45 protein-coding genes, 3 tRNA genes, 2 rRNA genes and 1 pseudogene are annotated in these 54,280 nt (G+C 63.7%); 25 read left to right on the forward strand and 26 right to left on the reverse strand.

Features of this window, described 5'->3' with window-relative positions:
- Together CDPAHKCJ_RS00005 and rrf are read left to right on the forward strand one after the other, a co-directional pair.
- Positions 1 to 554: ribosomal RNA gene (locus CDPAHKCJ_RS00005) — 23S ribosomal RNA — on the forward strand; the annotation flags it as partial.
- 137 nt (positions 555 to 691) lie between these two features.
- Positions 692 to 807: ribosomal RNA gene (rrf, locus tag CDPAHKCJ_RS00010) — 5S ribosomal RNA — on the forward strand.
- A gap of 891 nt (positions 808 to 1,698) precedes the next feature.
- On the opposite strand, the gene CDPAHKCJ_RS00015 is transcribed toward rrf, so the two are convergent.
- A complete protein-coding gene (locus CDPAHKCJ_RS00015) occupies positions 1,699 to 2,598 on the reverse strand; it encodes a Tim44-like domain-containing protein (RefSeq protein WP_166017758.1) in 900 nt (299 codons plus the stop codon).
- Between the two features lie 74 nt (positions 2,599 to 2,672).
- Here CDPAHKCJ_RS00015 and CDPAHKCJ_RS00020 point away from each other — a divergent pair, with 74 nt between their 5' ends.
- The gene (locus CDPAHKCJ_RS00020; protein ID WP_240916581.1) at positions 2,673 to 3,278 is read left to right on the forward strand and encodes an isochorismatase family protein; all 606 of its coding nucleotides are present in this window, start codon (positions 2,673 to 2,675) and stop codon (positions 3,276 to 3,278) included.
- 27 nt (positions 3,279 to 3,305) lie between these two features.
- On the opposite strand, the gene yaaA is transcribed toward CDPAHKCJ_RS00020, so the two are convergent.
- The 3 genes from yaaA to CDPAHKCJ_RS00035 all read right to left on the reverse strand — a co-directional run bounded on the left by yaaA (position 3,306) and on the right by CDPAHKCJ_RS00035 (position 5,766).
- Entirely contained in the window at positions 3,306 to 4,094 is a 789-nt protein-coding gene (yaaA, locus tag CDPAHKCJ_RS00025) for a peroxide stress protein YaaA (protein WP_166017760.1), read from the reverse strand.
- 107 nt (positions 4,095 to 4,201) lie between these two features.
- Positions 4,202 to 4,654: a DMT family transporter gene (locus CDPAHKCJ_RS00030; RefSeq protein WP_166017762.1), complete on the reverse strand. Its 453-nt coding sequence runs from the start codon at positions 4,652 to 4,654 to the stop codon at positions 4,202 to 4,204.
- Between the two features lie 80 nt (positions 4,655 to 4,734).
- A complete protein-coding gene (locus tag CDPAHKCJ_RS00035; RefSeq protein WP_043336563.1) occupies positions 4,735 to 5,766 on the reverse strand; it encodes an NADP(H)-dependent aldo-keto reductase in 1,032 nt (343 codons plus the stop codon).
- Positions 5,767 to 6,083: 317 nt separating this feature from the next.
- Here CDPAHKCJ_RS00035 and CDPAHKCJ_RS00040 point away from each other — a divergent pair, with 317 nt between their 5' ends.
- Both CDPAHKCJ_RS00040 and CDPAHKCJ_RS00045 read left to right on the forward strand, forming a co-directional pair.
- Complete coding sequence (locus CDPAHKCJ_RS00040; protein WP_166017764.1) at positions 6,084 to 6,569, forward strand: sel1 repeat family protein; 486 nt, start codon at positions 6,084 to 6,086, stop codon at positions 6,567 to 6,569.
- Positions 6,570 to 6,803: 234 nt separating this feature from the next.
- Positions 6,804 to 7,310: a hypothetical protein gene (locus CDPAHKCJ_RS00045; RefSeq protein WP_166017820.1), complete on the forward strand. Its 507-nt coding sequence runs from the start codon at positions 6,804 to 6,806 to the stop codon at positions 7,308 to 7,310.
- A gap of 191 nt (positions 7,311 to 7,501) precedes the next feature.
- Here CDPAHKCJ_RS00045 and CDPAHKCJ_RS00050 read toward each other — a convergent pair whose 3' ends face one another.
- Positions 7,502 to 8,470, reverse strand: coding sequence for an NAD(P)H-quinone oxidoreductase (locus CDPAHKCJ_RS00050; protein ID WP_166017766.1), 969 nt, complete (start codon positions 8,468 to 8,470; stop codon positions 7,502 to 7,504).
- Positions 8,471 to 8,656: 186 nt separating this feature from the next.
- Here CDPAHKCJ_RS00050 and CDPAHKCJ_RS00055 point away from each other — a divergent pair, with 186 nt between their 5' ends.
- A complete protein-coding gene (locus CDPAHKCJ_RS00055; protein ID WP_166017768.1) occupies positions 8,657 to 10,438 on the forward strand; it encodes a lysophospholipid acyltransferase family protein in 1,782 nt (593 codons plus the stop codon).
- Between the two features lie 104 nt (positions 10,439 to 10,542).
- On the opposite strand, the gene CDPAHKCJ_RS00060 is transcribed toward CDPAHKCJ_RS00055, so the two are convergent.
- The gene (locus CDPAHKCJ_RS00060) at positions 10,543 to 11,085 is read right to left on the reverse strand and encodes a TIGR00730 family Rossman fold protein (RefSeq protein WP_166017770.1); all 543 of its coding nucleotides are present in this window, start codon (positions 11,083 to 11,085) and stop codon (positions 10,543 to 10,545) included.
- A 317-nt stretch (positions 11,086 to 11,402) separates the two neighbouring features.
- Between CDPAHKCJ_RS00060 and CDPAHKCJ_RS00065 the strand changes: the two genes are divergently transcribed.
- Positions 11,403 to 12,743: a sodium-dependent transporter gene (locus tag CDPAHKCJ_RS00065; protein WP_166017772.1), complete on the forward strand. Its 1,341-nt coding sequence runs from the start codon at positions 11,403 to 11,405 to the stop codon at positions 12,741 to 12,743.
- A 97-nt stretch (positions 12,744 to 12,840) separates the two neighbouring features.
- Here CDPAHKCJ_RS00065 and CDPAHKCJ_RS00070 read toward each other — a convergent pair whose 3' ends face one another.
- The 9 genes and pseudogenes from CDPAHKCJ_RS00070 to CDPAHKCJ_RS00110 all read right to left on the reverse strand — a co-directional run bounded on the left by CDPAHKCJ_RS00070 (position 12,841) and on the right by CDPAHKCJ_RS00110 (position 19,943).
- Entirely contained in the window at positions 12,841 to 13,368 is a 528-nt protein-coding gene (locus CDPAHKCJ_RS00070) for a DUF501 domain-containing protein (protein ID WP_166017774.1), read from the reverse strand.
- Positions 13,346 to 13,675 carry a hypothetical protein gene (locus tag CDPAHKCJ_RS00075; protein WP_166017776.1) on the reverse strand — a complete coding sequence of 110 codons (330 nt, stop codon included), beginning with the start codon at positions 13,673 to 13,675 and terminating at the stop codon, positions 13,346 to 13,348. Before CDPAHKCJ_RS00075 ends, CDPAHKCJ_RS00070 begins: the two co-directional genes overlap by 23 nt.
- Positions 13,676 to 13,781: 106 nt before the next feature.
- Positions 13,782 to 14,261 (reverse strand): aminoacyl-tRNA deacylase, encoded by a 480-nt coding sequence (locus CDPAHKCJ_RS00080; protein ID WP_131432808.1) that lies wholly within the window; start codon positions 14,259 to 14,261, stop codon positions 13,782 to 13,784.
- Positions 14,262 to 14,347: 86 nt separating this feature from the next.
- Positions 14,348 to 14,746 (reverse strand): annotated as a pseudogene (locus tag CDPAHKCJ_RS00085) (thioesterase family protein); the annotation flags it as partial.
- A gap of 47 nt (positions 14,747 to 14,793) precedes the next feature.
- Positions 14,794 to 15,615: a hypothetical protein gene (locus CDPAHKCJ_RS00090; RefSeq protein ID WP_166017781.1), complete on the reverse strand. Its 822-nt coding sequence runs from the start codon at positions 15,613 to 15,615 to the stop codon at positions 14,794 to 14,796.
- Positions 15,612 to 16,634 carry a zinc-binding dehydrogenase gene (locus CDPAHKCJ_RS00095; protein WP_200017938.1) on the reverse strand — a complete coding sequence of 341 codons (1,023 nt, stop codon included), beginning with the start codon at positions 16,632 to 16,634 and terminating at the stop codon, positions 15,612 to 15,614. Before CDPAHKCJ_RS00095 ends, CDPAHKCJ_RS00090 begins: the two co-directional genes overlap by 4 nt.
- A 216-nt stretch (positions 16,635 to 16,850) precedes the next feature.
- Positions 16,851 to 18,341 (reverse strand): alanine/glycine:cation symporter family protein, encoded by a 1,491-nt coding sequence (locus CDPAHKCJ_RS00100; RefSeq protein ID WP_233593365.1) that lies wholly within the window; start codon positions 18,339 to 18,341, stop codon positions 16,851 to 16,853.
- A 131-nt stretch (positions 18,342 to 18,472) separates the two neighbouring features.
- The gene (locus CDPAHKCJ_RS00105) at positions 18,473 to 18,910 is read right to left on the reverse strand and encodes a universal stress protein (RefSeq protein ID WP_166017785.1); all 438 of its coding nucleotides are present in this window, start codon (positions 18,908 to 18,910) and stop codon (positions 18,473 to 18,475) included.
- A 607-nt stretch (positions 18,911 to 19,517) separates the two neighbouring features.
- Entirely contained in the window at positions 19,518 to 19,943 is a 426-nt protein-coding gene (locus tag CDPAHKCJ_RS00110) for a hypothetical protein (protein ID WP_166017787.1), read from the reverse strand.
- 120 nt (positions 19,944 to 20,063) lie between these two features.
- Between CDPAHKCJ_RS00110 and CDPAHKCJ_RS00115 the strand changes: the two genes are divergently transcribed.
- Positions 20,064 to 21,218 carry a PatB family C-S lyase gene (locus CDPAHKCJ_RS00115; RefSeq protein WP_166017789.1) on the forward strand — a complete coding sequence of 385 codons (1,155 nt, stop codon included), beginning with the start codon at positions 20,064 to 20,066 and terminating at the stop codon, positions 21,216 to 21,218.
- Positions 21,219 to 21,783: 565 nt separating this feature from the next.
- Here the strand turns inward: CDPAHKCJ_RS00115 and CDPAHKCJ_RS00120 are convergent.
- The 5 genes from CDPAHKCJ_RS00120 to CDPAHKCJ_RS00140 all read right to left on the reverse strand — a co-directional run bounded on the left by CDPAHKCJ_RS00120 (position 21,784) and on the right by CDPAHKCJ_RS00140 (position 23,847).
- Complete coding sequence (locus tag CDPAHKCJ_RS00120) at positions 21,784 to 22,749, reverse strand: tetratricopeptide repeat protein (protein ID WP_166017791.1); 966 nt, start codon at positions 22,747 to 22,749, stop codon at positions 21,784 to 21,786.
- 134 nt (positions 22,750 to 22,883) lie between these two features.
- Positions 22,884 to 23,363 carry an EVE domain-containing protein gene (locus tag CDPAHKCJ_RS00125; RefSeq protein WP_166017793.1) on the reverse strand — a complete coding sequence of 160 codons (480 nt, stop codon included), beginning with the start codon at positions 23,361 to 23,363 and terminating at the stop codon, positions 22,884 to 22,886.
- A gap of 158 nt (positions 23,364 to 23,521) precedes the next feature.
- A tRNA-Met gene (locus CDPAHKCJ_RS00130) sits at positions 23,522 to 23,598 on the reverse strand.
- A 43-nt stretch (positions 23,599 to 23,641) separates the two neighbouring features.
- A tRNA-Met gene (locus tag CDPAHKCJ_RS00135) sits at positions 23,642 to 23,718 on the reverse strand.
- 52 nt (positions 23,719 to 23,770) lie between these two features.
- Positions 23,771 to 23,847, reverse strand: a tRNA-Met gene (locus tag CDPAHKCJ_RS00140).
- A 370-nt stretch (positions 23,848 to 24,217) separates the two neighbouring features.
- Between CDPAHKCJ_RS00140 and phbB the strand changes: the two genes are divergently transcribed.
- Positions 24,218 to 24,964, forward strand: a complete 747-nt coding sequence (gene phbB / locus CDPAHKCJ_RS00145) for an acetoacetyl-CoA reductase (RefSeq protein ID WP_166017794.1) — start codon at positions 24,218 to 24,220, stop codon at positions 24,962 to 24,964.
- A gap of 151 nt (positions 24,965 to 25,115) precedes the next feature.
- Here the strand turns inward: phbB and CDPAHKCJ_RS00150 are convergent, their stop codons facing one another.
- A complete protein-coding gene (locus tag CDPAHKCJ_RS00150; RefSeq protein ID WP_166017797.1) occupies positions 25,116 to 27,968 on the reverse strand; it encodes a DUF349 domain-containing protein in 2,853 nt (950 codons plus the stop codon).
- A gap of 524 nt (positions 27,969 to 28,492) precedes the next feature.
- Between CDPAHKCJ_RS00150 and minC the strand changes: the two genes are divergently transcribed.
- The 4 genes from minC (at position 28,493) to sbcB (ending at position 32,051) form a co-directional block, all read left to right on the forward strand.
- On the forward strand, positions 28,493 to 29,251 hold the full coding sequence (gene minC, locus CDPAHKCJ_RS00155; protein WP_166017798.1) for a septum site-determining protein MinC: 759 nt from the start codon (positions 28,493 to 28,495) through the stop codon (positions 29,249 to 29,251).
- Positions 29,252 to 29,333: 82 nt separating this feature from the next.
- On the forward strand, positions 29,334 to 30,152 hold the full coding sequence (minD, locus tag CDPAHKCJ_RS00160) for a septum site-determining protein MinD (protein ID WP_054557277.1): 819 nt from the start codon (positions 29,334 to 29,336) through the stop codon (positions 30,150 to 30,152).
- Positions 30,149 to 30,409 (forward strand): cell division topological specificity factor MinE, encoded by a 261-nt coding sequence (gene minE / locus CDPAHKCJ_RS00165; RefSeq protein WP_043336475.1) that lies wholly within the window; start codon positions 30,149 to 30,151, stop codon positions 30,407 to 30,409. Before minD ends, minE begins: the two co-directional genes overlap by 4 nt.
- A gap of 166 nt (positions 30,410 to 30,575) precedes the next feature.
- On the forward strand, positions 30,576 to 32,051 hold the full coding sequence (sbcB, locus tag CDPAHKCJ_RS00170; RefSeq protein ID WP_166017800.1) for an exodeoxyribonuclease I: 1,476 nt from the start codon (positions 30,576 to 30,578) through the stop codon (positions 32,049 to 32,051).
- 164 nt (positions 32,052 to 32,215) lie between these two features.
- On the opposite strand, the gene CDPAHKCJ_RS00175 is transcribed toward sbcB, so the two are convergent.
- Positions 32,216 to 35,200 (reverse strand): insulinase family protein, encoded by a 2,985-nt coding sequence (locus CDPAHKCJ_RS00175; protein ID WP_240916582.1) that lies wholly within the window; start codon positions 35,198 to 35,200, stop codon positions 32,216 to 32,218.
- Positions 35,201 to 35,327: 127 nt separating this feature from the next.
- Positions 35,328 to 36,038, reverse strand: coding sequence for an SOS response-associated peptidase family protein (locus CDPAHKCJ_RS00180; RefSeq protein ID WP_346773881.1), 711 nt, complete (start codon positions 36,036 to 36,038; stop codon positions 35,328 to 35,330).
- A 295-nt stretch (positions 36,039 to 36,333) separates the two neighbouring features.
- Here CDPAHKCJ_RS00180 and CDPAHKCJ_RS00185 point away from each other — a divergent pair, with 295 nt between their 5' ends.
- Both CDPAHKCJ_RS00185 and CDPAHKCJ_RS00190 read left to right on the forward strand, forming a co-directional pair.
- Positions 36,334 to 36,978, forward strand: a complete 645-nt coding sequence (locus CDPAHKCJ_RS00185; protein WP_166017802.1) for a TetR-like C-terminal domain-containing protein — start codon at positions 36,334 to 36,336, stop codon at positions 36,976 to 36,978.
- Positions 36,975 to 38,867, forward strand: coding sequence for an MFS transporter (locus CDPAHKCJ_RS00190; protein ID WP_166017804.1), 1,893 nt, complete (start codon positions 36,975 to 36,977; stop codon positions 38,865 to 38,867). The genes CDPAHKCJ_RS00185 and CDPAHKCJ_RS00190 overlap by 4 nt, the downstream gene beginning before the upstream one ends.
- Positions 38,868 to 38,996: 129 nt before the next feature.
- Here the strand turns inward: CDPAHKCJ_RS00190 and CDPAHKCJ_RS00195 are convergent, their stop codons facing one another.
- The 3 genes from CDPAHKCJ_RS00195 to ccsA form a co-directional block, all read right to left on the reverse strand.
- On the reverse strand, positions 38,997 to 40,232 hold the full coding sequence (locus CDPAHKCJ_RS00195) for a multidrug effflux MFS transporter (RefSeq protein ID WP_166017806.1): 1,236 nt from the start codon (positions 40,230 to 40,232) through the stop codon (positions 38,997 to 38,999).
- A 304-nt stretch (positions 40,233 to 40,536) separates the two neighbouring features.
- Positions 40,537 to 41,814 (reverse strand): HlyC/CorC family transporter, encoded by a 1,278-nt coding sequence (locus tag CDPAHKCJ_RS00200; RefSeq protein WP_043336457.1) that lies wholly within the window; start codon positions 41,812 to 41,814, stop codon positions 40,537 to 40,539.
- Between the two features lie 99 nt (positions 41,815 to 41,913).
- Positions 41,914 to 42,711, reverse strand: coding sequence for a cytochrome c biogenesis protein CcsA (gene ccsA / locus CDPAHKCJ_RS00205; protein ID WP_166017808.1), 798 nt, complete (start codon positions 42,709 to 42,711; stop codon positions 41,914 to 41,916).
- 381 nt (positions 42,712 to 43,092) lie between these two features.
- Between ccsA and ffh the strand changes: the two genes are divergently transcribed.
- The 10 genes from ffh (at position 43,093) to CDPAHKCJ_RS00255 (ending at position 53,873) form a co-directional block, all read left to right on the forward strand.
- A complete protein-coding gene (ffh, locus tag CDPAHKCJ_RS00210) occupies positions 43,093 to 44,529 on the forward strand; it encodes a signal recognition particle protein (protein WP_054557273.1) in 1,437 nt (478 codons plus the stop codon).
- Between the two features lie 223 nt (positions 44,530 to 44,752).
- The gene (rpsP, locus tag CDPAHKCJ_RS00215) at positions 44,753 to 45,004 is read left to right on the forward strand and encodes a 30S ribosomal protein S16 (RefSeq protein ID WP_043336448.1); all 252 of its coding nucleotides are present in this window, start codon (positions 44,753 to 44,755) and stop codon (positions 45,002 to 45,004) included.
- 7 nt (positions 45,005 to 45,011) lie between these two features.
- Entirely contained in the window at positions 45,012 to 45,578 is a 567-nt protein-coding gene (gene rimM / locus CDPAHKCJ_RS00220; RefSeq protein WP_166017810.1) for a ribosome maturation factor RimM, read from the forward strand.
- 25 nt (positions 45,579 to 45,603) lie between these two features.
- Positions 45,604 to 46,356: a tRNA (guanosine(37)-N1)-methyltransferase TrmD gene (gene trmD, locus CDPAHKCJ_RS00225; protein WP_043336440.1), complete on the forward strand. Its 753-nt coding sequence runs from the start codon at positions 45,604 to 45,606 to the stop codon at positions 46,354 to 46,356.
- Between the two features lie 196 nt (positions 46,357 to 46,552).
- Positions 46,553 to 46,909: a 50S ribosomal protein L19 gene (rplS, locus tag CDPAHKCJ_RS00230; RefSeq protein WP_043336437.1), complete on the forward strand. Its 357-nt coding sequence runs from the start codon at positions 46,553 to 46,555 to the stop codon at positions 46,907 to 46,909.
- 270 nt (positions 46,910 to 47,179) lie between these two features.
- Positions 47,180 to 48,085 (forward strand): site-specific tyrosine recombinase XerD, encoded by a 906-nt coding sequence (xerD, locus tag CDPAHKCJ_RS00235; RefSeq protein WP_166017827.1) that lies wholly within the window; start codon positions 47,180 to 47,182, stop codon positions 48,083 to 48,085.
- A gap of 39 nt (positions 48,086 to 48,124) precedes the next feature.
- A complete protein-coding gene (locus tag CDPAHKCJ_RS00240; protein ID WP_166017811.1) occupies positions 48,125 to 48,895 on the forward strand; it encodes a DsbC family protein in 771 nt (256 codons plus the stop codon).
- A 190-nt stretch (positions 48,896 to 49,085) separates the two neighbouring features.
- Positions 49,086 to 50,402, forward strand: coding sequence for a homoserine dehydrogenase (locus CDPAHKCJ_RS00245; RefSeq protein ID WP_166017814.1), 1,317 nt, complete (start codon positions 49,086 to 49,088; stop codon positions 50,400 to 50,402).
- Between the two features lie 115 nt (positions 50,403 to 50,517).
- A complete protein-coding gene (thrC, locus tag CDPAHKCJ_RS00250) occupies positions 50,518 to 51,909 on the forward strand; it encodes a threonine synthase (protein WP_166017816.1) in 1,392 nt (463 codons plus the stop codon).
- Between the two features lie 158 nt (positions 51,910 to 52,067).
- Complete coding sequence (locus CDPAHKCJ_RS00255) at positions 52,068 to 53,873, forward strand: DHHA1 domain-containing protein (protein WP_166017830.1); 1,806 nt, start codon at positions 52,068 to 52,070, stop codon at positions 53,871 to 53,873.
- The last annotated feature ends 407 nt before the right edge of the window (positions 53,874 to 54,280 follow it).

The raw sequence follows: 54,280 nt of genomic DNA on the forward strand, positions 1-54,280 counted from the left end.
GAGACAGACACGTCGAGCAGGTACGAAAGTAGGTTCTAGTGATCCGGTGGTTCTGTATGGAAGGGCCATCGCTCAACGGATAAAAGGTACTCCGGGGATAACAGGCTGATACCGCCCAAGAGTTCACATCGACGGCGGTGTTTGGCACCTCGATGTCGGCTCATCACATCCTGGGGCTGAAGTCGGTCCCAAGGGTATGGCTGTTCGCCATTTAAAGTGGTACGCGAGCTGGGTTTAGAACGTCGTGAGACAGTTCGGTCCCTATCTGCCGTGGGCGTCGGAAGTTTGAGAAGAGCTGCTCCTAGTACGAGAGGACCGGAGTGGACGAACCTCTGGTGTTCGGGTTGTCATGCCAATGGCATTGCCCGGTAGCTACGTTCGGACGGGATAACCGCTGAAAGCATCTAAGCGGGAAGCCCCCTTCAAGATGAGACTTCCCTGAGGCCTTGCGCCTCCTGAAGGGCCCTTGAAGACTACAAGGTTGATAGGCTGGGTGTGGAAGCACAGCAATGTGTTGAGCTAACCAGTACTAATTGCCCGTGAGGCTTGACCATATAACACCCAAGGGGTTTGCGCAGGCAAACGCCGGGATTGCGACAGGATCGACGACATATCGGTCAGCATGATTCATATTGCGAGTCGCGAGGTCACAAGCCTCGGGACTCAGGCATCGCAAGATGCCACCGTTTCGCCTGACGACCATAGCGAGCGTGAACCACCCGATCCCATGCCGAACTCGGAAGTGAAACCGCTTAGCGCCGATGGTAGTGTGGAGTTTCTCCATGTGAGAGTAGGTCATCGTCAGGCACTTATACTGAACCGCCCCTGCAGCCCAGCTGCAGGGGCGGTTCTCTTTGTACGCAGGAAAAAGGGGTGCGCGGGAAAAGTGGTACTCAGAAAAAGCCGTGTACAGAGAGAGTCATGTACGAGACAGAAGCTGCACTGAGCAAAGAATGCTGAGCTGGGCGTGTTACACGCGATGAGAAAAGGTCACGCGTCCCTAGGGTAGTGTTTCTCCCTGCAAGAATCGCGGATGGCAGCTCCACGACAGTCATGAAAAGCTCGTCGGGCGCTTGTCTCGAACCGTCCCTGTTGCCTTGCTATAGAGGCGGTGCTGTCTGTGGCAGTGCATTGAGGCGCAAGGCGCCCTGCTGAGGAAGGGAGGCGTGTAGGGATCCGCCTGTGGACAACCGGGATATGGGAGTGGCGCCTGAATTATCCACAAGGGGTTGTCGAGCAGAGGAGTTTCCAGGAGTAGGCAAGCCTTGCTGAAACCAAGGGTACAGCCGGCTGATGGTGGAGTTGATCAGGCGTCGCGGGTACTGCACCTCAGGGTTGCTCATGTTTTTTACGATCAGGCTGAACTAAAGCTCTATTGGTGACTCTGAGTATGTGAGTTTCGACGTTCCCTTGCTTAGAAACTTGTCTGTGCTATCCCATCAGCAGACTTTTTGCGATCTGGCGCTCCTGCCTTGCAGTCGAGCAGCCTATCCGCCGGTCACTTCCCCAGTGGCCGGTTTTTTTTATGTCTGTCATTCGAGGCGGAGCCTTGGTGGTCTTCGGCGAACTGTTGTGAAGCCATGGTAGATCTTCTGCAGCGGGACACAAAAAAGCGGCCGGATGAGTGATCATCCGGCCGCTTTTGCATCTGACGTGGCCTTCATGAAGTGAAGGCCACGTCAGTGAGCAAGGAACGTCTTAGCTGTTCTGCTCGATACCCTGGATGTGCCAGTCGGCGCCATCTCGCAGCTCACGGACCAGGTGCCAGGTCTCGTTGAACTCGTTCTGCTCGCCATTTTCATCCAGCACGCCGTGGAACAGAACGGTCGCTTCCGCCTGCTTGCCAATTTCCTGCACGCTGCCCAGTTCAGCAAACAGACGCACGATCTCGGTACGGTTGTTGGCCGGTTGCTGAGCGCGCTCTTCACGCAGCAGGTTGTAGAGCTCTGGCGTGACGTACTCCTGAATGCGCGGCAGGTCATTGTTGTCCCAGGCGCGCTGCAGCGTCATGAAGTGTTCCTTGGCGCCGCCGAGGAACTGCTCCTTGTCGAACCAGGCCGGTTCGCTGGTCGGAGCACCGCCCGTCAGGCCTGCCCCGATACCACCAGCCGGAGCCAGCGACTCGCCTTGCGGCTGATGCGCTTCACGCGCCTGCACATTGCGCGGCTGGTCATCGTGGCGTGTAGAGGAACCACCACCGCTACCTGCCGGCCCACCGCTCGCCATGGCGGCCTTCTTGCGCGCGCTGAGGAACTTGAATGCGATGAAGGCGATCACCGCGATGATCAGGAAGTCTGTCATGCGCAGACCATCGAAGGCGCCGCCGAAGAACAGCGATGCCAGCAGACCGCCTGCCAACAGGCCTGCCAGAGGTCCGGCAAACTTGGACAAGCCGCTGGAGGGCTTGGACTTCGCTGCAGTGCTGTTGCTGGTGGCCTTGTTGCTGCCAAACAGTGAGCTGGAGGATTTTCCGCTGTCAGCGGATCGTGAGTAGCTACCGAAACTCTTGCCGCCGCCGAGGCGCTTGGCCTCTGCGTGTTCGACGCTCAGACCGAAGCCGAGCAAGCCGACCATCAGCATGATGAACAGATGGCGCATGTGGGATCTCCTTGGATGCGCTAGCGTGTAAGTGGAGGCCCCATTCTAGCCCTAGAATCGTCGTAGGAGGACCAATGGACGACGAAAAGACGCAACACCTGATGGCGAGGCGCTCATTGCTGTTGCTGATCGATTTCCAGGCACGCCTGATGCCGGTTCTGAGTGGCGGAACAGAGGCCATCAACAGCGCCGTCTGGCTGGGAGGCATCGCTCAGGCGCTGGAAATTCCCGTCTGGCTGACCGAGCACTGCCCCGACAAGTTGGGCACAAGTGCCCCGATGACGCATCTGCTGAGCGAGCGCACCCGTTGCTTCACCAAGCGCAGTTTCAGTGCGCTGGATGCGCAGGACTTTCGCAAGGCATTGGAGCAGAGTGGCTGCGACCAGTTGGTGGTATGTGGTGCCGAGGCGCACGTCTGTGTGATGCAGACTGTGCTGTCTCTGTGTGGCGCAGGCTATCGAGTGGCGCTGGTTGCCGATGGCGTCGCCAGTCGCCGCCCGCGGGAGGCGGCGCTGGGAGTGGCCCGTTGCGAGGCCGCGGGTGCCAGTATCGTCAGTGCCGAGATGGTGGCGTATGAATGGCTTGGATGTGCAGATCACGTCCTGTTCGGCGATATTCATCGCCGTTACCTCAAACCGCGTGCTGCAGAATACCTGGCTTTCCCGGGGCTGGGCGGATGAAGTGTCAAGTGACCCACCGGTCACGCATCAGGCGCGTGCCGCGTCGGCCTCACTGCGTGTGAAGACCAGCGTATCGCCTTCAGAGGCGGCAGTGGAGAAGCGATAACCGGCCACGTCGAAGTCCTTGAGGTCCTCGGCTGTCTCGATATCGTGCTTGAGCATCCAGGCGCTCATCAGGCCGCGTGCACGCTTGGCGTAGAAGCTGATGATCTTGGACTGGCCATTCTTCTCGTCCTTGAAGACCGGCGTCACGATGCGGTGGCGGAACGCCTTGGCATCGATGGCCTTGAAGTATTCATTGGAGGCCAGGTTGACCAGAACCGGCGTGCCGCTGTCTTCCACGGCCTGCTCCAGTGCCGGTGTCAGCGTCTTGCGCCAGTAGGCGTAGAGGTCCTTGCCGGCCGGGTTGCTCAGGCGCGTGCCCATCTCGAGACGGTACGGCTGGATAAGATCCAGCGGGCGCAGCAACCCATAGAGGCCGGAGAGAATGCGCAGCTTGTGTTGTGCGCGTTCAAAATCTTCCTCGCTGAACGAATCCGCCGCCATGCCCTGATAGACATCCCCCTGGAAGGCCAGCACCGCCTGTTTGGCGTTGTCCGGCGTGAAGGGCGGCTGCCATTCCTGGAAGCGAGCGGCATTGAGGCCGGCCAGCTTGTCGGAGAGCTTCATCAGGCTTGCGATGTCCTGCGGCGACTGCTCGCGCAGGATATCGATCAGCGGTTGAGCCTGCTCGAGAAAATCGGGTTGGCTATGACGGGAGGTCACGGGGGCGCTGTCGAAATCCAGCGATTTGGCGGGCGAAATCACACTCAGCATGTAGACCTCCTGGCAGGGAAAGGTCTCAGTATATCAGGCAGACAAGATGGCCCCGAGTCCGTCAGGACTATCGGGGCCATAGATTGCACTGCGTGACGCCAGAGGCATCAATAGCGGCGGATAAGGAAGACCCCCGCGAACAGCAGCAATACACCTGCCACGCGCCCCAGCGAAAGATCATGCTGCGGGAAGGTCGCCCAGCCGAAGTGGTCCAGCACCACCGAGGCCGTCAGCTGCCCGGCCAGGAAGGTGGCCATCATGGTGGCAGCGCCCAGCTTTGGCACCAGTATCACGCTGGCCGCGACGAAGAAGGCGCCCAGCAGGCCGCCGGTCCAGCTCCACCAGGGGGCCGCTTTCAGGGCGCCGACGCCCGGCATGGGTAGACGCATGGCCAGCACGATGGCGACCAGCGCGATCGAGCCGACCACGAAGCTGACCATGGCAGCCATGAGCGAACTGTGGGTCTGCAGGGCCAGCGTGGAATTGACGCCAGCTTGAATCGGCATCATGGCACCGGCGGCGACAGCCATGAGGATCATGCTCAATTCAGCGGGATTCATGAGGGGTCCTTGGTCACGAGCAGGCCGGTCATGATGACCGGCCTGTCGGGGTTGTGTATCCGGTACGGGTCAGAGGCGGTTCAGGGGCACGGATTGGGCGCGGTATTGTGGATCATCTCGATCTCGGCCAGCACTTCCTCGCTCAGCTCCACCTCGAGGCTTTTGATGTTGCTTTCCAGCTGGGTCATCGTCGTGGCACCGATGATGTTGCTGGTCAGGAACGGGCGAGTGTTGACGAAGGCGAGGGCCATCTGGGCCGGATTCAGGCCGTGACGGCGGGCGATGTCCACGTAACAGGCGATGACGTGCTGAGCCGGCTCGGCGTTGTAGCGCTGGAAGCGCTCGAACAGCGTCAGGCGAGCGCCTTCTGGACGGGCGCCGTCCAAGTACTTGCCGGACAGGGTGCCGAAGGCCAGCGGCGAGTAGGCCAGCAGGCCGACATCTTCGCGGTGCGCAAACTCGGCCAGGCCCACTTCGAAGCTGCGGTTGACCAGGTTGTACGGGTTCTGGACGCTGGCCACGCGCGGCAGATTCAGGCGCTCGGCCAGATTGAGGCACTGCATCACGCCCCACGGCGTCTCATTGGACAGACCCACGGCGCGGATCTTGCCCGCGGTGACCAGCTCGCCAAGCGCGGAGAGGCTTTCTTCCAGCGGCGTCATGTCTTCATCTTCGGTCGGCTGGTAGCCCAGCTTGCCGAAGAAGTTGGTCTTGCGGTCCGGCCAATGCAGCTGATAGAGGTCGATGTAATCGGTGCCCAGGCGACGCAGGTTATCGTCACAGGCGGCGATGATCTGCTCACGCGTCAGGCGTGAACCACCGCGCAGGTAATCCATGCCCGGGCCGGTGACCTTGGTGGCGATCTTGACCTGATCACGATTGCCGCGAGCCGCCAGCCAGCTGCCGATGTATTCCTCGGTACGGCCCTGGGTCTCGCCATTCGGGGGCACCGGGTACATCTCGGCGGTGTCGATGAAGTCGATGCCAGCGTCGAGCGCGCGGTCCAGCTGTTGGTGGGCATCGGCTTCGCTGTTCTGCTCGCCGAAGGTCATGGTGCCAAGGCATAGCAGACTGACGTCGATGCCAGTACGGCCAAGAGCTCTACGTTGCATGCAGGATTCCCCTATCGGGTAGGTGTCAATGTAGCGGGCAGGACGAGTGCTTCCAGCACGCGCGTGGCGCGCGGTTCGCGCGCGTACTTTACCCCAAGGATGGCGCACATATTAGCAGCGTAACAAAAACCCACAAGGCGGGCTTGAGTCCCCCCGATTGCGCGAGTATGCTTGGCGCCCCGCTGTCAGGGGAGCAGTCTTTCTAGGCCGCCCGCAAGGGCAAACTGACAGTGTTGGCAAGGAGAATAGCGTCGCGGGCTCAGGATCGGGCCAGGACACGGCGTCACCCCTCTTATTCTGTATCAAGGTTACTCGTCATGCCGCAGGCCCCAACCCTGATGACTGGACTGAAATACCGCCTGGCGGAGCGTCTGTTCCACGCCTCCTGGCTGTCCGGTTCTCAGCAGAAGCATCGTCTGACCATGCGTCTGTTCAATCACTGCGCCAATGCCGGTCACACCGGTGCGTTGTCTTTGTACGGGCACATGCTGTTCCAGCGCGGCAACTCCGCTCAGGAAAAGGCCAAGGGTGCGCGTTTCGTCATCAAGGCCGCGCAGGCTGGCGACGTGCATGCCCAGTATCAGGCGGCGCGTATCTATGAGTATGGCTGTGCCCAGTATCAGAGCGATCCGGCCAAGGCCGTGACCTGGTACGCACGTGCCGCCGAGTGCCGCCATGCTCTCGCAGCCCAGCGTCTGGCGCGTGCCTATCGTGAAGGCTCCCTCGGTCTGGCGGTCTGCCCGCACAAGGCCGAGCAGTGGGAAGCCCACGCCCGCACGGGTGGTGAGGCAAACCTGCACTGAGCTGATGTCCTGCCCTTGCTGCCACTGATAACGCCCTCTTCGTGAGGGCGTTGTCGTCTCCGGCCCTCCTGCGTGTGTCTCTGAACGTGATGTGAGCGTGATGGAGCAGATCGACCTGATGTCTGCGTTGACAGCGTCGCGCTCAGGACTCGCCAAGCAGGGGGCAATTCCCGTAACCTGAAGACATTCAACCTCTTCTCGCCCGGGCCCTGTCTGCCTGAGATACCTTGGGAGATTCGTGTGACGCTGCCTATTCTGCTCGATATTGAAGCCTCCGGCTTTGGCCGTGGTAGCTATCCGATCGAGATCGGGCTGGCGCGTGCCGACGGCAGCAGTTGCGCCTTCCTGATACAGCCTCTTGATGAGTGGGTGCATTGGGACCCGAAGGCGGAGCTGTTGCACGGCATCTCACGGGCACGGCTGGCACGCGAAGGGCGACCAGTGCGTGAGGTGGCGCAGTGGGTCAATGATGAGCTGGGGGAGGCGGGAATCGCTTACAGCGACAGCTGGGGCTACGACAATACCTGGCTCTCGCTGTTGTTCTATCATGCCGGCATGCTGCCGCGCTTTCGACTCGAAGCGCTCAGACGGCTGCTTGATGAGGAGCAGCTGAATTGCTGGGCGGAGCTCAAGGAAGCGGTGATCGCCGAGGGCGGCATCCAGCGTCATCGCGCCGGAGACGACGCCCGTCTGCTGCAACTCACCTGGCAGAAGGCCCAGGCGATCGGTCGCAGCGAGTAAGCCTGCGCCAGATGCCTCGGGGCCTACGTCTGGCGGCATGAGTGTCACTGCTGTCAGGCGGGGGGCGTCAAGCGGAGCAGCGAGCACGAGATGGCGCCTATAAAGCCAAAAAAGCGGCAGCCCACTGGGCTGCCGCTTTTTTCATGCTGCCGATTTTTATGCTGCTGATGTCATCAGTGCCATGACGAGGCTCAGGCGCCGGTCACCGCCAGCAGCACCTTGCCTGTGCTGGCGTTGTCCTGCACATAGGCATGCGCGGCATCGGCCTGCTGGATTGGCCAGCTCTTGTCGATATGCGGGCGCAGCTCGCCCCGCGCCAGGCGTGGCCACACATGCACGTAGAGCGCATCCAGCACCATGCCCTTGCCCTCGGGGGAGCGTGAACGCAGGGTCGAGCCGATCAGGCGCTGACGCTTCATCAGCATGCGGCCCAGATCCAGCTCATCCATGCGCCCACCCATCAGGCCGATCAATACCATGCGGCCATCCTGTTTCAGCACCTGCTGATTGTCGGCCAGATAGCCGCCGCCCACCGGGTCGAGAATCATGTCGGCGCCGCCCCAGTCGTTCACGGCCTCGACGAAGCTGCCATCGTGGCGATTCCAGCCGGCATCCGCGCCGAGGCGCAGGCAGGTGTCGAGCTTCTCCTGGCTGCCGACCGTCACGAAGCAAGGATGTCCGAACAGCCCGCATAGCTGGATGGCGGTGGTACCGATGCCACTGGCGCCGGCATGCAGCAGCACGCGCTCCTTGTGCTTGAGATTGCCCTCGATGAACAGGTTCAACCAGGCGGTGGCGAACATCTCCGGCAGGGCGGCGGCGTCTCTCAGGCTGTAGCCCTCCGGCACCGGCAACACCTGCAGGGCATTGATCACCACCTCCTCGGCATAGCCGCCACCGGCCAGCAAGGCGCAGACCGGATCTCCCACCTGGAAGCGCTCCACGTGGCGGCCGACCTCGAGGATGGTTCCGCTAACCTCGAGGCCAAGAATCTCGCTTTCCCCGGCCGGCGGCGGATACTGGCCTGCACGCTGCATCAGGTCAGCGCGGTTGACGCCGGCCCAGGCCACCTGGATTCGCACTTCGTCCGAGGCGATGCCTTCGGGAGCCTCCGTTTCCTGCCAGACCAGTGCCTCGTTCTCGACGGCTATCGCATACATTCGCTCTCTCCTTGGCTGGGCAGACCTGCTGCCTTGCTGTGACCGCGTCGTACGCAGACGGATCTCTGTCATCTCACTGTACGGGGACTGTGATGCACCTGTCATGAAGTGGCGTGATGCTGACGTGATATCAAGCCCCATGATACAGACATCGCGTACCGCACTCCGTGCGGCCAAGGAGAGAGCATGATCGATACTGCCCGCGTCATCGCTGCCAAGTATCCTGCCTTTGCCAGACGCCATCCCTTGATCCGTCGTCCGGCGCTGGCCTTGTTGCGGCGCCTGGTCCACGAGGGTGAGATCAATGCCTTCCTCGGCGAGAACTCGGACCAGCGCGGCTTCGACTTCATTGACCGCGTGCTCGATCACTTCTCCTTCGGCTACTCGGTGTCCTCGCGGGAGCGCGAGAACATCCCTGCCTACGGGCGGGTCGTCATCGTCGCCAACCATCCGCTGGGATCACTGGATGGCCTCGCGCTGCTCAAGCTGGTCGGCGAGGTGCGCCGCGACGTCAAGATCGTCGCCAATGACATCCTGATGAAGGTCGAGCCGCTGGCGCCCTTGCTGCTGCCGCTGGACAACCTCAGTCGCCGCGGTTATCGCAGGAGCAGTGGTCAGATCTGCGATGCGCTGATGAATGAAGAGGCCGTGATCATCTTCCCCGCCGGCGAGGTCTCGCGTGCAGGCCCGACCGGGCCGCGTGATGGCAAGTGGCTGTCGGGCTTCCTGCATTTCGCACGCAAGACCAACGCGCCGGTGCTGCCTATCCACGTCAGCGGTCGCAACTCGACGCTCTTCTATGCGCTGTCGTCGATCAACCGCAGTTTCGGCACGCCTCTGCTGGCGCATGAGATGTTTCGTCAGCGCGAGCGTCAGCTCAAGCTGCGCATCGGCGAGCTGATCCCGCTGGCGCGCCTCGACAGTGATGCCCTGAGTACCAATGCCAAGACACGCCTGCTGCGCAAGCACTTGTATCGCATCGGGCGTGGCAAGCGCGGCCTGTTCGTGACCGAGAAGGCCATCGGTCATCCGGAGGAGCGCCAGGCGCTGCGTGAGGAACTGACACCCTGTGAGCTGCTGGGCGAGACCCGCGATGGCAAGAAGATCTATCTGTTCGACGCCTTCCCCGGTTCCAGCGTGATGCGCGAGATCGGCCGGTTGCGCGAGATCAGTTTCCGCCGGGTCGGCGAGGGCACCGGCGAGCGGCGCGATATCGATCGCTATGACGCCCACTACCGGCATCTGGTGCTGTGGGATGACGCGGATCTCGAGATCGCCGGCGCCTACCGCATCGGTGAGGTACGCAAGATCATGGCGGCACATGGCGAGAAGGGGCTCTACAGTCCGACCCTGTTCCGCTTCACGCCGGAGATGTTCGAGCGCATGCAGGACGGCCTGGAGCTGGGGCGCAGCTTCGTGCAGCCGCGTTACTGGGGGCGGCGCAGCCTCGATTACCTGTGGCAGGGGCTGGGTGCCTATCTGCGCTGTCATCCCGAGATTCGCTGGCTGTTCGGCCCGGTCACGCTCTCCAACAGCTATCCGGAGGCCGCCAGGGCGTTGATCGTCAGCTACTACCGTCACTATTACGGGGATGATGAGGGGCTGGCGCGTGCGCGGGCGCCGGTCGCCCAGAGCGTGCCGGGCAGCGCCGCCCATGAAGCGGAGCGGCTGTTCGATGGTCAGGACGCCGATGGCGATTTCCGCCGCCTGCGTGCCCAGCTGGATGCGATGGGCGTGACGGTACCGACGCTCTACAAGCAGTACGCCGAGGTCACCGAGCCCGGTGGCACCCGCTTCCTCGATTTCAGTGTCGACGCCGATTTCGGTTACTGCATCGACGGCCTGGTGATGATCGATGTCGAGCAGGTTACCGCCAGCAAGCGGGCGCGCTATATCGGTAGCCTCGTTCAGCAACAGGCCGCCTCAGGCGGCGCCGTTGAGATTGTTGGTGAGGCGGTACACTGCTGAAAGAGCGCGCTGAGCTGAGATGGCCACTTGCATCGTCACTCCCCATGGCGCTGGCGTCATGCGCTTGATGGGGAGTGACGCGACAGCCTGTCAGGTCTCAGGTCTCAGGTCTCGGGCGCCAGACGCTCCAGCAGGGGCGTGATCTCGCGCTCGCTGATCAGGCGCGCGCGAGTGTCCGCATCGAGGAAGCCCGCCTCGACGGTGCGATCCAGAAACTCGAGCAGGGGGGCGTAGAAGCCGTCACTGTCGAGGACCGCAATCGGCTTGGCGTGAAAGCGCAGGTACTGCCAGGTCCAGGTCTCGAACAATTCCTCCAGGGTGCCGATTCCGCCCGGTAACGTCACGAAGGCATCCGCCAGCGCGGCCATCTGTGCCTTGCGCTCATGCATGTCGGCCACCTCGATCAAGCGCGTGAGGCCGGTATGCGCCTTCTCGTTGCGGACCAGCACCTGAGGGATCACCCCGATCACCTCGCCACCCGCCGCCAGCGCGGCATCCGCCAGTGCGCCCATCAGCCCGGCGCGCGCGCCACCATAGACCAGTCCCCAGCCTCGCTCGGCGATGGCGCGGCCCAGTGCTTCGGCCAGTTGACGATGCTGTGGGGAGACGCCCTCGCGGGAGCCCAGATAGACGCAGATGCGATGCATGTTGCTCTCCTGAATGTTTCTCGGCGGCGCTCACTGCTGGCTGCCGTGCCTTGATGTCATGTCCTGCCTATCCTACGCGAGTTGTGCGGCGACGCTATGACGCCGGTGAGGAACTCGGCATTGCCTCGTGGCCAACGCTGGCACGTGCTGACTTTCGGCGTTGACGCCTGCATTCGCGGGCCTGCTCTGCTACCCTTGCCGCCCCCGCAGGCGACGGCTGGCGGGCGCTGGCGCCCCGTGAGCTTGCACCGGGATGCACCCCAACTCATCGCGTCGTCGTCTTCGACGGACGCGGAACAACAAGGCAGGAGAGGCAGATGGCGCAGGTGCGCGGACGCTTTGCCAGTCGGCTGGGCTTCTTGATGGCCGCCGCTGGTTCGGCAGTAGGACTTGGCAACGTATGGGGCTTCCCGTCCCAGACGGCCAACAACGGAGGCGGGGCCTTCGTGGTGATGTATCTGGTGCTGGCCTTCCTGCTGGCATGGCCGGCCTTGATGGCCGAGCTGGTCATCGGCCGCCATGGTCAGGCCAATATCGTCACCAGCATGAGTCTCGGTCGAGGCATCACCAAGCGCTTCGGCGCGCTGGCGGGCTGGGTGGGCATGCTGACCGCCAGCCTGATCCTGGCCTTCTATGCCATCGTCGCGGGCTGGTTGCTGGGGTATACCGCCGCGCCGGTCGCTGATGCACTGGGCATGGCCTCCGCGTCCAGTTGGCTGACCACCTTCGATTTCACGCGCAATGTCTCGCTGACGGCGGTCTTCCTCGCGCTGACGATGGCAATCGTGGTCGGTGGCGTGCGCGGCGGGATCGAGAAATGGTCCACGCGTCTGATGCCGCTGTTGCTGATGCTGCTGGTCGGATTGATCGGCTACGTTTTGACTCTGCCGGGCGCCGATGAAGGCCTGAGTGTCTACCTGACGCCGCAGTGGGACCGCATCTTCGATGCCGATCTGATGCTGAGCGCGATGGGCCAGGCGTTCTTCTCGCTGTCGCTCGGCGTGGGCGCGATGCTGATCTACGGCTCCTATCTGGGGCCGGAGCAGAACCTGCCGCGTCTGGGCGTGCTGGTGACGCTGATCGATGTCGGCATCGCCTTCCTCGCCGGCCTGCTGGTGATTCCGGCCATGTATGCCGCGCGTCATCTGGGCGTCGAGATCTTCGATGCCGATGGCCTGCTCAAGAGCTCGGACACCCTGCTGTTCGACACGCTGCCGGCGCTGTTCGGCCAGATGGGCGGGGCAGGTGACATCTTGATGGTGGCATTCTTCGCGCTGATGAGCGTGGCGGGCATCACCTCGTCCATCTCGATGCTGGAAGTGCCGGTGTCCTTCGTGGTCGAGCGTGGCTGGCTGGGTCGACGCGCCGCTACCCTGGCTGTCGGGGCCGCCATCATGGCCATCAGCCTGACCATCGCCGCCAACTTCGGGGCGCTGTTCGGTCTGGTGATCATGTTGACTACCCAGTACAGCCAGCCGCTGGTCGCGCTGGTGATGTGCCTGCTGGTCGGCTGGGCGATGTCGCGTCATGCGCTGCTCAAGGAGATCCAGAGCGGGGCGCCGGACATCGAGTCCAGCCTGTTCTGGAAGATCTGGCCGTGGTACGTGCGCCTGATCTGCCCGCTGTGCATCGCGCTGGTCTTCGCGCACTCGCTGTAGGCCTGACTCTCGTCCCAACGCAAGAAGCCCGCCAATTGGCGGGCTTCTTCGTCTTCTGCCTTCAAGCCGACGGCGTCGGGTCGATCGTCGTCAGGGCTCAGGGCAGCTCGGACAGCACGTCGTAATGGGCATCGACCCAGTGACCGATGGCGTTGCCCTCGGCGTAGGCGAGATGCTGGGCGTACTGGGTGTGCAGGCAGCGCACCTGATTCCAGTCACGGATACCGCCGACGCCACGTTCGCGCATCAGCTCGGCGAAGCCCTGGGACTCGATGGCGCTGCGCTCGGCCTCGCTCATGAAGCTCCAGCGTTCGGCGACATAGGCCTCATGACTGGCACGATAGCGCGCCAGCAGGTCCTCATCGGTCTTGAGGCTCTCTTCCAGTTCCTTGATGACGCCTTCGGCCTCGATACGTGACAGCGAGATCTTGAGGCGTTCGTCGCACAGCCAGTAGAGGGTCGGGAAGGGCTTGCCATCCACCAGCGAATGCATGCGCAGCACCAGCGGGGTGCCTTCGCCATCGGTGGCGGCCACGGCCTGGATGCCGCGCGGCTTGCGCCCGAGCTGGCGCTCGATGATCTCGAGCTCCCGCGCGTCGGGACTATGATTGGTCAGGATCACCATGCTTGCAGTCAGGCTCCAGCACACACTTGTTGGACCGGGAGACGGCCCGGAAGAACGCCTGGTTGAGCTGTTGGGGGCTTGGCACATAGCCATGCCACTCGCGCTCGCAGTAGTCACTGCCGCGCGCCATCAGCTCCGGGGCCAGACGATTGAACCAGCCATCATAATCGTAGGGGTCAAGGCCCGGCAAGCTGATGTGTGGGTAGTCGGCAAAGCGCTCACTGAACCATTGCTCCAGCGCCGCCTCGACCTGCGCATGCAGCTCGGTCATGTCCGGGTAGATCCACTTGCTGTAGCGAATGCCCATCGGGCCTCCTCGCTGACGCGGTGCTGGGGCGGGTGGTCGTCATGGAGAGTCCATCGTGCAAGGTCTGCCAGGAAGTGCCTGCCCTTGGATGCCACGCCCGTGGCCGTCAGTCGTCACGGGCCAGCGGGGCGAACTGGCCATTGCCCAGCTCACACAGTAACGCGGGGGCGAGCGCTATCTCCAGTCCTCGGCGGCCACCGCTGATGAAGATTTCCGCCTGTGTCGCGGCGCTGTCATCGACCCACAATGGCAGGCGCTTCTTCTGCCCCAGCGGACTGATGCCGCCGACCACATAGCCGGTGGCACGCTCGGCGGCCTCATGCGCGGCCAGCGCCGCCTTGCGGGCGCCACAGGCGCGTGCCAGTGCCTTGAGGTCGAGCGTGCCGCTGACCGGCACTACGGCGACCACCAGCGGCTGACGTGCATTGCCGCCTTCCAGCTGGCAGACGAGGGTCTTGAAGACCTGGGCGGGTTCAAGCCCCAGCGTGCGGGCGGCCTCTTCCCCGTAGGCGGGTGCACGCGGGTCGTGCGCATATTCGAGTGTGCGGTGCGGCTTGCCCTTGAGCAGCTTGAGCGCAGGCGTCATGCAGGCACGCTCCCCTCGGAGACTGCGCTGTGCGTCCCGAGTGCCCGGGCGGCCTCGCGCAGAGCCGGGACATCCAGTTCGGCGCTGTCGGTGTGTTCGTGCACATGGCTGACCAGGGTCGCGCGCAGCTCGCCCTCGATGGGCAGGGATTGCTTGGCATGATGATCGAACTGCACCAGCACGCAGTGGCCGCGCGCGCCGCAGACGCCGCTTTGCCAGGCTTCCTGGGTCACGGTGAAGGAGCTGCCGCCGAGGCGCGACAGCCAGGTGCGAATCTCCACCGGCTGGCCATATTGCAGCTCGGCGAGGAAGTCGACCTCGATGCGCGCCATGATCAGCGGCCACTTGCGCGGGTCGAGGTCCGGTACGAAGAGGCGGAACAGGTCATTGCGCGCCCACTCGAACCAGGCCGGCAGGCGCGTGTTGTTGACGTGCCCGAGGGCATCGGTGTCGAAGAAGGCCGGTTCCAGCGTCTTGAAGTACATGTCATCGCTCCTGGGCATCCATGCGGCATTTCAGCCTATCAGGAAGCTCAGGCGCTGGCTGTACGTCGTGAGGCTAGTCGACGTTGCAACGGCGTGAACACGCCCAGCCATGCCGTTGCGACCACAAAGCCGAGGAGGGTCCCCAGACCGACGCCCATGCTCGGATAGCTGAGCGAGACCACCAGCGCATAACACAGCAGCGAGCCGAGGCCGGCCGGATAGTGCTTGATGACGGTGGCGACGGCCACTGGCCCCTGGGTGAGATGCAGAATCACCAGCAGCGGGTACATGGTGACCGGGAAGGCCGCGACCAGGCCTGCCCATGAAGGCGGTAGCAGGTGGGCCAGCGCGGTGATGCCGAACACGATGCCGGCGGCCAGTCCGGCGCGCGCCAGCAGCGAGACCCAGGAGAAGGGCGACTTGCGCGCCATGCTCTCCGGTACGCCGCGATAGAGGCGCATACACAGCACGATGGCGATCAGCGTCACGATCACGCCGCTGACGCGGGTGAACTCGAACTGTGCCAGCGCCACGCTGGCCGCCAGCCAGCCCAGCAGGCCGCCCAGGGTGCCATTGATGACGCCACGTAGCCCTTCGGCGCGGCCGCATAGCCAGTAGCCGACACCGAGGGCGAGAGTCGATGAGAAGCCGGCCAGGGTATAGACGGCGCTCTGGCCGGCGAACTCGGGAGAAATCTCCACGCCGATGAAGCCCAGCGTGATGGCCGTGCCGAGCGGGTAGCCGGACAGCAGCCCGGCCATGCGCGTCGAGAGGCGCTCCGCGATCAATGATAGCCCGATCACCACCGCCACCGAGATCAGCAGCTTGAGCAGTTGCAGGCCCAGCTCACCCTGAAGCGCTGCACTCATTGGGCGGCGTCCCAGAATTGACGACGCACCAGCGAGATCTTGCCCACCGCCTTGCCGGAGGCCTGATGACGATGGGCCTCGGCGACCTCGCTGAAGTCGAACTGACGCTCATCGAGACGCACCTTGAATTCGCCTTCCTCGACCAGTTCCACCAGCTTGCCCAACGCCTGGCGCTGCTGTTCATGCCCGATGCCGGCGCTGAGCGGCAGCAGGATCGACAGCACTTCCAGACTGCGGCTGCCGGCGTGCAGCGGCGAGAGATCCACCGTGGTGCGCGCATTGATGGTCACGATGCGCCCGCCCAGCTTGCTGGCCGCGAAGCTGGCGGCCAGGTTGTCGCCGCCCACGCAATCGAAGACCAGATCGAAGCCCTCGCCACCCGTCAGTCGGGCCACGTAATCGGCCACCGCTTCCTCGCGATAGCGAATGACGTGGTCCGCGCCGCAGTCGCGTGCTGCCCGGGCCTTGTCATCCGTGGAGACGGTCGTGGCGACTTCCGCGCCGATGCAACGGGCGATCTGCAATGCCACATGGCCGACGCCACCGGCGCCGCCGTGGATCAGCACGCGTTGCCCCGCTTCCAGCCGGCCACGCTCTACCAGTGCCTGCCAGGCGGTGATGAACACTGCCGGCAACGCGGCGGCTTCCATGAAGCTCAGGCGGCGCGGCTTGCGGGTGATCAGGCGTTCATCGGCGAGCATGTAATCCGCCAGCGCGCCCGGATGAGCGGCGACACCGCCGGCAAAGCCGAGCACCTCGTCGCCGGGCGAGAAGGTCAGCACGTCATCCCCGACGGCATCGATCACACCGGCCACGTCGCCGTGCAGCACGCAGGGTGCTGGCGGCAGGAGAGGCACCTGACCGCTGGCCAGCTTGAGATCGAGTGGATTGACGCTGGAGGCGGCGACACGAATGCGCACCTGGCCGGGACCGGGAGTGGGTAGCGGGCATTCGGTCGCCACGAAGTCGGCATCCGGGCCGGGATTGCGCAGCACCATGGCATGCATGGAAGCGAGCATGAGACGTCCTCATTGATACGGGTTCCGGCCAGTGTGGCCAGTGAGCGCCACACCCTACCCATTGCACTGCGTTGCGGCAATCCGACTTGAGTGGTTTCAGTCGTCCAATGCACGGAATTGCACGATCGACAACGAAAAAGCCCCTGCCGATGGGCAGGGGCCTTGAGTCATGCGGCGGCTGACGGCTGTGTCAGACCCGCCTGGGCGTGATGGGGATCACGCGTTCTGGCGTTTGGCCTCCTTGTCGACCGGTGCGATCTCGCCGGACTTCAGCTTGGCCAGGTACTGGGCCAGCTCACGCTTCACGACCGGCATCAGGTAGTAGAGGCCGATGATGTTGGCGATGGACATGGCGAAGATCATGGCGTCGGAGAAGTCGATGACCGGGCCGAGGCTCATGGAGGAGCCGATGACCACGAAGGCGAGGAAGATCAGTTTGTAGACGATCTCGGCACCCTTGCCCTCACCGAACAGGTAGGTCCAGGCCTTCAGGCCGTAGTAGGACCAGGACAGCATGGTGGAGAAGGCGAACATTAGCACCGCCAGCGCCAGCACATACGGGAACCACGGGAAGGCGGTCTCGAAGGCGTAGGAGGTCAGCTGGACGCCGCCGAGACCTTCGACCTGGTAGGCACCGGTGATGACGATGACCAGCGCGGTCATGGTGCAGATGACGACGGTATCGATGAAGGGTTCGAGCAGGGCGACGATGCCTTCGGTCGCCGGCTGAGAGGTCTTGACGGCAGAGTGGGCGATGGCCGCGGAGCCGATACCGGCTTCATTGGAGAAGGCAGCACGCTTGAAGCCCTGGATCAGCACGCCGACGATACCGCCGCCGACCGCGACCGGTGCGAAGGCACCTTCGATGATGGCGCCGAAGGCAGCCGGAATCGCGCTGAAGTTGAAGCCGAGGATGATGATCGCCGCGATCACGTAGATGACAGCCATCATCGGCACCAGCTTCTCGGTGACACGTGCGATGGACTTAATGCCGCCAATGATGACCATGCCGACGATGGCGGCCATCACGAGACCGAACAGCCAGCCGTAGCCGACCAGGAAGCTGGCATCACCGCCGGTGACGTTGACGGCCTGCTGATAGGACTGGTTGGCCTGGAACATGTTGCCGCCGCCGATGGAGCCGCCGATGGCGCAGATGGCGAAGAACACCGCCAGAACCTTGCCCAGCCCCGCCTTGCCATTTTCCGCGAAGCCCTTGGACAGGTAGTACATCGGGCCGCCGGAGATGGAGCCATCCGCGTTGACGTTGCGGTACTTCACGCCAAGGGTACATTCACAGAACTTGGAGGCCATGCCGAGCAGACCGGCCAGAATCATCCAGAAGGTCGCGCCCGGGCCGCCCAGCGAGACGGCGACCGCGACACCGGCGATGTTGCCCAGGCCAACCGTGCCGGATAGCGCCGTGGCCAGTGCCTGGAAGTGGGATACCTCGCCTTCATCCTTCGGGTCGGTGTAGTCACCCTTGACCAGGCGCACGGCATGGCCGAACAGGCGGAACTGCACGAAGCCGAAATAGAGCGTGAAGACGACCGCCGCGATGATCAGCCAGCCGACGATCAGCGGGAACTGGGTGCCGGCCACCGGCACGGAATAGAAGATGGTCGAGACGATCGGGTTGACGATCGGTCCGACGATGTCACTGATGGCCTGGTCCATGCCTTCGGCACGGGCGGAGCTAGCGGCCATGAGGGCTGCCATCGCGGCAGCCCAGGGGGCCAGGGAGCGGAATCGACTCATGAGAGGTAACCTCGAAAAGCGAATTGTCGTTATTGTCGGGTGCGAATCTCTGCAGGCGGCTGGTGCGGGAGGCGCCTGTCTCAGGGAACGATGGTGACGGGCACCGAGGCCTCTTGAATCAGATGGGCGGTCACGCTGCCGAAGATGCGTGAGCGGACACTTTCCCCCTTGCGGCCGACGATGATCTGCTCGGCATTCACCTCACGCGCCAGCAGGCTGAGAATCTCGGCGGCATCGCCGTGGCGAACACGCCCCTCGACCTGATAGCCCTCCTTTTCCAGCTCGCTGATGGCAGGCGTCAGCACACGCTCGCGGGCCAGCTTTATCTCGCTCTCGCGGCGGCTGGCACGCTGGGCGTTCTCCTCCGGCGTGTTGAAGCTGTAGGGCGACCATTCGACCACGTAGCAGAGAATGATCCTGGTTTCCGCGCCCACCAGAGAGGCGACGCGCTTGGCATAGGCAATGGCACTGTCGCCGCCCGGGGTTCCATCCAGTCCGACAATCAGGGAGGTGGTCATTGAGCTTCTCCTGAAGCTTGCTGGTCGTCGTGTCGCGCCAGCGGATTCTTGTTGAATTACCGTTTCGTTGCGGTTGAAAGAACTTTACTCCTCGCTCACACAAGAAATCCCTTCGGGCGTATCGCTTCACAAAACGATGATTAAACGAAATGACGTCAGTTAGGCGTTGACGAGTTTCAGGTTTCCACTACGCCATTAGCTGGTGGTGAGAAGATTCGCTGAGAAGACTGCTACCCATGACTGTCAGCGATGCCGAGAGCGGGACGATCTGCCCTTTGAGAATGTCAGCAGGGTCACCGCCAGAGTCGCTGTCAGTCGCAGCGGATGAGCGGGCGTGAAGAGGATGTGACCCGGGAGTGACGCAGGGGCAAGGAGAAGGAGCCGCAAGGAGAAGGGCCGGCAAGGAGGGTGCGGGCAGAGATAGAGCACAGCGGGCAGGAATGGGCGGAAGCGGACAGGAGAATAGAGCGGGCTATAGAGGGTAAGCAGAGTAGAAGAGAGGGCGGTGAGGGAGGTGAGGGAGGTGAGGGAGGTGAGCAGAGTAGAGAAGAGAGAAACGCAGCGCTGCTCACCATCAGCGCTGCGGACGCTCGACAATCGAGCGCGGCTAGATGAGCCGCTGGTGCGTCAGGTCTTGCCAGGCGGCTTCGATGGGCCAGGCCAGCGGCTGGCGCAGATGTTCCGGTAATGCCATCAGAGCGGCCGTGGGACTGTCGTGTTCGCGCATGCGCAACCAGCAATAGGCCCAGGCGCAGGCGTCCTCCGGCCCCTGCGGCACCGGGCGTGCCGGCATCTGCATCAACAGGAAAAGCGCTGCCTTGGGTGCCCATAGCGGCGCACCGCCCTCTGCGGCCCACTGCTCCAGCGTCTCGCCATCGGGATTGCTGGCGGGCTGGCCTAGACTTGCAACGCGCGCGGTATCGGCCAGCAGCACGGCGAGACGCTCGCTGTCGCCGCGGCCATGGGTCAGCCAGGCGCGCAACAGACCGGGCAGCCCGCGCTGGGCCTGTGGGTAAAAGGTGTCTTCAGACATGCACAAAGCCTTATGCTGTAGTTGGTCCACAGGTATTCTTCTTGCCGCCCTTGGGCGGCGTGAGTCGAGCGCACTGCTCGCGTTGCCTGCCAAATTTGCCCGCCACAGGGAGACTTCATCTTGCCATTCGATTTCATCACCCCGCTCGATCGACGCCAGTATCCCTCCCAGAAGTGGGATCGCTACGCCTCGGACGTCATGCCCCTCTGGATTGCCGACATGGACTTCAGCGCCCCGCCCGCCGTGACGCGAGCGCTGGCCGAGCGAGTGGCACATCCGGTCTACGGCTATGCCAAGCCGTCGGAGAGCCTCGATGACAGCCTGTGTGACTGGAGTCGCGAGCATTATGGCTGGGAGGTGCCGCGTGACGCCATCGTCTGGCTGCCGGGCGTGGTGCCGGCCTTGCACCTGGCCAGTCTGGCATTGACCTCTCCCGGCGCGGGTGTGGTCACGACGACCCCGATCTACCCGCCCTTCCTCAAGGTGGCCCAGAAGACCGGGCGACTGGCGCAGATGGCACCGCTTGCTGAGCCCGAGACGCAAGGCGGCCCCTGGCGTCTGGATCTGGAGGCCCTGGAAGCGGCCATCACGCCCGAGACCGAGCTGCTGCTATGGTGTCACCCGCACAATCCTACCGGCCGCGTCTGGCGCGAGGAAGAGCTCGAGGCGCTGGCGGAGCTGGTCGAGCGTCACGATCTGCTGGTGGTCTCCGACGAGCTGCATGCTGATCTGGTCGTGGACCCGACGGCCCGCCATATTCCGCTGGCCAGCCTGAGCGAGCGACTGGCGGCGCGCTGCGTGACCCTGTGGGCGCCCTCCAAGACCTTCAACACCGCCGGGCTTACGTTCGCCTGCGCGGTGATCACCGATCCCAAGCTGCGTGCACGCTTCACCGGCGCCGCCAATGGCTTGATGCCCGATACCAATGTGCTGGGCATGGCCGCGACCGAAGCGGCGTGGCGCGAGGGTGAGCCGTGGCGTCAGGAGTTGCTGAGCGTGCTGCGTGACAATCTCGATCTGCTGGAAAGCCATGTGGCACGCTGGGACGGCGTCAGCATGTCGCGCCCGCAGGCCACCTATCTGGCCTGGCTCGATATGCGCAAGGCAGGGCTTGGAGAGTCTCCGCAGCAGACCCTGCTCGAGGAATGCGATGTCGCGCTTTCCGATGGTGCCGACTTTGGCTGGCCGGGCTTCGTGCGCTTGAACTACGCCACCACGCGTGTCCAGCTGGAGCAGGCGCTGCAGCAGATGGACGAGCGCCTGCAGAAAGGTTGAGGTTGCTAAAGAGAGCCGGAGTTGATCTGGGTCAGCCTGGGGCGTTTCGTTGGCAGCTATCTCTCATTGCAAACTTGAATTGAGAATCATTATCGTCAACTCTGAAGACAGGCCGCTCATCGGGAGGGGCTTGTCATCAGGAGATGCGACGATGAGACATGAGGTGGCAGAGACGCCGCGACAGGGGCGGCCAGCAAGCAGGGATGCAGGCGTGACGGCCTGTCGTGAATGGTGTTGTCAGGGCGGGAGCCTGCGCCTGGCGCGTTCATCGCCGCCATCTTCCCGCTGTCGTGCACCTGCGGCGTCATCTGCCACCCCGTCTGCGCCAGACGCCATGAAGTCTGCGGGCCAGGAGCTTGAGGTGGACTTTCCGCCCAGCGTGCGCGAATCGCGTGCTCGCCCCTCGCTTCTCAAGGGCTGGAGCCGTCGTTAGCCCTTGAATCGGCGCGACGGCTGGCCCTCGATGACAAGGCCCCGCTTCCTTTACCGGAGGCGGGGCCTTGTCGTCTGCGTGGCAGTTCAGCTCATCAAGACTGTCAGCAGTACGAGACACTCATCAGCACGATCAGTACATCAGAGCGAACAGCTGGCGGCGGAAGCGCACGGTCAACTCATGGGTGGCGCCGAGAGCATCGAAGACACGCAGCAGCGTCTTGCGTGCCAGATCCTCGCCGTACTGGCGGTCGGTCTTCACCAGACTGATCAGGGCATCCAGCGCCAGTTCGTAGTGGCCATCCGCCAGATCGCGCATGGCGCGCTGGTAGCGGGCTTCGCTGTCGTCCCGCTCGATCATCGCCTGCACCTCTTCGGGAGAGGGAGCCTCGGCGATGAAGTCGATGCGCGCACGTACGCCACGCGCCTGGGCGCCGTCACGGTCTTCCGGCTTGAGGGAGTCCAGCAGCTGACGGGCTTCTTCACCATTGCCCTCGGCGACCAGCACCGAGGCGAGGTGGATGCGGTATTCCGGTGTGTCGGGGGATTCCTGCGCCAGTTGCTGATACAGCGCCTTGGCGGTGACGAGGTCACCGCTTTCCAGCGCAGTAGCTGCCTGCTCTGAAAGGCTGGGGCCTGCCCCTGCCGCCGGTTGGACCTTGTGCTGCTCGAGGAACTGGCGAATCTCGGCTTCCGGACGCGCGCCGGTGAAGTTGCCTGCCAGGCCGCCCTGGATGACCAGCTTGACGTCCGGCACCGAGCGCACGCCCAGTTGGGCGGCGATGTCCTGCTGCTCCTCGGCGTTCAGCTTGGCCAGGATGAAGCCGCCCGCATATTCACGTGCCAGCTTCTCGAGGATCGGTGTCAGGACGAGGCAATGTTCGCTCTGCGGCGACCAGCAATCCAGCAGTACCGGCACTTGCTGTGAGGCTTCCAGTACCTGCTGAAGATTGCTCATGTCCACATCGATGATGTAGGTGTTGGCGTCTTCTGCCTGGCGAGGTGCACTGGCGGCATCGCCGCCGACCACCCCTTGTGGCTGGGCGGCGGTGGTGTCATTGCCGGTCAGTGGCTGGCCGGTATTGGGATCGATGATCATGGTGCATGCCCCGAAATTCTGTCTGCGATTCAAGGCTCGCGCGCGAGCCGGTTGGCCTGATGATGCGGCCCGTCGCAGTGGAGTTCAAGGCGCTGCCGGACACTTCCTCACGTGCGCGCCCCGGACGCGTCGGTTCATGGCAGCAGGGTGTCGCCGGCCAGGCTGGCGATGCAGGCAGCTTCGCTCTCGCTGAGCGGCATCACGGACAGGCGTGCACGGCGCACCAGGTGGCTGTCCGCCAGCTCGGGCCGGGCCTTCAGGCGCGCGATGGGCAGGGAGTTGCGCAGCGGGCGAAGGTAGCTCAGACGCGGGGCGACCCAGCGTGGAGGCTTGTCGGCATCGATGTCCGCCACCTGACGTGGGTCGAAGCCCTTGTGCTCGGGGTCACTGGCCGTCGGGTCGGGCAGGGCGAGTTCGCTGACGACAGCCAGTCCGACCACTGCAGGTACCTTGCAGCTGGAGTGCTGGATGAGCACGACATCACCGAGCTGCATCTCGCGCAGGAAGTTGCGCGCCTGATAGTTGCGCACGCCATCCCATAGCGCCGGTGATTCGCGGCGCAGGTCATCCAGCGAGAAGGCATCGGGTTCGGTCTTGACCAGCCAGTGACGCATGCAGGCACTCCCTTGGGGCTGACGTGATGAGTGGGAAGGTGATGGGCGTTGAGAAAGGGACAAGCGAGGTCCGGGCGCTGGCCTCAGCGATATCCTCGCACAGGAATTTCACGTATACGAAAAAGGCCTGATGCATGGCATCAGGCCTTTCGAATTCTTGGTAGCGGGGACCGGATTTGAACCGATGACCTTCGGGTTATGAGCCCGACGAGCTACCAGACTGCTCCACCCCGCAACACTGGGTACTGCCTTTGCTCCAACTCTGACGCATCAGAGGTTGGTAGCGGGAACCGGATTTGAACCGATGACCTTCGGGTTATGAGCCCGACGAGCTACCAGACTGCTCCATCCCGCAACATCACGTTGGTGTCTGACCGGCAATTGCCTGATGGGCAACGACTTGTCAGTGGTAGCGGGGACCGGATTTGAACCGATGACCTTCGGGTTATGAGCCCGACGAGCTACCAGACTGCTCCACCCCGCATCAACGTGGGGCGTAGTATAAGGATATACAGTGCTGCGTCAACCGTTATCCCGTAATTGGCGCAAACTTCTCGTGCCCGGTGAGTCGTCACCAACCCGTCTGCGTGCCTCGAGCGATTATCGGCATCTTGTGTGAGAGATCTGCTACATACATTCCCGCTGCATCCTGTCCATACTGAGGAGGACGCGCCTCGCGCAGGCGGATGGCAGGCGTCACAGAGTGCACGATTGTCATCAGGCTGTTAGAGACGCGGGTCATTGTTGTCGTTGCAGGCATTCTCGTTTTCTCAGGGCGGGGGTGTCCGCAGATTCGCCAAGCTGTGCCCAAGCCAAGGACACAGGACGTTCCAGGATTAGGGAGACACAATAAGATGACTCAAACAGCACCCGTCGCATGGGTTACCGGTGGTACCGGTGGCATTGGTTCCGCCATCTGCCGCGAGCTGGCGAACCAGGGGTATCAGGTAATTGCGGGTTACAGGAACAAGGAAAAGGCAGAGGGGTGGCTGACGGAACAGCGCGCTGCCGGGTTCGAGAACATCGCACTGTCCGGCATCGAGCTGGACAACTTCGAAGCCTGTCAGGCAGGCGTCAACGAAATCCGCGAGCGCTTCGGTCCGATCGCGGTACTGGTCAACTGCGCCGGCATCACGCGTGATACCTCCATGCGCAAGATGAGCTATGAGCAGTGGCGCGAAGTCATCAACTGCAACCTCGACAGTGTCTTCAATACCTGCCGTGCCGTCATCAATGACATGCTGGAGCACAAGTACGGCCGCATCGTGAACATCTCCTCCATCAATGGCCGCAAGGGCCAGTTCGGTCAGGTCAACTACTCGGCCGCCAAGGCGGGCATGCATGGCCTGACCATGGCACTGGCGCAGGAAACCGCGACCAAGGGCATCACCGTCAACACCCTGTCGCCGGGCTATATCGCCACCGACATGATCATGAAGATCCCCGAAGAGATCCGTGAATCGATCCGCGAGACCATCCCGGTCAAGCGCTACGGTCAGCCGGATGAGATCGCACGCGCGGTTGCCTTCCTGGCCGACGAGAAATCCGGCTTCATCACCGGTGCCAACCTGGACATCAATGGCGGCCAGTTCATGGGCTGATGCTCTGTCATAGCGCGAGCCAGAGCAGGGTTGGCACCCGGCCCCGCCTGGCGAGAGAATGAAAAAGCCCCCGTCTCGAGAGAGGCGGGGGCTTTTCGTTGCCATGGCTTCAGTCTTGCGAGCGCGTCGTTACTCGTTCAGGCGTGCTGGCTCAGTGATTGAACAGCGCATCGAAGCGTGGCAGCTCGGTCTGCCAGGCGTCCCAGTCCAGCGGACCGTTGGCGAGCAGCGCATCCAGCACCTCATCCAGCTCTTCTTCACGCTCCATACGCTCACCCAGCTGCTGGTTGATGCGCGCGACCTGCACGGTCAGGCGACGTGATTCATCTTCGCTGCCCAGCGGGGCCTCGAACAGAATGGCCAGGTGAACACGCAGCTCGGCCAGGCGCTCGTTGGCAGCGCTGCAGTTGCTCGGCAGGGCCTGGCGCATCTGGTTGCGCGCCGCATTGGCCTGACGGCTGTTGTCGTCGAAGGCCGAGGTGTTCGGCAGCTCGACATCCTGCACGTCGCCGTTGCGCGCGCTGGCATCCGCCACGGCGTGCTGCTCGAGCAGATCACGCCATTGCTGCCATTCCTCGCGCAATTGCAGGGCGTGCAGTTCATCCAGACGCTGCTCGCGACGCTTGAGAATGCCGGTCCAGCGACGACGCATGCCGTCGCCCCGCTTGCCACGCGGAAGCGGGCCGAGGGTGTCGGCTTCCTTCAGGGCGTCATCGAGCAGGGCAGCGTCTTCCAGCGTCTCCGGCTCCCAGTTGTCGAGGCGCTCGATCAGCGCCTGCCACTGATCCAGGCGGGCCTGCTCGCGGCTGTCGCGGTCTTCGCGGTCCTGATCGCGTGCGGCGAAGATACGATCGCACGCCGCGCGGAAGGCGGCCCACAGGCGTTGTTCTTCGCCCTTGGGCGCGCGGCCCATCTCGCGCCAGCGACTCTGCAGTGCCTTGGCCTGTTCGGCGCGGGCACGTGCCGGCGAGTCCTCATTGGCCAGCGCCTCGACGGCGTCGACCAGTGCCTGCTTGGCGGCGGCGATCTGGCCTGCACGGCTGTCGATCAGCCCCTGCAATGCGGTCAGCGCCTCACCGAAGCGATGCGACAGCTGGCGACCGGGGCCCGCGGGCACCGGCGTGTGGCGACGCCATTCCTCACGGGCGCGATCACGGATCTGGCGCAGGGAGTCGGGGTCGGCATCATCCATGGCGTGGCCGTTGAGCGATTCGAGTTGCTCGCAGAGCGCTTCGCGCATGGCCAGATTGTGTTCACGCAGCTGCTTGCGCGATTCACGGTAATCCCGCAGGCGCAGCTTGATGGCGTCAGAGGCGGTGCGGAAGGCCTGGCTGGCATCGCGGCTGGCGGCCGCATCACCCAGCTCACGCCATTGCTGAATCAGCTGCTGATGCTGGCGGTCACGCTGCTCATCGCTGATGTCTTCGCGCTCGCTCAGGGTGGTGATGGCCTCGAGCAGCTGCTCGCGCTTGGGCGCCGCGACGAAGTTCTGCCAGTCACGGAGTTCCGCGACACGCGCGCCCAGCTGGCGCAGGCGTGTCTGGCGGGCATTGTCGAGCTGGCCTTCGGTGCGATCGCGCAGCGAGCGATGCAGACGGCTGGCCGGCTTGAGCTTGCCGGCGTCGAGATCCGCTTCCAGGCGTGCCAGTTCGGCATCCAGCGCGTCCAGGTCCAGGCTCGCCTTGCGCGCAGTGCTGTCGGCCTCGCGGGAGGCATCAGCCGACTCGGCGTCTGGCGCAGGGCTGCCATCGACCGCGTCTTGCTCTTGCGCCGCCTCTGTCGGCTCTTCCGGCTGTGCCGCGCTGATCGCCTGACGCACAGCGCTCAGGCTGGCGGTCTGCGGCAGACCCGCAGGCCAGGCCACTTCGCTTTCCAGGCGACGCAGCTGGTCGATGTCATTGTCGATCAGCGCGGCATCCAGCTCGCCCTGGCACAGCTGATGGCGATGCCAGGCGTCGAGTGCATCCTGCAGCTGCTGTTGCAGGCGCTGCTGACGTTCGAGCAGTTCGGCCGGGGCCGAGAACTGGTCGGTCAGCTCGCGCCAGCGCTCTCCCTGCAGGCGGCGTTGGGCCTGCAGGCTGGCGAAGTCGTGATCATTGACGCAGTCGCGGCTGTAGAGGTCTTCCCTCGCCTGGTCCACGGCGCTGAGAATCTCTTCCAGGTGCGTATTGAGGTTGGCGCTCAGACGCTCATGGGCGCGAATGGCTTCCTCGCGGGCCTCATGGTCGCTGATGACCTTGTGCGCCTGCTGACGTGCCTCTTCGAAGCGCTGCTGGATGTCGTAGTCCGCGGCCGGCAGACGCTCCCACTCGCGCAGCAGCGAGCGGTAACGCGAGGGCACGCTGTCTTCCCATGCCTGACGCGGCAGCTTTTCCATCTGGCGCAGCAGGTTGTCGCGGCTGGCGGCCAGCGCATCGGCCTGCTGGGCATCGGCACGACGCTGAGCGAGGGTGTCGCGCGCCTGACGCTGCACGTGACGATCACGCTTGGCATCACGTACCAGACGCTCGAGACCGGCCTGGCTGGTGATACGGGCGGCAGCGGCATGACGCACGGCAGCGATGGTGTTGTGGCAGGCCTGGTGGATCAGCGCCTCTTCATCTTCCAGACGGCTCAGTGCCGTCAGGCGCAGTTGCTGGTTGTCGCCGCGAGCCGCCACGGCGGACAGCAGCTCGCGATCGTCCAGGCGCGCGACCAGCTGTTCACGGCTCAACAGAGAGGGCGCATCCTGGCCGCCGCTCAAGAGTTCGATCAGGCGCTCGCGTACCAGGCCATCGGCACGGTCGAGCAGTGGCAGCAGACGCTCGGGAGATTGCATGCGCGTCAGGGCGGCATGGCGGACTTCCAGGGCATCATCTTCGAGAATCAGGGTTTCCAGGATCTTGCGCTGGTCTGGAATCTCCGGATCAAGCTGGTCAGTGGCAGCGGAGCGAATGGCAGGGTTGGCGTGTTGCCAGCGAGGAGTGAACAGGCGGCCAGTGAGGCGGGAGAGCAGTCCGGTCATGAGAGAGCGGTTATCCAGGCAAAAATAGAGGGGCGCAACAATTGGCCGCACACTCGGCGGGTGCAATCGGGTGGGCACGACGGAGTGGGCGGAGTGACGGCGCATGAATTTCGTCACCCCGCTATCTTACCAGTCACAGCCCCCTGTTGTGTGGTATCGCATGTCGATCGATGTGCCTTATTGCACGCGCGCGGCGGCGTGCAGGGCGACCGGCGGCGGGTGACAGGTCGACAAGTGAGCCACGTCGTAGGCTCGCGACACCTGACAGTGCCTGCTGCTGGCCGTATCATCAGTTGCAGCACTGTGTTCGCTCACATAGTTTTGTACGTTACCGCTATGCCATTCAGTGTCTGTCATTCATGCTCGGCGCCTATCAAGCAGTCGCTGTGCCGTGTGCGACGGCGAGCTATGTTATTCAGGTGGCCTTTCCCATCGAGGGGCGCCTTGAGGATGCCGTGAACAGCACGGGCATCATCAGGAGTGTCGGAGGGCTTCGACACTCATTACGCAACCGGAGTCAGGTCATGAGTCTCAGTACGGACAGGGCCCCTCAGGCCTTCACCTTCAAGGGCGGCATGCTGCCGATGACGGTCATGGAGCTGGTCAGCGGTGATCCGGAGCAGATCCGTGCTCAGCTGGCCAGCAAGCTCAGCCAGTCGCCGGCCTTCTTTCAACATACGCCGGTGGTGCTGAGCGTCGAGAAGCTCGACGAGCCGCATCTGGCGCTGGAGCGCATCTGTGCCGTCTGCCGTGGCCACAAGCTGCTGCCGGTCGCGGTGCGTGGCGGTGGAGATCCGGTGCGTCAGTCCGCCTGGGCGTTGGGGCTGGGGTGGTTCCCGCCGCAGGAGAATCGCGGGCGCTCCCTCGAGTCCGTGCCGCCGGTGGCCGCTGAGCCGGTCGCCGAGCCTGCCGACACAGTCGCGGACAGCGCGGCCGAGAAAGCGGAGCCAGCCCATGCCAGCAAGGTGTATCGCGGTACGGTGCGCTCGGGCCAGCAGGTCAGCGCACCGGAGGGCGATCTGGTCATCATCGGTGCGGTGAATGCCGGCGCCGAGATCCTGGCCGCCGGCAGCGTGCATATCTATGGCGCTCTGCGTGGCCGCGCGCTGGCCGGTATCCATGGCGATCGCAACGCCAGCATCTACTGCAAGGAACTGCACGCCGAGCTGCTCTCGGTGGCCGGAACCTACAAGCGGCTCGATGACATCGACAACCGCCTGCTGGGTGCCAACGTCGAAGTCGTGCTTGAACACGACCAACTCTGTATCGCACGACTCGGCTGACCCCAGCACTGTGTTCTGAACGATATCCAATATTTACAGGTGATCCTCGCTCGGCGAGGGACTCTCAGCAAGGAAGATACCTTTGGCCAAGATTATCGTAGTGACGTCAGGCAAGGGCGGAGTCGGCAAGACGACCAGCGCCGCCGCCATTGCCACCGGACTGGCTTTGCGCGGCAACAAGACCGTAGTGATCGATTTCGATGTGGGCCTGCGTAACCTGGACCTGATCATGGGCTGCGAGCGCCGTGTGGTCTATGACCTGGTCAACGTCATCCAGGGCGAAGCCAATCTCAAGCAGGCCCTGATCCGCGACAAGCGCATCGACAACCTGCACATCCTTCCGGCCTCCCAGACCCGTGACAAGGACGCGCTGACGCTGGAAGGCGTCGAGAAGGTGCTCGACGCGCTGCGCGAGGAGTTCGACTACGTCATCTGTGACTCGCCGGCCGGTATCGAGCGTGGTGCCCAGCTGGCGATGTACTTCGCTGACGAGGCCGTGGTGGTGACCAATCCGGAAGTCAGCTCGGTACGTGACTCCGACCGCATCATCGGCCTGCTGTCTTCCAAGACACGTCGCGCCGAGAATGGCGACACCCCGGTGCGAGAACACCTGCTGATCACCCGTTACCATCCGGCGCGCGTCACCGGCGGTGACATGCTCAACCTGACCGATATCCAGGAAATCCTGTCGATCCCGCTGATCGGCCTGATTCCGGAATCCGACGCCGTGCTGCGTGCGTCCAACCAGGGTGTGCCGGTCACGCATGACCAGAAGAGCGATGCCGGCCAGGCGTACGTGGATTGCGTGTCCCGCCTGTTGGGCGAGGAAGTGCAGCTGCGTTTCCATGAAGTCGAGAAGCGCGGTCTGCTGGCCAGAATGTTTGGAGGGGGGCGCAAGTGAAATTACTGGATTTTCTGAAGCGAGAGCGCAAGAAGACCGCCAATGTCGCCAAGGAGCGGCTGCAGATCATCGTCGCGCACCAGCGCAGTCAGCGTGATCAGCCGGATTACATGCCGATGCTGGAGCGTGAGCTGCTCGAGGTGATTCGCAAGTATGTGCAGGTCGACCAGGATGCCATCAACATCTCACTGGACCGCGAAGACGACTGCTCGGTGCTGGAACTCAACGTCACTCTGCCGCGCCCCGGCGAGGCCTGAGTTCGCGGGGCGTCGGGTGCCTGCCACCTGAGGCGTTGCCGAGCGTGCACCGCCCGCGACGCCCCGACCCAGCCCATGCCCATTGCCTGCCAGAGCACCGTGCCAGCCTTGCTGGAGACGGTGCTCTGGCACGTTCATTTTTCGACCGCCCGCGTGGAGACATCCTGTGGCAGAGCCCACCTTCCTGTGGCACGACTACGAGACCTTCGGCGCCGACCCGCGCCGTGACCGTCCATCGCAGTTCGCGGCTATCCGTACCGATGCTGACTTCAATGAGATCGGCGAGCCGCTGACCCTCTATTGCAAGCCGGCCGATGACTTCCTGCCCCAGCCGATGGCGTGCCTGATCACCGGCATCACCCCGCAGCAGGCCGAGCGTCGCGGCATTCCTGAGGCCGAGTTCGCCGGGCGCATCAATGACGAGATGAGCGTGCCGGGGACCTGCACGCTGGGCTACAACAGCCTGCGCTTCGATGATGAAGTCAGCCGTCATCTGTTCTACCGCAACTTCCTCGATCCCTACGGACGCGAGTGGCAGAACGGCAATTCGCGCTGGGACCTGATCGATGTCGTGCGCGCCTTCCATGCCCTGCGCCCGGAAGGCATCGAATGGCCCAGGCGAGAAGATGGTGCACCCAGCTTCCGTCTGGAGCACCTGACGGCGGCCAATGGTATCGAGCACGCCGGCGCGCATGACGCGCTGGTGGATGTGCGCGCCACCATCGCGCTGGCACGCCTGCTCAAGTCGCGCAATGCACGGCTGTTCGATTATCTGCTCAAGCTGCGCAACAAGCGCCATGTCGCTAGCCTGCTGGATATCGGTGCACGCAAGCCGATGCTGCACATCTCGCGTCGCTATCCGGCCTCGCGGGCCTGTGGCGCACTGGTGGTACCGCTGGCGGAGCATCCTTCGAATGCCAATGGCGTGATCGTCTATGATCTCTCGGTAGATCCGGCGCCGTTGATGGAGCTGTCACCGGAAGAGATTCATGCCCGTGTCTTCGCCAGTGCCGATGACCTCGCGGAAGGCGAGGAGCGGATTCCGCTCAAGGTCATCCATCTCAACAAGAGTCCGGTACTGCTGCCGGCCAATGCGCTCAAGGATGTGTCCGGGCCGCATGAGGGCGAGTACGGCGAGATCGCCGCACGCTTCAAGATCGACCCCGCCCAATGTCGCGTGCACTGGAAGTGGCTGAAGGACAACGCCGGTGTCGGCGTGAAGGTGGCGCAGGTATTTGCCGAGGCGCCGCCGGCCGGTCCGGCCGATCCGGACCTGATGCTCTACTCCGGTGGCTTCTTCTCGCCCGCGGACCGCAAGGAGATGGAGCGGGTACGCGCCACCCATCCCGAGGCGCTGGACGATACGCCGTTTGCCTTCCAGGATGGTCGGCTCGAGGAGATGCTGTTCCGCTATCGTGCGCGCAGCTACGGCTACACGCTCAACTCCGCCGAGCGCGAACGCTGGGAGCAGTGGCGCTGGGAGCGCATGAACGATGAGCAGGTCGCGAGCCTGACCGTGAAGGGCTTCGTCAGCGAGATCCAGCGGCTGGCCCAGAGCGAACAGGACCCGGACCGCGTGCAGATTCTCGAAGAACTGGCGATGTACGTGGAGGGCATCATGCCGCCGCAGGCCTTCGGCTGATGACGGGCTAGCCGGCCCGTTGTGCTTGCCGGCAAGGCCGTAATGAACAAGACCCCGACGCGGTGATTGAACTGCACCTCGTCGGGGTCTTGTCATTTCAGGCGTCCGTCCGGTGAGGGCCAGCGCCTTGTTTGCCCGTCAAGCCGCTGGCGGGCTGTCGAGACTCAATGCTGAGCATTGCCGCTGGCCTCGGCTGAGGGTGCCGCCAGGGTCGCGCCTGTCTCGGCGCGCGGCGCCTCGGGCAGCGGCGGCAGGTCCAGTTCCGTGAGGCGCTGGTCGAAGTCGCTGGGCGTGCCGGGGTCGAAGGCCAGTTCCAGCGCGCTGGAGTCATTCAGCTGCTGCCAGATGGCGCGGATATCCTGCGCGCTGACCTGCTCGACGGCCGCGACCAGTTGCTGGCGACGGTCGAAGCCTGTCCAGCCGAAGCTCAGCTCGCTCCAGTTGCGCGCTGCCAACTCGGACAGCTTGCGGGGCTTCTGGGTCAGGCTGTCGACGACGGCGTCACGGTAGTTGGCAAGCGCCGCCTCATCCAGCGACTGCACGCGGCTGTCGAAGCGGGTGAGGAAGGCATCCATGCGCGAAAACAGCGTCTTGCTGTCCTTGGACGGCGACTGCACCAGCAGGCTTAGCCCCGGCGCATCGAGCATGGGCGAATAGCGTGCGGAGACGATATAGCCGAGTTGCTCCTCGGTGCGCAGCTGGCTGTAGAAGGGCGCTTCGAGCAGCTGGCCCAGCACCGCGATGCGTGCCTGGGTCTGCAGCGTACGGTCCTTGCCCTGCAGGTAGCGCAGGGCGCCGGCATCGCCGCGTGTGCTGTCCGGGCGCAGCACCGTGTGCTGTGTGACCTGACGCACTTCCAGGTCTGGCACCGCCTCGCGCGTGATGCGCGGCGCAAGCCCGTTGATCACCAGCTGGCCGGTCTCGCGGGCCTGGTCGGCGGTCAGGTTGCCGGTCACCATCGCCTGCACGTGCAGCTTGGCAAGGAAGCGCTTGCGGAAGCTGTCCAGTGACTGGGCGTCGATCTTGTCCAGGGCCGCCAGTTGTTGCTCGGCGGTGCTCGGCAGGCCGACCAGCGTTTCGCTGAGGCTGCGACCCAGGCGCGTGTAGAGCGGTGCCTGAACGCGGTTCTGCAGGCTGCGACGCAGGCGTTGAGTGATGCGCTCCAGGGTGGCGGGGGCCATCTCGCCATTCACCAGCTGGTCGAGCACTTCGCGCATTTCCGGCTGCTGACCATCCCGCCAGCCACTGAACTGCAGCGTGATGCCACGCCCATGGGCATAGACCAGCGCATCCTGCCCGGCCAGACGTGCCGGATACAGACGCGCGTTGAGGCTGTCATTCAGCCACGCCGCCAGCACCTGACTCATGGCCTGATCATCCACCGAGCGACTGACGTCGGGATTGAGCAGGCCGAAGCGCCATTCGGCCTTCGGCACGCCGAAGCTCGCATCGCCCTGATACCAGAGCTCGGCACCGGTCTCGTCGATCAACTGGCTTGGCTTGGCGTCGGGCAGGTCGAGTACGCGGAAGTCCTTGGCCAGATAGGGGTTGGGACTGGGCAGCGCTAGCTGGCTGGCCAGGGTGTCGTCGCCGGCTGTCTGAGCAGCGGCATCCGCCGTCAGGCGCGTCAGGGTGTAGGGCGCCTTGAACCACTCGCCCTGTTGATCCCCCTCCACCTGCGGGCCGGAGTAGACCTCCAGCAGGTTGTCGGGTGTCAGGCGAGCGAGGGTGTCCTGGATCAGGTCCGGGTCGAAGTCATGCATCAGGTAGGGCGCCGCCAGCACGTCCTCGATCGGGTAGCGCGTCATCATCATCGCCAGATTGCTGGCCAGATTGACCGGCGAGCTGCGCTGCTGGAAGCGGAAGCTCTGCTCGCCCAGCTGCGCCTGCTCGGTATAGCGCCAGTCGTTGATGCCCTCAGCGCGGATCAGGGCCAGGTAGTCGAACAGCGCGGCACGGATCTGTGTCTGATGCTGCGCGCCCTCCGGGGTCAGGCTGATGTCGACGCTGAGCAGGGCATGCTCGCCATCACTGAGGCCACCGCCGGCCGAGAGGCCATCTGCCCAGCCCTTGTCCTTGAGCACCGCCAGCAGACTGCCTTCGCCCTCATGGCCGATCAGGTTGGCCAGGTAGCTGACCGGCTGTGAGCGGTAGTGGGCGATCGGATCGTCGATGGGGAACATGAACGACAGCTTGCGCTCCTGCTTGAGCGCCTTGACCTCGAGGCGTGCCGGCAGCTCGTCACCGCTGGCCAGGGGCGTGGTGATCTCGGGGCGCGACAGTCCACGGTCGGGCACATCACTGAAGTTGTCACGGGCCAGCTGTTCGAGCGTTTCCAGCGACTGCGGCCCGACCAGTGACAAGCGCATCACATTGGCGCCGTAGTGAGCCTGATAGAAATCGACCAGCCGTTGGCGCAGGCTACCGGCCTCGGTGTCCTTGAGGGTCTCGAGGCTGCCGACACTGAAGCGGTTGAAGGGGTGTTCCGGGTTGAGGGCCGCTTCGACAGCCTCGTAGATGCGCCGGCCATCGTCCTGCAGGCGTGCCTGATACTCGGAATTGACCGCATGGCGCTCGCGATCCACGTAGTCGGCGTTGAACTGCGGGGCGACGAAGAAGCGCGCAAAGCGCGGCAGTGCCTCCTCGAAGGCATCCGGATCGATATCGAAGAAGTAGTTGGTGTCCTGGCTGGCGGTGAAGGCGTTGTGCTGGCCGCCATGCTTGGTGATGAAGTCCTGGTAGGCATCCGGATCCGGATAGCGATCGGTGCCGAGGAACAGCATGTGTTCCAGGAAGTGCGCCAGCCCCGGGACGTCGTCGGGATCCTGGGCGCTGCCGACTTCGACATCGACGGCGGCGGCGGCCTTGTCGGCCTTGGCATCACTGACCAGCAGGACCTTGAGCCCGTTGTCGAGGGTCAGGCTGCGATAGAGCCGTTGATCATTCTCGCTCTTGATGACGGGGCTGGTCTGCTCGGCTCTGGCGGGCACCGCGCTTGAGGCTGAGTTGGCAGCCGGTGCGAGGGACGATGCGGGTGCAGAACCCGGGCGGGCATCGGCATGGCTGATGGCTGGTGCCAGGCCACTCATGATGATGGCGGCAATGGCCGTGCTCAGTGCAAGAGGGCGAAATCCTGAAGGCAGTGACATCTTCTCTCCTGATTCATGCCACCGCTGCTCGGGCAGGTGGCGCTGACTCGGTGATGGTTCTCATTGGGCGAACATGCGCGCGATGCAGTGCCGCCATTCTCGATACGTGCCGTCGGCGCAGGCGGATTCAGGTCAGCATCGGGCCGGTGGGGTGGGCGACGCTCCACTCCTGATGCTCGGGGTCGTTGACGAGCCGTGCGACCGGAAAGGCAGCCAGGCTGGCATTCGGCGTCAGCATGCTGCGTACCGTCTCCAGCGGCGTCTCGGCATTCAGCCAGTCGCGTACCTGATGCGGCGCGATCACGGCGGGCATGCGATCGGTCAGGCGTGACGTGACCCCGGCACACTCGACACTGATCAGCGCGAAGCTGTCGCGACCCTCGGGGGGCAGTCCCTCCATCAGGGGGGCGCTGAAGTGGCGCGTCCACAGGGCAGCCAGCAACAGCGGGGCGCGGGTCGGGTGCGTGACCAGAAACGGCTGCTTCATGCGCGGTTGTTCCTTCCACACATAGACACCGCCGACGGGGATCAGTGCCCGCTGGCTGATGAACGACTCGCGGAACATGCGTCGCGTTTCCAGCGACTCTGCACGTGCCACGTGGGGGGCGTGATCCATGATCTCCAGCCAGCTGGGTGTCAGGCCCCAGAGTGCCGGCACCAGTCCCAGGCGAGGGCCTTCCAGACGCAGCATCGAGGCAGGCATGCGCGGGGCGCGATTGGCACTGACCAGCAGTTCGCTGCGCAACTGGCGTTCGAGCGCGGGAGTCGCCAGCGACCCGAACAGTTCGTCGGGGGGCAGGTCAGCGGGGTAGGGGGGGATATACAGACGACCGGCCACGGGAATCCTTTGAGGCGATGAGGCGAAGGGAACATGCAGCGGCAGCTGCTGCCTGATATGGGGTGTGGATCGCGCTGCACGCCACGGATGCCAGCATGCCACACCTTGGTGGTGCTTGCGTTTGTGCTCAGTCTCGATATGCTGGACGGAAACACTGTTCGATTCAATGACCGATACGGGGTGCTCCAAGAGATGCCCGCAAGGCGTCGCAACCCTTTGCCCACCCGTGCTGTCCGAACACACACCGCGTCAGATTCGCTACGCGGTAACGCATCTCAAGCATCAGAGGAATTCGATGGCCCGTCCACGTCAGCATGCACCGGAAGCGCTGCATGCGCGGGTAATGGAGACCTGCGATGAATGGCTCAAAGCGCAGCCCGTTCACGCCCTGTCTCTGCGCAACCTGGCTCGCGAAGTCGGTTGTGCGCCCAGCACCCTGCTCAAGCTCTATGGCAGCTTCGGCAACCTGCTCCAGCACGTCAATCTGGCGACGCTGGACAGGCTGCGCGATGCGATAGCCGGACAGGAGACGCCGAGTCCTTCGGAGCGCCTCAAGGCCCTGGCGCGCGCCTACTGGGGTTTCGCCCAGCGCGACCCTTACCGCTGGCAGCTGCTGTTCGACTTCCCGCTCGCCCAGGAAGGGGAGCTGGACCAGCGTCAGAACGCGATGATCGAAGGGCTGTTCGAGCGTGTGGAGGTGGCTTTGGTCGAGTACGCCCCACGCGTCGAGTCCGTCGAGGCCAAGCGCATGGCGCGCACGCTGTGGGGCAGCGTGCACGGTCTGGTGCAGCTGGGCATGAACGAGCGTCTGGGACTCTGGCAGGGGCAGCCACTGGAAGTGACGGAGCTGCTCGATCAGTTGCTGGACACCATGTTGGCGGGGCTCAAGGTACGCAGCGAGGCTGCGTGTGCGGGGGATGCCACGGAAGCTGGCAAATGAGTCGAGAACTGCTCCGGCGACCCCGCTTCGCACCCTTCTTCTGGACCCAGGCCCTCGGGGCCTTCAATGACAATCTGTTCAAGAACGCCTTGCTGCTGCTGATGACCTTCGTGGTCATCGAGCAGCGGGGCTGGGACACCGGTATCGTCAACAACCTGGCGGCCGGTCTGTTCATCCTGCCTTTCCTGCTGTTCTCCGCCTGGGGCGGCCTCTTGGCTGATCGCCTCGACAAGCAGCGCCTGATCGTGCGGCTCAAGTGGCTGGAGCTGGCTACCATGAGCGTGGCGGCCGGCGCCTTGATCTTCGAAGCCTGGGAGTTGCTGCTGGCGCTGCTGTTCATGATGGGCACCCAGTCGGCGCTCTTCGGGCCGGTCAAGTACGCCATCCTGCCCCAGCACCTCAAACCGGATGAGCTGGTCAGCGGCAATGCCTGGGTCGAGCTGGGCACCTTCCTCGCCATCCTGATCGGTACCCTTGCCGCCGCGGCCCTGATGGCGCTGGGCGGCGACCTGGCACGCTGGGCGCTCTCCGCGTCGCTGGTCTCGCTGTCCCTTCTTGGCGTGATGGCCGCCGGCAGGATTCCGCCGGCACCCTCCGCTTCGCCCGGCCCCGTACCGTGGCGTCCGCTCTCCGGCAGCATCGCGGTGATGCGTGAAGGGCTGAGCAATCGCCGGTTACGCTGGGCGCTGCTGGGCATCAGTGCCTTCTGGTTCCTCGGCGCCAGCTATCTGACGCAATTGCCGGCCTATGCGCGCGATATCGTGCATGGGGCCGAAGGGGCGACCTCTGCCTTGCTGGCGGCCTTCGCCATCGGCATCGGGCTGGGATCGCTGGCCTGCGAGCGAGTCTCGCGCGGGCGTCTCGAGACGGGGCTGGTGCCCTTCGGCGCGCTGATCATCTTCGCTGGCGGGCTGGACCTTGCCCTGCGCCCGGCGCTGGCCGAGGCACAGATGGCCACGCCGCTGATCGAGCTGCTGGGCATCGCCGGTTTCTGGCGCATGTGGTTGGATCTCGGTGTCATCGGTTTCGGCGGCGGCCTCTATATCGTGCCGCTTTACACTCTGCTGCAGATCCGCAGTCCTGAAGATCACCGCGCACGCATGATCGCCGCCAACAACGTGCTCAATGCGCTGCTGATGGTGCTGTCGGCCGGTGCCGGCATTCTGGTGCTGGGCGTGATGGGGCGTGATATTCCGGACTTCCTGCTGTTGCTGTCCCTGATCAGCGGGCTGATCGCGGTGGTCTGCATGCTGCGTGACCCGCGGCCCTTCCTGCGCCTCAATATCTTTATCCTCATCCACCTGATGTATCGCCTGCACCTCAAGGGCCGCTGGCGGATACCGGCGGAAGGGGCGGCGCTGGTGGTGTGCAATCACGTCAGCTTCATGGATGCGCTGATTCTGGGCGGGGCCAGTCCGCGGCCGCTGCGTTTCCTGATGGATGCCGAGATCTATCACTCGCCGTGGCTGAAATGGTTCTTCCGCATCGCCGGGGCGATTCCGGTGGATTCCTCACGCAAGGACCCGGCAGGGGTGCGCCGTTCGCTGGAGGAAGTCGGCAAGGCGCTGCGCGAGGGAGAAGTCGTGATGATATTCCCCGAGGGCAAGCTGACGCGTGACGGTGAGGTGGGGCGCTTCCGGCGCGGGCTGGAGCTGATTCTGGCGCGTGACCCGGTGCCGGTGATTCCGATGGCACTGGGGGGGCTGTGGGGGTCCTGGTTCTCCCACGGCGGCGGGCCTGCCTTCGCCAAGTTTCCGCGACGCCTGCGCGGGCGGGTAGAGCTGTGTGTCGGGCGTACCTTCGACCCTGCCGGCACCAAGGCGGTGGAGCTCGAAGAGGCCGTGCGTGATCTGCATCGCAAGGCGACACGCCTGGCGCGCTCCCGCTAACCGCTGGTCCCTTACTCTTTTCAGCGCTGCATGAAAATGCCGCCCATGCCGACACGATCGTCAGGCAGGGGCGGCATTTTACGTTCTGGCGACCAGTGGATGGTCACTGGCGTCGAGCGCGGCGTCGCGTCAGTCGCTGGACTGCTCGGAGGGCGCGGTGTGGCGCGTGACCCAGAAGCCGAAGACGCCGATGGTCCAGGCGCCCAACATGACCAGCGGCACCGCCAGCATGTCATCGCCGCTCAGCCACAGGCTGGCCAGGGCGCCATAGAGGCCGCCGCCGAGATACAGCACCGTGCCGGAGATGGCATTGGCAGCGCCGTGGCCACGTGTGAACAGCGACTGGTAGTCGGCCATCACGTTGGGCGTGATCATGCCGCCGGCGCCCAGCACGAACAGGATGCCCGGAATCAGTGTGGCGACCTGGACGTTGTCGGTGATGACCAGCGAGATCAGCCAGGTGATGCCGATCCCCTGCATGTACAGCGCCATCTGAACCAGCTTGCGCGTGCGCAGATGCTTGAGGCCGAAGTGGTTGAGACGGTTGCCGATCAGCATGGCGACGACATTGGCGCCGAAGGCCAGCGCGAACTCACCGGGGGTCAGCCCCAGCACGCCCTGATAGAGATAGCTCGCGTTGGTCAGGAAGGTGAACATGATGCCGGGGCCGCACAGCAGCAGCATCAGGTGCCCGGGCACGCCGCGCGTGGTCAGCACCCTGCGATAGCTGGCCAATGCGCCGCGCAGGCTGAGCGGTGAACGCTCGCTGGCAGGCAGGGTCTCCGGTAGCCACTGGCGAATGGCGACTCCGGCGATCACGCCATAGACGGCCAGGCCGATGAAGACCATCTGCCAGGTGCTCAGCGCCAGGATGAGAGCGCCGAGGCTGGGGGCGACCAGCGGTGCTGCCATCAGCACCATCATGACGTTGGTCATCAGGCGCGCGGCGTCCTTGCCGGTCGCGACATCGCGCACCACGGTGCGAGAGACGCCGCCGGTCATGCCGGTCGCGATCCCCTGCAGGACACGGAAGACCATCAGCCATTCCAGGCTGTGCGTCATGGCGCAGCCGAGACTCGCGATCAAGAACAGCACGATGCCGCCCAGCGCGATCGGGCGACGGCCCAGGCTGTCCGACAACGGGCCACCACTCAGCTGACCGAAGGCGTAGCCGGCCAGAAAGAAGGTGATGGTCAGGCCGAGGCGGGAGTGATCGACACCGAATTCCGCGGCCATGGCGGGGATCGCGGGCAGGAAGGCATCCATCGATAGCGGGGCGAGCGCCACCATCAGGGCCAGCAGCACGGTGAAGTGAGGTTGTCGATGCAGGGCGGGGGTCGCCGTTGGGGCGGAAGCTGAAGTCATGAGGGCCATTCGAAGGTTGTGGGGCATTGCTGGGGGAGCGGTGATTCAGCCTGCTCTGGCGCAGGTCCGTGGCGTCTGGCGCTGGCGGGCAGCGCGAACGCGCACAGCATAGCGTGGGTTCGGGCCGCTTGCGTGTCGTGGTCTGCAACACCGTATTGCAGCTGGTTCTTGCACCTGAGCGGTTGTGTCTGAGCACCTGTAAATGAGCACCTGGACGAGTTGGCGTGCCCCAGACGCGACAGGCCCGCCAATTGGCGGGCCTGTCGTCGAGAGTGCCGTGCTGCGTGGCAACGCGCATGGCGTGTCAGCTGCGCGTGGTGCGAGCCGCCTGCCAGCAGCGTGCCGAGGTGATCTGGTTGTCCTTCACCTGCTGGATCTCGATGCGCGTAGTGCCGATGGCGAGACTGGCCGGGGCATCGGGGAAGGATTCCAGATGTTCCAGAATCAGGCCGTTGAGCGTCTTGGGACCGTCAGTCGGCAGCTGCCAGCCGATGGCCTTGTTGATCTCGCGGATGTTGGCGGTGCCCTCGATCACGTAGCTGCCGTTGTCCTGCGGGTGGATCTCCTGATGCGTACCGGCGACATCAGTGGTGAACTCGCCGACGATCTCCTCGAGGATGTCCTCCAGCGTCGCCAGCCCCTGCACATCGCCATACTCGTCGACCACGATGCCGATGCGACGCTTCTGCTTCTGGAAATTGAGCAGCTGGGTATGCAGCGGCGTGGATTCCGGGATGAAGTAGGGCTCGCGGGCTTCCTGGATGATGGAGGCCTTGGTGACCTCGTCCAGCGACAGGAAGCGCGCCGCGTTGCGCAGGTGCAGGATGCCGATGATGTTGTTGATGTCACCCTTGTAGACCGGCACCCGCGTGTGCTGACTGGCGCGGATATGGCTGAGGATGATGTCGAGATCATCGTCCAGGTCGATACCGAAGATCTCCTGACGCGGCACCATGATGTCATCGACGGTGACGTTCTCGAGATCGAGAATCGACAGCAGCATGCCCTGGTGGCGCCGCGGGATCATGCTGCCGGCTTCGTGGACCACGGTGCGCAGCTCGTCGCGGGTCAGGCTGTCGGCGCCGCCGCTGACATCGCGCACGCCGAACAGGCGCAGCAGGCCATTGGAGATGCCATTGACCAGCCAGACCAGCGGGTAGAGCAGCTTGAGCAACGGTTCCAGCACCAGCGAGGCCGGATAGGCGATGCGTTCCGGATTCACGGCGGCCATGGTCTTGGGCGTCACTTCGGCAAAGATCAGCACCACGATGGTCAGCACGGCGGTCGAGACGGCCGGGCCCGAGACATCACCGAAGTAATGGATCGCGATGATGGTCGCCAGCGAGGCGGCCAGGTTGTTGACGAAGTTGTTGCCGATCAGGATGACGCCGATCAGGCGGTCCGGGCGGGAAAGCAGGCGGGTAACACGCTTGGCGCCGCGCTCACCGCCCTTGGCGCGGTGACTGAGACGGTAGCGGTTGATCGACATCATGCCGGTCTCGGAACTCGAGAAGAAGGCAGACAGGATGATCAGGATGACCAGTAGGCCGAACAGCAGCCCCAACGGGGTGTCGTCGCTCAAGAGTGAAGGGTCCTCGGTGGCGGATTTAGGCGCATGATACTGACACGCTCGCTGCAATGCATCAGGCGCAGCGAGCGATCTCTGTCGGGGTGGCAGGGCTTAGTGGGAAAATACCACTTGCAGCACGAACTTGGTGCCGAAGAAGGCCAGCGCCAGTACCAGGCAGCCGCCCAGTGTCCAGCGTGCGGCACGCTGTCCGCGCCAGCCCAGTACGTGATGCCCGAACAGCAGCACGGCGAAGATGATCCAGGCGCCGAGACTGAGCACCGTCTTGTGCGCCAGATGCTGGGCGAACATGTTGTCCAGATAGATGGTGCCGCTGATGATCGACACGCTGAGCAGGATCATGCCGGCCCAGATCAGCTCGAACAGCGCACGTTCCATGCTGGTCAATGCCGGCAGCACCTGGACGATGCCGCGGGTGTGGCGTTTCTTGAGCGCGTGCTGTTGCAGCGACAGCAGTCCGGCCTGCATGGCCGCGATGCTGAAGAAGGCCAATGCGGCCACCGAGGTGAAGATGTGGGCGACCAGACCGGGGGAGAGCGGATTCTCGGTGGTGGCGCTCGGCAGGTTCATCACGCCGAGCACGCAGGCGGCGGCGACCGGGAACAGCGCCGCGCCCCCGGCGATCACCGGCTTGAACAGGCTGGCGACGACCAGCAGCAGGCAGATGGCCCAGCTGACCAGCGACGCGCTCTCGAACAGTCCGAGGTGCAGCGCGCCACCGTGGTTGAGCGTGACCCAGACGATCACGGCATGGCAGGCGATGGCGATCAGCGCCAGACTGCGCACCAGACGCGTGCGTGCCGGAACGCGGCGTGTCAGGGTAAGGCCCTGCCAGAGGCCGGCGCCGAGATAGAAGATGATGGCCAGAAAGGCAAAAGGCAGAGCCTGCATGTGCTGTTGTCCAGGTGCCGGAGGGTAGCGGGAGATCAGGCCTCGCATGAGGCACTGTCTATCTGCAGAGACTATACCGAATGCGCCGCCGGGATTGCATCCACTCGCGGTGTCCTGTCGCGTGCTCTGACGGGCGATGAGGCCTGCGCGGCGACAGACTCCGCATTGCATGACGATTGTCGGCGCTGCTTCATGCATGTCATCGCCAGTGATGGCGACTTGCAAGTCTTGCATGCATGGAGACACGGCCGCCCTGTGCGTATAATGCGCGACAGGATAACCATTCACGCGCTGGGGCGTCATGCCGTGCGCCGGTCACGAGGTGGCTTACGCCCTCGTCCCTGCAGCGCGGACCCCAGACGTCCCTAGCCGGAGAGGCCCATGTTTCAAAGTTTGAGTGATCGCCTGTCGCATACGCTGAAGTCGATTACCGGCCAGGCCAAGCTGACGGAAGACAACATCAAGGACACCCTGCGCGAAGTGCGCAAGGCGTTGCTTGAAGCCGATGTCGCGCTGCCGGTGGTCAAGGCCTTCATCGAGCGAGTGCGCGAACGTGCCGTCGGTCAGGAAGTGTCCAAGAGCCTGTCGCCGGGCCAGCAGTTCGTCAAGATCGTCCAGCAGGAGCTGGAAGCGATCATGGGCGAAGCCAATGAAGGCCTGACGCTCAAGGGCAGTCCGGCCGTCATTCTGATGGCAGGCCTGCAGGGTGCGGGCAAGACGACCACCGTCGCCAAGCTGGCACGCTACCTGCGCGAGCGCGAGAAGAAGAAGGTGCTGGTGGTCTCGGCCGACGTCTATCGTCCGGCCGCCATCGACCAGCTGGAAACGCTGGCCAAGGAAGTCGGGGTCGATTTCTTCCCCTCCGACTCCTCCCAGCAGCCGGTGGCCATCGCCGAGGCGGCGATGAAGCACGCGCGCATCCAGTTCCACGACGTGGTGCTGGTCGATACCGCCGGTCGTCTGCATGTCGATGCCGACATGATGGACGAGATCGCCGCCCTGCACCGCAGCGTCAATCCCGATGAGACACTGTTCGTCGTCGATGCGATGACCGGTCAGGATGCCGCCAACACCGCCAAGGCCTTCCACGAAGCCTTGCCGCTGACCGGTGTCGTGCTGACCAAGGCCGACGGTGATGCACGTGGCGGTGCGGCCCTGTCCGTGCGTCACATCACCGGCAAGCCGATCAAGTTCATGGGCATGGGGGAGAAGGTCGACGCCCTCGAGCCCTTCCACCCGGACCGTATCGCCTCGCGCATCCTCGGCATGGGCGACATGCTGTCGCTGATCGAGGAAGCCGAGCGCACCGTCGACAAGAGCAAGGCCGAGCAGCTGGCCAGCAAGGTCAAGAAAGGCGAAGGCTTCGATCTCGAGGACTTCCGTGACCAGCTGCAGCAGCTCAAGAACATGGGGGGCATGGGTAGCCTGATGTCCAAGCTGCCGGGCATGGGGCAGCTGGCGGAAGTCGCCCAGAGCCAGGCCAGCGAGAAGGAGCTGGGCAAGCTCGAGGCGATGATCAACTCCATGACGCCCAAGGAGCGTCGCAACCCGGATCTCATCAATGGGTCGCGCAAGCGCCGCATCTGCATGGGTTCCGGTACTCAGGTGCCGGACCTCAATCGTCTGCTCAAGCAGCACAAGCAGATGGCCAAGATGATGAAGAAGGCCGGCAAGAAAGGTGGCATGCAGAAGATGATGCGTGGCATGTCTGGCATGATGGGCGGTGGCGGTGGTCCTGGCGGCCCCGGTGGTATGGGTGGCATGGGCGGTATGGGTGGCCCCGGCGGCATGGGCGGCGGACGCTTCCCGCGTCGCTGATTGCTGACCCGATGCCCGATGCAGCGCTGATGAGGCATGGGCGCTGACACCAGGAATTACGCGTCGTGGCACGTCCCGTGCTACGACGCGTGTGTATGGCCTTGGAAAAAGGTTTCCAAGGCTTGCCAATTTCCGTAGAATGTCGCCTCTTCGTGTGGACCCTCCATGCGAAGACGAGTTCTGTGGCACGATTTTCACTTCAACACGAAGGACAGATTACGCAATGGTTACCATTCGTCTGGCACGTGGTGGCGCCAAGAAGCGTCCCTTCTACCACCTCGCTGTGGCTGATTCCCGCACAGCTCGTGATGGCCGCTTCATCGAGCGCGTCGGCTTCTTCAACCCGGTCGCTCGCGGCCAGGAAGAGCGTCTGCGCGTCGATCTCGAGCGCGTCGCTCACTGGCAGCAGCAGGGCGCACAGGTCTCTGACCGTGTCGCTCAGCTGATCAAGGAAGCTGGCAAGCAGCAGGCTTGATTCCAGGATGCCTACTCAACCGAACAACCCGCAGCCGACCGCAGCGTCATCGCATGACGATGATGTCGTGGTAATGGGGAAGCTTACCAGCCCCTATGGCGTCAAAGGCTGGCTCAAGGTGTATTCCTACACCAGCCCGATTGACGGCATCTTCGATTACGCTGGCTGGATGCTGAAGCTGGACGGGAAGCAAATTCCCGCCCGCCTCGCTCAGGCACGTCGCCATGGCAAGGGCCTGGTGGCACAGCTCGAAGGTATCGACAGTCGCGAAGCAGCACAGGAGCTGGCCGGGGCGGAGATTCTCCTGCCCAAGCAGCACCTGCCGCAGCTGGAAGTCGGTGAGTACTACTGGCATCAACTGGAAGGTCTCGAGGTGGTAACGCTGGATGGCCAGCGCCTCGGGAAAGTGAGCACCCTGATGGAAACCGGTGCCAACGACGTTCTGGTGATAAAGCCGAACGACGACAGCATCGATGAGAAGGAACGGCTCGTGCCGTACCTTCCCGATCAGGTGGTTCGCGATGTGGATCTCACTGCTGGGCGCATGAGCGTCGACTGGGATCCCGAATTCTGATGTTAAGCACAGAGAGCTGACGCCTGTGTGGATTGGTGTAGTGAGCCTGTTTCCGGAAATGTTCACGGCGATTACCGCCAGTGGCGTGACCGGCCGAGCGGTCGACAAGGGCCTGCTCGAGGTCGATTTCTGGAATCCTCGCGACTACGCCACCGACAGGCACCGTACGGTCGATGATCGTCCCTACGGCGGTGGTCCCGGCATGTTGATGAAGGTCGAGACCCTGCGTGGCGCCATTCGTGACGCCCGCGCCGCTGGCGGTGACAACGCTCGTGTGATCTATCTCTCCCCGCAAGGCCGCAAGCTGGATCAGGCCGGTGCCCGCGAACTGGCGACCCAAGAGCGTCTGATCGTGGTGGCCGGACGCTATGAAGGCATTGATGAGCGCGTGGTGGAAGAGGAGATCGACGAGGAGTGGTCGATCGGCGATTACGTCCTGTCTGGCGGGGAACTGCCGGCCATGGTCCTGATCGATACGGTGGCACGCCTGGTGCCGGGCGTACTCGGGCATGAAGCCAGCGCGGAGGAGGATTCCTTCACCGATGGCCTGCTCGATTGTCCGCACTATACCCGCCCTGAAGTCATCGACGGCAAGCGGGTGCCGGATGTTCTGCTCAGTGGCAATCATGCCCTGATCAAGCGCTGGCGGTTGCAGCAGTCTCTGGGACGTACCTGGCTCAGGCGTCCGGATTTGCTGGAGAGTCGCACGTTGACTCGTGAGGAGCGCAAGCTGCTCGACGAGTTCATCGCGCAGCACGCCCGGAAAGGCAAGGCCTGACCGCTGCGAACCGAAGGTTCGCTGTCAGGAGAAGGCCGCCACCGTGGCGGAGGTGCGGCACGGCCCGGAGTCATCTTGCGGGAGTTCCGTGGCGCGTCACACACAAGGTCGATCCCCGTGTTCAAGGCCGTTTGCGGTGCCGGGGTCATGACGAACATCAATCCCAGGGTTGATGCTAACGAATTTGGAGCTAGCGATGAGCAGCAAGAATAAACTGATCCAGGCGATCGAAAACGAGCAGATGGCCAAGGAAATCCCGGCCTTTGCACCGGGCGACACCATCGTCGTCCAGGTCAAGGTCGTCGAAGGTACCCGCGAGCGTCTGCAGGCCTTCGAAGGCGTGGTGATCGGCAAGCGTAACCGCGGTCTGAACTCCGCCTTCACCGTCCGCAAGATCTCCCACGGTGTGGGCGTCGAGCGTACCTTCCAGACTTACAGCCCGCAGGTTGCCGCTATCGACGTCAAGCGTCGTGGTGACGTCCGTCAGGCCAAGCTGTACTACCTCCGTGAGCGTAGCGGCAAGTCTGCACGCATCAAGGAAAAGCTGGGCTAAGCGCTCCGCATTCCCTGACTGCAGAACTCGGCAGTACTGCGGAGGAGCGAATTGCCACTTGCTCCTCCGCCATACGAAGACCCCGCCATGCGATGCATGGCGGGGTCTTCGTGTTTGTGCATCAGGGAAATCCGGTGTGACTTGCAGCAGATTCATTTCATCGTCAGGGCATCACGGTAGAATCGAGGCTCACGCAGGCTCGGTGCCGCGGTACATGACGGCCACGGCGAGCGCGGATGGCGCGTCATTCAGGATGGGGAAGCGGGAATGATGGACGACGATGCGTTGGTCGAGGCCTTTCTCGATACGTTGTGGCTAGAGCGGGGTGCCAGTGACAATACGCTCGGCGCCTATCGCAGTGATCTCGCGGCCTGGCGGCGCTGGTTGGTCGATCAGTCGGAGACGAACGCTGACGCGGTGCCGTTGCTGAGCGTGGCACCGCAGCAGGTGCAGGCCTTCTGTGACTCGCGGCGTGAGTCGCATGCGCTGCGCTCCACGGCGCGCCTGCTGTCGGCATTGCGGCGCTTCTATCGCTGGGCACTGGCCGAAGGCATGATCGAGGCGGACCCGCTGCATGAGGTGCGCCTGCCGCGCGTGATTCCCAGCCTGCCGGGCACGCTGGATGAGGAGGAGGTCGAGCGCCTGCTGGAGGCGCCGGATCTCGAGACGCCCATCGGGCTGCGCGACCGCACCATGCTCGAAGTGCTCTATGGGGCGGGGCTGCGTATCAGCGAACTGGTCAATCTGAGTGTCGATGCGCTCAATCTGCGCCAGGGCGTCGTGCGTGTCACCGGCAAGGGCGATCGTGAGCGGCTGGTGCCGCTGGGCGAGGAGGCCTGTGACTGGTTGTCACGCTGGCTGTCCGTTGGCCGACCTGCGATGATGGCCGACCAGACGCGCCCGGCACTGTTTCCTGGCCGACACGACAAGGCCATGACGCGACAGACCTTCTGGCATCGCATCCGGCGCCACGCCGTGACTGCGGCCATCAGCAAGCCTCTGTCACCGCATACGCTGCGCCATGCCTTCGCCACGCACCTGCTCAATCACGGTGCCAACCTGCGTGTCGTGCAGCTGTTGCTGGGGCATCGTGATCTTTCCACGACCCAGATCTATACCCATGTGGCCCAGGCGCGTCTGGAGCGTCTGCATGCCGAACATCATCCGCGTGGCTGAGTGTCCTTTCCTCTGCGCGCGGACGCCAAGGAGTGTTTGATGAGCAAGTCTTTCCGTCGTCCGCAGACCCTGTCCCGTGCGATTCGCCTCATGAGTGCCGGCGCCATGCTGACGCTGGTGGCGCCATTGGTCCAGGCTGATGCGCTGGATGATCTGCGCGACAAGCTCGTCGTCAATGGCCAGCCGCTGCCGGTCGAATCACTGGCCTCCAGCCCGATCGATGGTCTTTATGAGGTGCGCCTGACCAGTGGCGAGAGCTTCTTTACCGATATCGACGGCAAGCATCTGATCGTGGGTGAGATGTACCGCAATGATGGCGACAAGGGGCTGGTCAATCTCAGCGAGCAGAAGGCCAATGGTGAGCGCCTCAAGCTGCTGGCCGAGGTGAGTGAAGATGATATGGTCATCTTCCGCCCGGTGGGTGAGGTCAAGGCGGTGATCAGTGTCTTCACCGATACCACCTGCCCGTATTGCCGCAAGCTGCACCAGGAAGTGCCGGAGCTCAATGCACGTGGCATCGAGGTGCGCTATCTGGCCTTCCCGCGCGGTGGCATGCGCTCGCAGGGCGCGCGTGAACTGGCGCAGGTGTGGTGCGCCGAGAATCGTACCGAGGCGATGAACCAGATCAAGAATGAAGGCGAATTGCCCAAGCAGGCGGCCAGCTGCGATGCGCCGGTGCAAAGCCAGTATCAGCTGGGCACGCGCATGGGAGTGCAGGGCACCCCGGCCATCGTGATGCCGGATGGCCAGATGGTGCCGGGCTACCTGCCGGTGGAGCGTCTTGCCACCATGCTGGGCATCGATGACTGAGCCACACGAATCACATGAACCACAGGCGACAAGACTGCGCGTTGACAGGGCGTCCTGCCTTGCTACCGTGGTCACGACAGACGTACGTGCAGGATGTCTGGATAATAGACCGACGTGAGATCGGCAAGGCCGTCGCTGACAGTGGCGCGGCCCTCAAGGCTGGATACCGTAACAAGAGAGGAAAGCGACGTTGAAACCGGTGAAAGTAGGAATCTGTGGTCTAGGGACCGTAGGCGGCGGCACTTATAACGTGCTGATTCGCAATGCCGATGAGATTGCGCGTCGTGCTGGACGCCCGATCATCGTCGAACAGGTCGGCGCACGACGCGACAATCCTGACTGCGATATCACCGGCGTCAGCCGCACGCATGACATCTTCGAGGTCGCGCGCAATCCCGAGATCGACGTGCTGGTCGAGCTGATCGGCGGCTACGATGTCGCCTATCAGCTGGTGATGGAAGCCATCGCCAATGGCAAGCATGTCGTGACCGCCAACAAGGCGCTGATCGCCGTCCACGGCAACGAGATCTTCCGTGCCGCGGCCGAGAAGGGCGTGATGGTGGCCTTCGAGGCCGCAGTGGCCGGTGGCATTCCCGTCATCAAGTCGCTGCGTGAAGGCCTGGGTGCCAACCGTATCCAGTGGCTGGCCGGCATCATCAACGGCACCGGCAACTTCATCCTCAGCGCGATGCGTGATGAAGGTCGCAGCTTCGAGGACGTGCTGGCCGAGGCACAGGCGCTGGGCTATGCCGAAGCCGATCCGACCTTCGATGTCGAAGGCATCGATGCCGCGCACAAGTTGACCATCCTGGCCTCGATCGCCTTCGGCGTGCCGCTGCAGTTCGACAAGGCCTACACCGAAGGCATCTCGCGCATCACGGCCGAGGACATCGAGCAGGCCGATAACCTGGGTTACATCATCAAGCATCTGGGCATCACTCGCGCCACGGCCAAGGGCCTCGAGCTGCGCGTGCATCCGACGCTGATTCCCAAGGAGCGTCTGCTGGCCAACGTGCATGGCGTCAAGAATGCCATCGAGGTGATGGGCGACGCTGTCGGTCCGACTCTTTACTACGGTGCCGGCGCCGGTGCCGAGCCGACGGCCTCTGCCGTGGTCGCGGACCTGCTCGACGTGGCGCGCGATATCGCCACCGACCACCGCTACCGCGTGCCGTATCTGGCCTTCGCCGAGATCAATCAGCACGGCGACACCCTGCCGATCCTGCCGATGGAAGAGATCGAGACGGCCTGCTATCTGCGTCTGCACGCAGTGGACCGCCCGGGCGTGCTGGCGCGTGTGGCGTCGATCCTCTCCGAGCAGGGCATCTCCATCGAGGCGATCATCCAGAAGGAAGCCACCGAAGGGGAGCTGGTGCCGATCATTCTGCTCACGCACCGTGCGCGCGAACTGCACATGAACGAAGCGATTCGTCAGCTGGAAGCGCTGGTGGATGTCGCCGGTTCCGTGGTGCGCATTCGTGTCGAGGATCTCGACGACAACGCCTGATCGCGGGCAAACGGGGCGGGGCTATCGACGGTGATGGCACTGCCCCGCTGGGCAGCCGGCGCAGGCCGGAAGAGCAAGAATCATAACGGTGGCAAGAGCCACGGGAAGACACGACATGCGTTATATCTCCACGCGCGGCCAGGCGCCGGCGCTCGGTTTTGAAGATGTGGTTCTCACGGGGCTTGCCAGCGATGGTGGCCTGTACGTGCCGGAAACCCTGCCGCAGTTCAGCGCCGACGAACTGACGGCGATGGCCGGTGAGTCCTACGCGGAAATCGCCTTCCGTGTCATGAAGCCCTTCGTCGATGGCGCCATCGATGACGAGACCTTCCGTGACATCGTGCGCGAGACCTACGCGACCTTCAGTCACGATGCCGTCGTGCCGCTCAATCAGCTCGACAGCAACCATTACCTGCTGGAGCTGTTCCACGGGCCGACGCTGGCCTTCAAGGATGTCGCGCTGCAGCTGCTGGGTCGCCTGCTGGATCACTTCCTCGCCAAGCGCGGTGAGCGTGCGGTGATCATGGGCGCGACCTCCGGTGATACCGGCTCCGCCGCCATCGAAGGCTGCCGTGCCTGCGATCATGTGGATATCTTCATTCTGCATCCGCACAACCGTGTCTCCGAAGTGCAGCGCCGCCAGATGACCTCCGTGCTGGCACCCAACGTCTTCAACATCGCCATTGAAGGCAACTTCGATGATGCCCAGGCGATGGTGAAGGCCAGCTTCGCCGACCAGGACTTCCTGAATGGCACGCGCCTGGTCGCGGTCAACTCGATCAACTGGGCGCGTATCATGGCCCAGACCGTCTACTACGTGGCTGCCGGTGTGGCGCTGGGCGCCCCGGCACGTCAGGTCAGCTTCACGGTGCCGTCGGCCAACTTCGGCAATATTTTTGCCGGTTATCTGGCCTCACGCATGGGGCTGCCGGTGCGCCAGCTGGTGATCGCCACCAACGCCAACGACATCCTGCATCGCACCATCTCCTCCAATGACTTCTCGCGTCAGGAGCTGAAGGCGACGCTGGCACCGTCGATGGATATCGTGGTGTCCTCCAACTTCGAGCGCCTGCTGTTTGAGGCCTATGGCCGCGATGGTCAGGCGATCCGTGAGCTGCTCGAGCACTTCTCGCGTGAACCGGCAGCGCTGGCGGATGCCCCGCTGGCCAGGCTGCGTGAGCTGTTCTCCAGCCACAGTGTCGATGATGAGACGATCCTCGAGGTCATCCGTGAGGCGCACCATCGCACCGGCGAGATTCTCGATCCGCATACGGCAACCGGCTATCGTGCGGCTGAGGTCTGCCGTACCGATAGCGCGACGCCGATGATCACGTTGGCGACGGCGCATCCGGCCAAGTTCGCGGAAGCGGTGGCGCGAGCCGGCTTTGCTGGTGTCGATCTCCCGCCGCATCTGCATGACCTGCTGGAGCGTGAGGAGCGTTACAGCGTACTGCCGGCGGAATTGGCGGCAGTGCAGGACTTCGTGCGCGAGAATCGCCGCGGGTGATTGCAGCAACTGCCGGTTGGCCCGTTCGGGGTGATCGGCAGTCATCTTTTCATGGCCGTCATGTCTGCAGTCCGCTGCCGAGATGACGGCCATGTCGTTTGTCAGGAGCTCTCATGTCTGTCACTTCCCCCGTGTCGCCCCCATTCTCGCAAGACCCCATGAGTCGTCCGGACGAGCGCACGCTTGCGGCCAGCATTGCGCGGGTCATTCAGCCGCGCGCGCGTGACGAGCATCTCTATCAGCAGGGCATCGCGACCGGGCTCAGCGAATTGCAGGCACGTGTACTGGCAGGGCGCCTGACGCTGGAGAGCTGCAAGGCCCCTCTGGAGGCGCTGGTCACGCCGGCGCTCCGGCATATCGAGCATCCCGAACGGCTGGCCGATGGCCGGCGTGCGGCAGAGCGCATCGCGCGCGCCGTTGTCGAGGGGGAGCATATCGGCATCCTCACCGACTATGACGTGGATGGCATCACCTCGCATGTGGTGATGCTACGCACGCTGACCGAGCTGTTCGATGTGCCCTACGACCGCGTGCACAGTCTGATCGGCCATCGCATCCATGATGGCTATGGCATCAGTCTGCCATTGGTTGAACGCATCATGACGCTCTCGCCGCGCCCGTCATTGATCGTGACCGCGGATTGCGGCTCCAGTGATGAGGCGCGTCTGGCGTTGCTCAAGGAGGCGGGGATAGAGGTCGTGGTGACGGATCACCACGCGTTGCCTCAGGAAGGGCCGCCGGCTTCCGCCTACGCGACCGTCAATCCGACGCGAGACGACTGCGCCTACCCCGACGCGACCATTGCCGGTTGCATGGTCGCCTGGCTGACCATGTCCTTGACGCGCAACATCTTGATTGAACAGGGCAGGTTGCCGAGCGACGCACCCAAGTTGTCGCCGTGGCTGTCCTATGTGGCGCTGGGAACGGTGGCGGACTGTGTGTCACTGGGAGGAAGTGCGATCAACCGCGCGGTGGTCAATCTGGGCCTTACGTTGATCAACCGCATGCAGGAGCCCTGCTGGCGCGCGATGGCAGAGCGGCTCGGGGCGGATAGTGTGCCCTTCAATGCCGAGACGCTGGCCTTCCAGATGGGGCCGCGCATCAACGCCCGCTCGCGTCTGGATGATCCCTACGCCGCGCTGCATTTCATGCTGGCGCGTGAAGACGACGCGGCGCAGCGTGCACTGGAAGTGCTCGATCAGGACAACCAGTCACGCAAGGCGATCGAAGCCGAGATGGTGGAGTCGGCACGTGCCCTGGCGCTCACCTCCTTGCGGGAAGGGCACCAGGTGATCGTGGTCCACCTGGAGGATGGTCATCCCGGGGTGCAGGGCATCGTCGCTTCGCGTCTTGTGCAGCAGTTCGGGCGACCGACCGTCGTGCTGACACCAGCCGCGGTGCCCGGCATGTTGACGGGCTCCGGGCGCTCCATCGAAGGATTGCACCTGCGGGATGCGCTGCAGCGCGCCCATGATCTTGCGCCGCAGTGTCTGCCGCGCTTCGGTGGGCATCGCGGCGCCGCCGGGGTGGGCTTGCCGCTGGCGGAAAAGGATACCTTCACTCGTGCCCTGCAACAGGCAGCCGCGGAGCAGTTGGGGGAGAAGGCGCTCAATCCCTTGATTCTCAGTGATGGTGAGCTGGTGGAAGGGCAGTTGAGTCTGGAGACGCTGGATGAGCTCGAGCGTCTGGCGCCCTTCGGGCGTGAGTTCGAGGCGCCTCTCTTCGAGGGCAGCTTCCTGGTCGAGAGCCTCAGGACGGTAGGCGCCGATGGCACGCACTTGTCATTGGAACTCTCGCTCGGGCGTACACGCCTCAAGGCGATCTGGTTCCGTGCGCTGTCGCCGGGAGAATCACCGGCATTCGGCGTGGGGGCCTCGCTGAAGTGTGCTTACAAGCTGTCGCGCAATCGCTGGCGGGGAAGAGAGTCACTGCAGTTGATGCTGGAGCACGCAGTGCCTGCATGAGCTTGTTTGAATTGACAGGGATGTCTGGCCAAAAAGCCCTTGCCATCAAACCGATTCCTGCGTAAAGTACGCATCCGCTGCCGGGGACGCATGGCGTTACCAGCGGTGATCAAGGTTTGCAGGTGATTGTTTTATTTGATGTTTTTTGAAGTCCGCTTCGAAATCATCGATTGACAATCCCGGGCGATTCGCTAGAATACGCCGCACTCCTTACGGTACAGGTGATCGAGCAACGCTCCTCACCGCTTGCTGATGCTTAGAGGCAGTCGATTGACTCATCATCAAGTGCTTGACTTCTCAAGCGTTCCGGGTAGAATATGCCTCCTCGCTTAACAGCGACGCTCTTTAAAAATTTGATCAGGTAATTCGTGTGAGCGCTTGCCGATGAGTGGTGACAAGGTCACCAA

Source organism: Cobetia sp. MB87, from assembly GCF_011319755.1.
GTDB lineage: Bacteria > Pseudomonadota > Gammaproteobacteria > Pseudomonadales > Halomonadaceae > Cobetia.

Bases quoted from the DNA above. Each gene is read 5' to 3' on its own strand.
- CDPAHKCJ_RS00070 (WP_166017774.1), bottom strand. From the start codon at position 13,368: ATGGTGATCCTGACCAATCATAGTCCCGACGCGCGGGAGCTCGAGATC.
- thrC (WP_166017816.1), top strand. From the start codon at position 50,518: ATGCGTTATATCTCCACGCGCGGCCAGGCGCCGGCGCTCGGTTTTGAA.
- rpsP (WP_043336448.1), top strand. From the start codon at position 44,753: ATGGTTACCATTCGTCTGGCACGTGGTGGCGCCAAGAAGCGTCCCTTC.
- CDPAHKCJ_RS00105 (WP_166017785.1), bottom strand. From the start codon at position 18,910: ATGACCACCTCCCTGATTGTCGGACTGGATGGAACCCCGGGCGGCGAC.
- ccsA (WP_166017808.1), bottom strand. From the start codon at position 42,711: ATGCAGGCTCTGCCTTTTGCCTTTCTGGCCATCATCTTCTATCTCGGC.
- CDPAHKCJ_RS00040 (WP_166017764.1), top strand. From the start codon at position 6,084: ATGCCGCAGGCCCCAACCCTGATGACTGGACTGAAATACCGCCTGGCG.
- CDPAHKCJ_RS00190 (WP_166017804.1), top strand. From the start codon at position 36,975: ATGAGTCGAGAACTGCTCCGGCGACCCCGCTTCGCACCCTTCTTCTGG.
- CDPAHKCJ_RS00240 (WP_166017811.1), top strand. From the start codon at position 48,125: ATGAGCAAGTCTTTCCGTCGTCCGCAGACCCTGTCCCGTGCGATTCGC.
- yaaA (WP_166017760.1), bottom strand. From the start codon at position 4,094: ATGCTGAGTGTGATTTCGCCCGCCAAATCGCTGGATTTCGACAGCGCC.
- CDPAHKCJ_RS00065 (WP_166017772.1), top strand. From the start codon at position 11,403: ATGGCGCAGGTGCGCGGACGCTTTGCCAGTCGGCTGGGCTTCTTGATG.
- rplS (WP_043336437.1), top strand. From the start codon at position 46,553: ATGAGCAGCAAGAATAAACTGATCCAGGCGATCGAAAACGAGCAGATG.
- CDPAHKCJ_RS00060 (WP_166017770.1), bottom strand. From the start codon at position 11,085: ATGCATCGCATCTGCGTCTATCTGGGCTCCCGCGAGGGCGTCTCCCCA.
- CDPAHKCJ_RS00150 (WP_166017797.1), bottom strand. From the start codon at position 27,968: ATGACCGGACTGCTCTCCCGCCTCACTGGCCGCCTGTTCACTCCTCGC.
- phbB (WP_166017794.1), top strand. From the start codon at position 24,218: ATGACTCAAACAGCACCCGTCGCATGGGTTACCGGTGGTACCGGTGGC.
- CDPAHKCJ_RS00035 (WP_043336563.1), bottom strand. From the start codon at position 5,766: ATGCAACGTAGAGCTCTTGGCCGTACTGGCATCGACGTCAGTCTGCTA.
- minC (WP_166017798.1), top strand. From the start codon at position 28,493: ATGAGTCTCAGTACGGACAGGGCCCCTCAGGCCTTCACCTTCAAGGGC.
- CDPAHKCJ_RS00195 (WP_166017806.1), bottom strand. From the start codon at position 40,232: ATGACTTCAGCTTCCGCCCCAACGGCGACCCCCGCCCTGCATCGACAA.
- CDPAHKCJ_RS00090 (WP_166017781.1), bottom strand. From the start codon at position 15,615: ATGAGTGCAGCGCTTCAGGGTGAGCTGGGCCTGCAACTGCTCAAGCTG.
- CDPAHKCJ_RS00255 (WP_166017830.1), top strand. From the start codon at position 52,068: ATGAGTCGTCCGGACGAGCGCACGCTTGCGGCCAGCATTGCGCGGGTC.
- CDPAHKCJ_RS00030 (WP_166017762.1), bottom strand. From the start codon at position 4,654: ATGAATCCCGCTGAATTGAGCATGATCCTCATGGCTGTCGCCGCCGGT.
- ffh (WP_054557273.1), top strand. From the start codon at position 43,093: ATGTTTCAAAGTTTGAGTGATCGCCTGTCGCATACGCTGAAGTCGATT.
- CDPAHKCJ_RS00015 (WP_166017758.1), bottom strand. From the start codon at position 2,598: ATGCGCCATCTGTTCATCATGCTGATGGTCGGCTTGCTCGGCTTCGGT.
- CDPAHKCJ_RS00055 (WP_166017768.1), top strand. From the start codon at position 8,657: ATGATCGATACTGCCCGCGTCATCGCTGCCAAGTATCCTGCCTTTGCC.
- CDPAHKCJ_RS00075 (WP_166017776.1), bottom strand. From the start codon at position 13,675: ATGGGCATTCGCTACAGCAAGTGGATCTACCCGGACATGACCGAGCTG.
- CDPAHKCJ_RS00095 (WP_200017938.1), bottom strand. From the start codon at position 16,634: ATGCTCGCTTCCATGCATGCCATGGTGCTGCGCAATCCCGGCCCGGAT.
- CDPAHKCJ_RS00175 (WP_240916582.1), bottom strand. From the start codon at position 35,200: ATGTCACTGCCTTCAGGATTTCGCCCTCTTGCACTGAGCACGGCCATT.
- CDPAHKCJ_RS00120 (WP_166017791.1), bottom strand. From the start codon at position 22,749: ATGATCATCGATCCCAATACCGGCCAGCCACTGACCGGCAATGACACC.
- CDPAHKCJ_RS00050 (WP_166017766.1), bottom strand. From the start codon at position 8,470: ATGTATGCGATAGCCGTCGAGAACGAGGCACTGGTCTGGCAGGAAACG.
- xerD (WP_166017827.1), top strand. From the start codon at position 47,180: ATGGACGACGATGCGTTGGTCGAGGCCTTTCTCGATACGTTGTGGCTA.
- CDPAHKCJ_RS00080 (WP_131432808.1), bottom strand. From the start codon at position 14,261: ATGACGCCTGCGCTCAAGCTGCTCAAGGGCAAGCCGCACCGCACACTC.
- CDPAHKCJ_RS00125 (WP_166017793.1), bottom strand. From the start codon at position 23,363: ATGCGTCACTGGCTGGTCAAGACCGAACCCGATGCCTTCTCGCTGGAT.
- rimM (WP_166017810.1), top strand. From the start codon at position 45,012: ATGCCTACTCAACCGAACAACCCGCAGCCGACCGCAGCGTCATCGCAT.
- CDPAHKCJ_RS00100 (WP_233593365.1), bottom strand. From the start codon at position 18,341: ATGGCCGCTAGCTCCGCCCGTGCCGAAGGCATGGACCAGGCCATCAGT.
- CDPAHKCJ_RS00020 (WP_240916581.1), top strand. From the start codon at position 2,673: ATGGACGACGAAAAGACGCAACACCTGATGGCGAGGCGCTCATTGCTG.
- CDPAHKCJ_RS00185 (WP_166017802.1), top strand. From the start codon at position 36,334: ATGGCCCGTCCACGTCAGCATGCACCGGAAGCGCTGCATGCGCGGGTA.
- CDPAHKCJ_RS00110 (WP_166017787.1), bottom strand. From the start codon at position 19,943: ATGTCTGAAGACACCTTTTACCCACAGGCCCAGCGCGGGCTGCCCGGT.